This is a genomic window from Rhodococcus opacus (assembly GCF_012396235.1).
GTDB lineage: Bacteria > Actinomycetota > Actinomycetes > Mycobacteriales > Mycobacteriaceae > Rhodococcus_F > Rhodococcus_F opacus.
This window is the reverse complement of record NZ_JAAXPA010000027.1, coordinates 1-57,671: the sequence shown is the minus strand read 5'-3', so window position 1 is coordinate 57,671 and position 57,671 is coordinate 1. Positions and strand designations below refer to the sequence as shown.

At 67.6% G+C, this 57,671-nt stretch carries 53 protein-coding genes and 1 rRNA gene (1 of these 54 running past the window's edge); 34 read left to right on the top strand and 20 right to left on the bottom strand.

The window, feature by feature from the left end:
• A protein-coding gene (locus tag HGB39_RS28770) for an ABC transporter substrate-binding protein (protein WP_043789103.1) crosses the window boundary here: on the top strand, nt 1-900 show its 3' portion. 423 nt of this gene lie to the left of the window's left edge; the window shows 900 of its 1,323 coding nt (coding positions 424-1,323); the start codon falls outside the window, past its left edge; the stop codon is at nt 898-900.
• 69 nt (nt 901-969) lie between these two features.
• On the opposite strand, the gene HGB39_RS28765 is transcribed toward HGB39_RS28770, so the two are convergent.
• The 4 genes from HGB39_RS28765 to HGB39_RS28750 are packed head-to-tail and all read right to left on the bottom strand — an operon-like array spanning nt 970 to nt 5,137.
• Nucleotides 970-1,764 carry an ABC transporter ATP-binding protein gene (locus HGB39_RS28765; protein WP_005247455.1) on the bottom strand — a complete coding sequence of 265 codons (795 nt, stop codon included), beginning with the start codon at nt 1,762-1,764 and terminating at the stop codon, nt 970-972.
• Nucleotides 1,761-2,780, bottom strand: a complete 1,020-nt coding sequence (locus tag HGB39_RS28760; RefSeq protein ID WP_005565487.1) for an ABC transporter ATP-binding protein — start codon at nt 2,778-2,780, stop codon at nt 1,761-1,763. Before HGB39_RS28760 ends, HGB39_RS28765 begins: the two co-directional genes overlap by 4 nt.
• Nucleotides 2,773-3,762 carry a branched-chain amino acid ABC transporter permease gene (locus tag HGB39_RS28755; protein ID WP_005247450.1) on the bottom strand — a complete coding sequence of 330 codons (990 nt, stop codon included), beginning with the start codon at nt 3,760-3,762 and terminating at the stop codon, nt 2,773-2,775. Before HGB39_RS28755 ends, HGB39_RS28760 begins: the two co-directional genes overlap by 8 nt.
• Nucleotides 3,763-3,766: 4 nt before the next feature.
• Entirely contained in the window at nt 3,767-5,137 is a 1,371-nt protein-coding gene (locus HGB39_RS28750) for a branched-chain amino acid ABC transporter permease (RefSeq protein WP_005565485.1), read from the bottom strand.
• Between the two features lie 226 nt (nt 5,138-5,363).
• On the opposite strand from HGB39_RS28750, the gene polA reads away from it, so the two are divergent.
• Nucleotides 5,364-8,108, top strand: coding sequence for a DNA polymerase I (gene polA / locus HGB39_RS28745; RefSeq protein ID WP_043789100.1), 2,745 nt, complete (start codon nt 5,364-5,366; stop codon nt 8,106-8,108).
• A gap of 19 nt (nt 8,109-8,127) precedes the next feature.
• Here polA and trxA read toward each other — a convergent pair whose 3' ends face one another.
• The gene (trxA, locus tag HGB39_RS28740; RefSeq protein WP_005260388.1) at nt 8,128-8,496 is read right to left on the bottom strand and encodes a thioredoxin; all 369 of its coding nucleotides are present in this window, start codon (nt 8,494-8,496) and stop codon (nt 8,128-8,130) included.
• A gap of 73 nt (nt 8,497-8,569) precedes the next feature.
• Complete coding sequence (locus HGB39_RS28735; RefSeq protein WP_037204891.1) at nt 8,570-9,568, bottom strand: helix-turn-helix domain-containing protein; 999 nt, start codon at nt 9,566-9,568, stop codon at nt 8,570-8,572.
• A 194-nt stretch (nt 9,569-9,762) separates the two neighbouring features.
• On the opposite strand from HGB39_RS28735, the gene HGB39_RS28730 reads away from it, so the two are divergent.
• A complete protein-coding gene (locus HGB39_RS28730) occupies nt 9,763-10,668 on the top strand; it encodes a DMT family transporter (RefSeq protein ID WP_005571117.1) in 906 nt (301 codons plus the stop codon).
• On the opposite strand, the gene HGB39_RS28725 is transcribed toward HGB39_RS28730, so the two are convergent.
• Nucleotides 10,669-11,190 (bottom strand): 2'-5' RNA ligase family protein, encoded by a 522-nt coding sequence (locus HGB39_RS28725; RefSeq protein ID WP_005571116.1) that lies wholly within the window; start codon nt 11,188-11,190, stop codon nt 10,669-10,671.
• A 19-nt stretch (nt 11,191-11,209) separates the two neighbouring features.
• Here HGB39_RS28725 and HGB39_RS28720 point away from each other — a divergent pair, with 19 nt between their 5' ends.
• The 4 genes from HGB39_RS28720 to HGB39_RS28705 all read left to right on the top strand — a co-directional run bounded on the left by HGB39_RS28720 (nt 11,210) and on the right by HGB39_RS28705 (nt 15,147).
• Nucleotides 11,210-12,307 (top strand): isocitrate/isopropylmalate dehydrogenase family protein, encoded by a 1,098-nt coding sequence (locus HGB39_RS28720; RefSeq protein ID WP_043792300.1) that lies wholly within the window; start codon nt 11,210-11,212, stop codon nt 12,305-12,307.
• Between the two features lie 148 nt (nt 12,308-12,455).
• Nucleotides 12,456-13,385, top strand: a complete 930-nt coding sequence (locus tag HGB39_RS28715; RefSeq protein ID WP_050787246.1) for an ABC transporter substrate-binding protein — start codon at nt 12,456-12,458, stop codon at nt 13,383-13,385.
• 20 nt (nt 13,386-13,405) lie between these two features.
• The gene (locus tag HGB39_RS28710) at nt 13,406-14,389 is read left to right on the top strand and encodes an amino acid ABC transporter permease (RefSeq protein ID WP_005571114.1); all 984 of its coding nucleotides are present in this window, start codon (nt 13,406-13,408) and stop codon (nt 14,387-14,389) included.
• The gene (locus tag HGB39_RS28705) at nt 14,386-15,147 is read left to right on the top strand and encodes an amino acid ABC transporter ATP-binding protein (RefSeq protein ID WP_005247428.1); all 762 of its coding nucleotides are present in this window, start codon (nt 14,386-14,388) and stop codon (nt 15,145-15,147) included. The genes HGB39_RS28710 and HGB39_RS28705 overlap by 4 nt, the downstream gene beginning before the upstream one ends.
• Before the next feature lie 39 nt (nt 15,148-15,186).
• Here HGB39_RS28705 and HGB39_RS28700 read toward each other — a convergent pair whose 3' ends face one another.
• On the bottom strand, nt 15,187-16,080 hold the full coding sequence (locus HGB39_RS28700) for a class I SAM-dependent methyltransferase (RefSeq protein WP_005571113.1): 894 nt from the start codon (nt 16,078-16,080) through the stop codon (nt 15,187-15,189).
• A 249-nt stretch (nt 16,081-16,329) separates the two neighbouring features.
• Between HGB39_RS28700 and rpsA the strand changes: the two genes are divergently transcribed.
• Complete coding sequence (gene rpsA, locus HGB39_RS28695; RefSeq protein WP_005260398.1) at nt 16,330-17,814, top strand: 30S ribosomal protein S1; 1,485 nt, start codon at nt 16,330-16,332, stop codon at nt 17,812-17,814.
• A gap of 148 nt (nt 17,815-17,962) precedes the next feature.
• Here the strand turns inward: rpsA and HGB39_RS28690 are convergent, their stop codons facing one another.
• Nucleotides 17,963-18,181, bottom strand: coding sequence for a hypothetical protein (locus HGB39_RS28690; protein ID WP_005260399.1), 219 nt, complete (start codon nt 18,179-18,181; stop codon nt 17,963-17,965).
• Between the two features lie 170 nt (nt 18,182-18,351).
• On the opposite strand from HGB39_RS28690, the gene coaE reads away from it, so the two are divergent.
• A complete protein-coding gene (gene coaE / locus HGB39_RS28685; RefSeq protein ID WP_043792284.1) occupies nt 18,352-19,566 on the top strand; it encodes a dephospho-CoA kinase in 1,215 nt (404 codons plus the stop codon).
• Between the two features lies 1 nt (nt 19,567).
• On the opposite strand, the gene HGB39_RS28680 is transcribed toward coaE, so the two are convergent.
• Nucleotides 19,568-20,086, bottom strand: coding sequence for a ribonuclease FAU-1 family protein (locus HGB39_RS28680; protein ID WP_005571099.1), 519 nt, complete (start codon nt 20,084-20,086; stop codon nt 19,568-19,570).
• 77 nt (nt 20,087-20,163) lie between these two features.
• Here HGB39_RS28680 and uvrB point away from each other — a divergent pair, with 77 nt between their 5' ends.
• From uvrB to HGB39_RS28665, 3 genes are all read left to right on the top strand, one after another.
• Nucleotides 20,164-22,326, top strand: coding sequence for an excinuclease ABC subunit UvrB (uvrB, locus tag HGB39_RS28675; RefSeq protein WP_005260403.1), 2,163 nt, complete (start codon nt 20,164-20,166; stop codon nt 22,324-22,326).
• 30 nt (nt 22,327-22,356) lie between these two features.
• Nucleotides 22,357-23,229: an SCO6745 family protein gene (locus tag HGB39_RS28670; protein WP_043792281.1), complete on the top strand. Its 873-nt coding sequence runs from the start codon at nt 22,357-22,359 to the stop codon at nt 23,227-23,229.
• A gap of 188 nt (nt 23,230-23,417) precedes the next feature.
• Nucleotides 23,418-23,870, top strand: a complete 453-nt coding sequence (locus HGB39_RS28665) for a universal stress protein (protein WP_005260405.1) — start codon at nt 23,418-23,420, stop codon at nt 23,868-23,870.
• Between the two features lie 13 nt (nt 23,871-23,883).
• Here HGB39_RS28665 and HGB39_RS28660 read toward each other — a convergent pair whose 3' ends face one another.
• The 4 genes from HGB39_RS28660 to HGB39_RS28645 all read right to left on the bottom strand — a co-directional run bounded on the left by HGB39_RS28660 (nt 23,884) and on the right by HGB39_RS28645 (nt 28,531).
• A complete protein-coding gene (locus HGB39_RS28660) occupies nt 23,884-24,270 on the bottom strand; it encodes a DUF732 domain-containing protein (RefSeq protein ID WP_005571097.1) in 387 nt (128 codons plus the stop codon).
• Nucleotides 24,267-26,549: a HelD family protein gene (locus tag HGB39_RS28655; protein ID WP_005571096.1), complete on the bottom strand. Its 2,283-nt coding sequence runs from the start codon at nt 26,547-26,549 to the stop codon at nt 24,267-24,269. The genes HGB39_RS28660 and HGB39_RS28655 overlap by 4 nt, the downstream gene beginning before the upstream one ends.
• Nucleotides 26,550-26,710: 161 nt before the next feature.
• Nucleotides 26,711-27,673, bottom strand: a complete 963-nt coding sequence (locus HGB39_RS28650; RefSeq protein WP_005571095.1) for a DoxX family protein — start codon at nt 27,671-27,673, stop codon at nt 26,711-26,713.
• A gap of 168 nt (nt 27,674-27,841) precedes the next feature.
• The gene (locus HGB39_RS28645; RefSeq protein WP_005260409.1) at nt 27,842-28,531 is read right to left on the bottom strand and encodes an MBL fold metallo-hydrolase; all 690 of its coding nucleotides are present in this window, start codon (nt 28,529-28,531) and stop codon (nt 27,842-27,844) included.
• Between the two features lie 151 nt (nt 28,532-28,682).
• Between HGB39_RS28645 and uvrA the strand changes: the two genes are divergently transcribed.
• Nucleotides 28,683-31,676 (top strand): excinuclease ABC subunit UvrA, encoded by a 2,994-nt coding sequence (gene uvrA / locus HGB39_RS28640; RefSeq protein ID WP_005260410.1) that lies wholly within the window; start codon nt 28,683-28,685, stop codon nt 31,674-31,676.
• 6 nt (nt 31,677-31,682) lie between these two features.
• Here uvrA and HGB39_RS28635 read toward each other — a convergent pair whose 3' ends face one another.
• A complete protein-coding gene (locus tag HGB39_RS28635; protein ID WP_005571093.1) occupies nt 31,683-32,429 on the bottom strand; it encodes an alpha/beta fold hydrolase in 747 nt (248 codons plus the stop codon).
• 119 nt (nt 32,430-32,548) lie between these two features.
• Between HGB39_RS28635 and HGB39_RS28630 the strand changes: the two genes are divergently transcribed.
• On the top strand, nt 32,549-33,250 hold the full coding sequence (locus HGB39_RS28630; protein WP_005571092.1) for a helix-turn-helix transcriptional regulator: 702 nt from the start codon (nt 32,549-32,551) through the stop codon (nt 33,248-33,250).
• Nucleotides 33,251-33,257: 7 nt separating this feature from the next.
• Here HGB39_RS28630 and HGB39_RS28625 read toward each other — a convergent pair whose 3' ends face one another.
• Entirely contained in the window at nt 33,258-33,671 is a 414-nt protein-coding gene (locus tag HGB39_RS28625; RefSeq protein WP_005571086.1) for a DUF1801 domain-containing protein, read from the bottom strand.
• 1 nt (nt 33,672) lies between these two features.
• Complete coding sequence (locus tag HGB39_RS28620) at nt 33,673-34,056, bottom strand: DUF1844 domain-containing protein (protein WP_005247396.1); 384 nt, start codon at nt 34,054-34,056, stop codon at nt 33,673-33,675.
• A gap of 377 nt (nt 34,057-34,433) precedes the next feature.
• On the opposite strand from HGB39_RS28620, the gene infC reads away from it, so the two are divergent.
• The 17 genes from infC (at nt 34,434) to HGB39_RS28535 (ending at nt 52,824) form a co-directional block, all read left to right on the top strand.
• Complete coding sequence (gene infC, locus HGB39_RS28615) at nt 34,434-35,090, top strand: translation initiation factor IF-3 (protein WP_080606194.1); 657 nt, start codon at nt 34,434-34,436, stop codon at nt 35,088-35,090.
• Between the two features lie 57 nt (nt 35,091-35,147).
• Nucleotides 35,148-35,342, top strand: coding sequence for a 50S ribosomal protein L35 (gene rpmI, locus HGB39_RS28610; protein ID WP_005571085.1), 195 nt, complete (start codon nt 35,148-35,150; stop codon nt 35,340-35,342).
• A gap of 63 nt (nt 35,343-35,405) precedes the next feature.
• Nucleotides 35,406-35,795 (top strand): 50S ribosomal protein L20, encoded by a 390-nt coding sequence (gene rplT, locus HGB39_RS28605; protein ID WP_005247385.1) that lies wholly within the window; start codon nt 35,406-35,408, stop codon nt 35,793-35,795.
• A 41-nt stretch (nt 35,796-35,836) separates the two neighbouring features.
• Entirely contained in the window at nt 35,837-36,646 is an 810-nt protein-coding gene (locus tag HGB39_RS28600; RefSeq protein WP_005247382.1) for a TrmH family RNA methyltransferase, read from the top strand.
• A 94-nt stretch (nt 36,647-36,740) separates the two neighbouring features.
• The gene (gene pheS, locus HGB39_RS28595) at nt 36,741-37,826 is read left to right on the top strand and encodes a phenylalanine--tRNA ligase subunit alpha (RefSeq protein ID WP_037204920.1); all 1,086 of its coding nucleotides are present in this window, start codon (nt 36,741-36,743) and stop codon (nt 37,824-37,826) included.
• A gap of 67 nt (nt 37,827-37,893) precedes the next feature.
• A complete protein-coding gene (pheT, locus tag HGB39_RS28590; RefSeq protein WP_005571084.1) occupies nt 37,894-40,380 on the top strand; it encodes a phenylalanine--tRNA ligase subunit beta in 2,487 nt (828 codons plus the stop codon).
• 44 nt (nt 40,381-40,424) lie between these two features.
• Nucleotides 40,425-40,823, top strand: coding sequence for a hypothetical protein (locus tag HGB39_RS28585; RefSeq protein WP_005260418.1), 399 nt, complete (start codon nt 40,425-40,427; stop codon nt 40,821-40,823).
• A gap of 68 nt (nt 40,824-40,891) precedes the next feature.
• Nucleotides 40,892-41,947 (top strand): N-acetyl-gamma-glutamyl-phosphate reductase, encoded by a 1,056-nt coding sequence (gene argC, locus HGB39_RS28580; RefSeq protein WP_005247372.1) that lies wholly within the window; start codon nt 40,892-40,894, stop codon nt 41,945-41,947.
• Nucleotides 41,944-43,188: a bifunctional glutamate N-acetyltransferase/amino-acid acetyltransferase ArgJ gene (argJ, locus tag HGB39_RS28575; protein WP_005571082.1), complete on the top strand. Its 1,245-nt coding sequence runs from the start codon at nt 41,944-41,946 to the stop codon at nt 43,186-43,188. The genes argC and argJ overlap by 4 nt, the downstream gene beginning before the upstream one ends.
• Entirely contained in the window at nt 43,185-44,111 is a 927-nt protein-coding gene (gene argB / locus HGB39_RS28570; RefSeq protein WP_005571081.1) for an acetylglutamate kinase, read from the top strand. Before argJ ends, argB begins: the two co-directional genes overlap by 4 nt.
• Nucleotides 44,108-45,307 (top strand): acetylornithine transaminase, encoded by a 1,200-nt coding sequence (locus tag HGB39_RS28565; protein ID WP_005571080.1) that lies wholly within the window; start codon nt 44,108-44,110, stop codon nt 45,305-45,307. The genes argB and HGB39_RS28565 overlap by 4 nt, the downstream gene beginning before the upstream one ends.
• Nucleotides 45,304-46,251, top strand: a complete 948-nt coding sequence (argF, locus tag HGB39_RS28560; RefSeq protein ID WP_005260421.1) for an ornithine carbamoyltransferase — start codon at nt 45,304-45,306, stop codon at nt 46,249-46,251. The genes HGB39_RS28565 and argF overlap by 4 nt, the downstream gene beginning before the upstream one ends.
• Entirely contained in the window at nt 46,248-46,808 is a 561-nt protein-coding gene (locus tag HGB39_RS28555) for an arginine repressor (RefSeq protein WP_005260422.1), read from the top strand. Before argF ends, HGB39_RS28555 begins: the two co-directional genes overlap by 4 nt.
• A 47-nt stretch (nt 46,809-46,855) precedes the next feature.
• Nucleotides 46,856-48,055 (top strand): argininosuccinate synthase, encoded by a 1,200-nt coding sequence (locus tag HGB39_RS28550; protein WP_005247359.1) that lies wholly within the window; start codon nt 46,856-46,858, stop codon nt 48,053-48,055.
• Nucleotides 48,056-48,057: 2 nt separating this feature from the next.
• Nucleotides 48,058-49,476 carry an argininosuccinate lyase gene (gene argH, locus HGB39_RS28545; RefSeq protein ID WP_005260423.1) on the top strand — a complete coding sequence of 473 codons (1,419 nt, stop codon included), beginning with the start codon at nt 48,058-48,060 and terminating at the stop codon, nt 49,474-49,476.
• A 106-nt stretch (nt 49,477-49,582) separates the two neighbouring features.
• The gene (locus HGB39_RS28540; protein WP_005571079.1) at nt 49,583-52,573 is read left to right on the top strand and encodes an acyl-CoA synthetase; all 2,991 of its coding nucleotides are present in this window, start codon (nt 49,583-49,585) and stop codon (nt 52,571-52,573) included.
• A gap of 38 nt (nt 52,574-52,611) precedes the next feature.
• A complete protein-coding gene (locus tag HGB39_RS28535; RefSeq protein ID WP_005247353.1) occupies nt 52,612-52,824 on the top strand; it encodes a Trm112 family protein in 213 nt (70 codons plus the stop codon).
• 25 nt (nt 52,825-52,849) lie between these two features.
• Here the strand turns inward: HGB39_RS28535 and HGB39_RS28530 are convergent, their stop codons facing one another.
• Genes HGB39_RS28530 through HGB39_RS28520 form a run of 3 tightly spaced genes read right to left on the bottom strand, consistent with a single transcriptional unit; the run spans nt 52,850 to nt 54,959 of the window.
• Complete coding sequence (locus tag HGB39_RS28530; RefSeq protein ID WP_005260425.1) at nt 52,850-53,476, bottom strand: TetR/AcrR family transcriptional regulator; 627 nt, start codon at nt 53,474-53,476, stop codon at nt 52,850-52,852.
• Entirely contained in the window at nt 53,473-54,228 is a 756-nt protein-coding gene (locus HGB39_RS28525) for an ABC transporter permease (protein WP_037204898.1), read from the bottom strand. Before HGB39_RS28525 ends, HGB39_RS28530 begins: the two co-directional genes overlap by 4 nt.
• On the bottom strand, nt 54,228-54,959 hold the full coding sequence (locus HGB39_RS28520; protein ID WP_005260427.1) for an ABC transporter ATP-binding protein: 732 nt from the start codon (nt 54,957-54,959) through the stop codon (nt 54,228-54,230). The genes HGB39_RS28525 and HGB39_RS28520 overlap by 1 nt, the downstream gene beginning before the upstream one ends.
• 39 nt (nt 54,960-54,998) lie before the next feature.
• Here HGB39_RS28520 and HGB39_RS28515 point away from each other — a divergent pair, with 39 nt between their 5' ends.
• The 3 genes from HGB39_RS28515 to HGB39_RS28505 all read left to right on the top strand — a co-directional run.
• Nucleotides 54,999-55,670, top strand: a complete 672-nt coding sequence (locus HGB39_RS28515; RefSeq protein WP_064080684.1) for a DNA-3-methyladenine glycosylase — start codon at nt 54,999-55,001, stop codon at nt 55,668-55,670.
• 8 nt (nt 55,671-55,678) lie between these two features.
• A complete protein-coding gene (gene tyrS, locus HGB39_RS28510; RefSeq protein WP_005561988.1) occupies nt 55,679-56,956 on the top strand; it encodes a tyrosine--tRNA ligase in 1,278 nt (425 codons plus the stop codon).
• A 602-nt stretch (nt 56,957-57,558) separates the two neighbouring features.
• Nucleotides 57,559-57,671: ribosomal RNA gene (locus tag HGB39_RS28505) — 16S ribosomal RNA — on the top strand; the annotation flags it as partial.

Sequence of the window (57,671 nt, the reverse complement as noted above, 5' to 3'; positions counted from 1 at the left end):
TCGGTGTCGCTGAAGGTCATCGACAAGGTGTCCAGCGCCGGCGTCGTGATGTTCTCCCCGGCCAACACGTCCGACCAGTTCGTCTGCTACCCGGACAAGGGCCAGTACTTCCGCACCGCCCCCACCGACGTGTTGCAGGCTCAGGCTGTGTCGCAACTCATCTCGGACGACGGCGGCCAGCGCGTGTCCATCCTGGCCCTCAACGACCCGTACGGAACCGGGCTCGCCGACAACATCCAGAAGAACCTCGTCGACGCGGGCATCCCCGAGGACCAGATCCAGAAGATCATCTACGACCCCAACGCGCAGTCCTTCAACTCCGAGATCGACCAGGTGAAGGACTTCGCCCCCGACGCCGTCGCGGTGGTCGGATTCGAGGAGTCCGCGAAGATCATCACCCGCATGCATGAGGTCGGCATCGGCCCGTCCGACGGGATGAAGGTCTACGGCGTCGACGGCAACATGGGTAACGCTCTCGGCGAGTCGGTGGCCGCACCGTTGCTCGACGGCATGCAGGGCACCACGCCGCTCACGGACGTCGGCCCGGCCTTCCAGGATCGTCTCAAGGGCATCAACCCGGGACTGATCGACTTCAACTACGCCGGTGAATCCTACGACGCCGTAGTCGTTTCCGCGCTCGCCGCGGAAGCCGCGAAGTCGACGGCCGGTCGCGACATCGCCGCGAACATCAACGCCGTCACCGAAGGCGGAACCCCGTGTACGTCGTACCAGGAGTGCCTGCCGCTCGTGCAGGCCGGCACGGACGTCGACTACAACGGCATCACCGGCAAGCTCGACTTCACCGCCGCGGGCGAGCCGTCCATCGGTTCGTACGGCAAGCTGAAGTTCGGTGCCGACAACAAGCTGACGACGGACGGATACATCGTCGTCGGCGGGTGATCGCACTCCCCTGAAACGGACTGTGGGCCAGGGAAACCTGGCCCACAGTCGTATCCGGAACCACCGGACCTACTTCTTCTCCTGACTTCCCGCGAGGGTCCCCAGGTACAGCTCGATCACCTTCGGGTCGTGCATCAGGTTGGGTCCCGAGTCGGTGTAGGCGTTGCGGCCCTGGTCCAGGACGTAGCCGCGGTCGCAGATCTGCAGGCACCGGCGGGCGTTCTGCTCGACCATGATCACCGAGACTCCCGCCGCGTTGATCCGCTTGCAGCGAATGAACACCTCGTCCTGGAACATCGGGGACAGTCCGGCGGACGGCTCGTCGAGCAGCAGCACGGACGGTTCCATCATCAGCGCACGTCCCATCGCGACCATCTGCCGTTCACCGCCGGACAGGGCGCCCGCCTTCACCTTCTTCCGCTCGACGAGCAGCGGGAAGAGGTCGCCGACGAACGCGAATCGCTCCGCGAAGAGCTTGGGCCGCAGATACATCCCCATCTCGAGGTTCTCCTCGATGGTGAGCGACGGAAAGACGTTCTGCGTCTGCGGGACGTAGCCGACGCCCTTCTGCACGAGAACGTGGGCGGGTTTGGACGTGATGTCCTCGCCCCTCAGGGTCACCGATCCCTCACGCACCGGTATCAGCCCGAACAGCGACTTCAGGAGCGTGGACTTCCCGGCGCCGTTGGGACCGATGATGCCGACGATCTCACCCTCGCGCAGGAAGAAGTTGCATTCGCGGAGGATGTTGACGCCGGGGATGTAGCCGGCCACCACACCGTCCGCGCGGACGAGGGCACCCTCGGCGAGCCGGGCATGCTCCTCGGGTGTGGCCGCGAATTCCGCAGGGGTCAGTTCGGTCATGGGTTCTCACGCCTCAGCTCGGTGATGTCGGGTTCGGAGAGGTCGCCGCCGGTCTCGAGGGTTTCGGCCTCGGCGTTCTCGAGTGCCTCGGCCAGAACGGCCGTCGCGCCCACCGGGTTTCCCTCGTCGTCGAACTCGAGTGCCTGATCGTGGTGGCTGCCCAGGTAGGCGTCGACCACCGCGTTGTTGGACGAGAGGTGTCCCGGTGTGGACTCGGCGATCACGCTGCCCTGCGCCATCACCACCACCCAGTCGCTGATGTCGCGGATGACGTCCATGTCGTGTTCGACGAACACGACGGTCATGCCCTCGTCCCGAAGCGATTTGATGTGACCGAGCAGGCTCTGGGTGAGCGCCGGGTTCACGCCGGCCATCGGCTCGTCGAGCATCACCACGGTCGGCTCCGTCATCAGCGCCCGCGCCATCTCGAGCAGCTTGCGCTGACCGCCGGACAGCGAGCCGGCGAGGTCGTCGGACTTGGTGTCGAGCTTGAACCGCGCGAGCAGTTCGTTGGCCCGTTCGGTGACGGCCCGTTCCTGCGCCTTCCACGTCCACGGCAGAAGCGTGTTGAAGATCCGCTCGCCGCGTTGCCCGGTGGCGCCCAGCCGCACGTTGTCGAGCACCGTCAGCTTCGACAACGCCTTGGTGAGCTGGAACGTGCGGACGACGCCGCGGCGGGCCACCTGGTGCGGATACATCCGGCCCAGCGAATGGCCATCCATCGACCACGTGCCGCTGTCCGGCCGGTCGAAACCGGTGAGCAGGTTGAACAGGGTGGTCTTACCTGCGCCGTTCGGACCGATCAGTCCGGTGATGCAGCCGCGCTGAATCTCCAGATGCGCCACGTCGACGGCCTTGAGCCCGCCGAACGTACGGGACACGTTGTCGACCACGAGGATCGGGTCGGGTTTCGGTGCGCCGGGGGAGTGCGGGACGTCGGCGAAGATCGAGGCCCGTTCCTCGGCGGTGAGCACGGTGGCGGTCTGCAGATGATCCGGCAGTCTGTGGTCAGGCATTGAGCTGCACCTCCCGCTTGTTGCCCAGTATGCCCTGCGGCCGGAAGACCATCAGCACCGCGATCATGATGCCGAGCAGGACGAACCGCATGGCCCCGACCTGCTGTTCCGTCAGCGGCAGCAGCGGATCCGGCCCGGAGATGGCCTGCCGCAACAGGGCGTCCGGGATGGCCAGCAGGAACCAGAACAGCATCGCGCCGACCACCGGTCCGAAGACCGTCGCCGCGCCACCGAGGATGAGGGCGCCGAACGCGAAGAACGTCTGCGCGGTGGAGTAGAAGTCGGGGTTGATCGACTTGGTCTGCAGCGCGTTGAACACGCCGCCGAGCCCGCCGATCATGCCGCCGAGGACCAGCGCCTGCATCTTGTAGACGAAGACGTTCTTGCCGAGTGCGCGAGCGGCGTCCTCGTCCTCGCGGACGGCCTTGAGGACACGGCCCCACGGACTGTGCGTCAGGAGGAACACGAACCCGCACAGCACCAGGACGAGAGTCCATCCGACGACCATCGACCAGAGGTCGTCGCCGTAGAACTTCACGCCGAGGAAGTTGTACTGCTTACCCGAGTCGAACGGGCTGAGCGTGGTGAACGGGTCGGCGAAACCGAACAGGCCGTTGGTGGATCCGGTGATCGAATCCGAAGCGGTGGACCGGAAGATCAGCCGCAGGATCTCGGACGCGGCGATCGTGACGATGGCGAGGTAGTCGGCCCGCAACCGCAGCGTCGGGATACCGAGGACGACGGCCAGCAACCCGGCCGCGGCGAGACCGACGAGGATGCCGACCCACAGCGGCTGCTGGTAGGTGACGGTCATGATCCCGACGCCGTAGCCGCCGAGGAGGGCGAACCCGATCTGACCGAAGTTCAGCAGTCCGGCGTAGCCGAAGTGCAGGTTGAGGCCGATCGCCAGCAGCGCGTAGAAGATCGCCGACGGGCCGATCAGCTGGGCGAGCGAGACCTGGAGTGCTCCTGCGATGTCCATGCCCTCACCCGATCCTTTGCCGGCTGCCGAGAATGCCCTGGGGCCGGACGACCAGGATGACGATCAAGATGAGCAGTCCTCCGATGTACTTGAGGTCGGGGTTGATCACCAGCGTCGACAGCTGAACGAGCAGACCGACGATCACACAGCCGAGCAGCGCGCCGTAGGCGGTGCCGAGTCCGCCGAGCGTGATACCGGCGAACATCAGCAGCAGGAGCTTGAAGCCCATCTCCCACTGCACGCGGCCGCCGAGTTCGGAGATGCCGAACAGGACGCCGCCGAGCGCGGCGAGACCGCCGCCGAGACCCCACACGAAGCGGATCACCCGTTCGACGTCGATGCCGGACGACGCGGCCAGGTCACGGTTGTCGGACACGGCGCGCATGGCCTTGCCGATGCGCGTCTTCTGCAGCAGCAGGGCCACTCCGACGAGAACGACGAGACTGATGCCGATGCTCACGAGGTTGGCGTCGGTGATCGCGATCGGACCCCAGTGCCTCTCCACCTGTGCCTGGTAGTCGACGAACGGCTCCGCGCGATCGGAGAAGAAGATCAGGATCAGGTAGCGCAGGGAAATCGCGAGTCCGATCGACACCACCAGCTGCGCTATCAGGCCGGTCTTGCGTCGTCGCAGCGGTTTCCAGATCCCGGCATTGTTCAGCAGTCCGATCAGGATTCCCACGAAGACCGCGAGGATCGTGGCCGGGATCAGCTGCACACCGAACGTCACGTTGATCACCCACGCCGCGACCGCACCGAGGGTGACGAGTTCGCCGTGCGCGAAGTTCGTCAGGCCGGTGGTGCCGTAGATCAGGCTCAGCCCGACACCGGCGATGGCGATCACGAGACCGAACCGGAGCCCGTCGATGGTCTGGCGAATCAGCTTCTCGTAGAACGGGACCGCGGAACCGGTGCGGGCCTCGCCGAACGAGAAGATCACCGTGTTGGTGCGACCGGCCACCACCTCCCGCTGCACCGTGGCCTGCACGCTGACGTCGTCGGGAAGCGAGTCCGCCACGATCTCGAACGTGTACGTGCCGGGCGCGACCTGGAGTTCCCAGCGGCCGTTCGACTCCGACGTCGCCTTCGCCACCTCGTTGCCCGACGAATCGAGAGCGCGCACCTCGACGTCCGCGAGCCGTTCGCCCGCGTTGTTCAGATTGCCGCTGACCCGCACCGCGTTCTCCGGGGGCGCCGGTTGCCCGCTCGTCGCGGGCGGTGGGGGCGGTGGGGTAGGTTCCTGCGCCGCCGCGGGACCGCCGAATGCGATCGCCGCGACGAGGCCGAGCAGGACGAGGACGAACGCACGGCCGAGCTGCCGGGTGACCGACCCTCGCCTCGTGCGTTTCCTCGCGGATTTCGGTCGCGTCCTCACTGCTGGGAGTCGCTTCCTCACGGTTGGGGCCACGCAGGTCCTCCGGGGACGTGTAGATCGGTCAGGAACGTGCTGCGACGGACTCGACTACCGCCCGTGCCGCAATTTCCGGACTCTAACGGCTCCGGTCGCGCGAAATGGGGTTCTCGGATTTCCGGCACGTTTCGGTTGGGTATCGAACCATCCGGCTGATCGGTGTCGGATCGGCTCCCTAGACTGGGCAACCGTGAGCCCTGCAACCACCCCCCGGTCCACCACGTCCCCCGCGTCCGGCGCAGCCGCGTCGTCCGACGATCGCCCCACACTGATGCTGCTCGACGGCCACTCCCTGGCCTTCCGTGCGTTCTACGCCCTGCCCGCCGAGAACTTCAAGACGCACAGCGGTCAGGTCACCAACGCCGTCTACGGGTTCACATCGATGTTGATCAACCTGCTGCGCGACGAACAGCCGAGCCACGTGGCGGCGGCGTTCGACGTGTCCAGGCAGACGTTCCGGGCGGAGAAGTTCCCCGAGTACAAGGCGAATCGCAGCACGGCTCCGGACGAGTTCAAGGGGCAGGTCGAGATCACCAAGGACGTCCTCGGGGCTCTCGGCATCCCGGTGATGGCCGAGGCAGGCTTCGAGGCCGACGACATCATCGCCACGCTCACCACCCAGGCCGAGGCGCTCGGGTACCGCGTCCTCGTGGTGACCGGCGACCGGGACTCGCTCCAGCTGGTCACCGACGGGGTGACGGTGCTGTACCCGAAGAAGGGCGTCTCGGACCTCACCCGGTTCACGCCCGCGGCCGTCGAGGAGAAGTACGGGCTCACACCTGCGCAGTACCCCGACTTCGCGGCACTGCGCGGCGACCCGAGCGACAACCTGCCGGGCATCCCGGGTGTGGGGGAGAAGACCGCCACCAGGTGGATCAAGGAGTACGGCGATCTCGTCGGCCTGGTCGACAACGTCGACAAGGTCCGCGGCAAGGTGGGTGACGCGCTGCGGGAGAACCTGCCGAACGTCCTGCTCAACCGGGAACTCACCGAGATGGTGCGCGACGTCCCGCTGCCGTACACCCCGGACCAGCTGATGCTCGCGCAGTGGGATCGGGAGAAGATTCACGCGCTGTTCGACGACCTCGAGTTCAAGGTGCTGCGCGACCGGCTGTTCGCCACGTTGGCGCCGGTCGAAGCGGAGGCCGAGGAGGGTTTCGAGGTGCGCGGGAGCGCGCTCGATCCCGGGGCCGTCGCGGACTGGTTGTCGGCGCACGCGTCGACGGGCGAGCGATCCGGCGTGTCGGTGGTCGGCACCCGCACCCCGTACGGCGGTGACGTGACGGCGATCGCCATCGCCGCCGCAGACGGTGAGGGCGCCTACATCGCCACCGCGTCCGCCACCCCGGAGGACGAGAAGGCGCTCGGCACCTGGCTCGCGGACGCGGATCAGCCGAAGGCCCTGCACGAGGCCAAGTGGGCGATGCACGCCCTGCGCGGACGCGGCTGGGTGCTCGGTGGTCTCACCAGCGACACCGCGCTGGCGGCCTACCTGGTGCGCCCCGGGCAGCGCACGTTCAACCTCGACGACCTGTCGCTGCGGTACCTGCGCAGGGAGCTGCGGGTGGAGGAGACCGGCCAGGAGCAGCTGTCGCTGCTCGACGACGCCGACCAGGTCGACGCGGAAGCCGCCGAGACCGAAATTCTCAGCGCCCGCGCCGTCCTCGACCTCGCGGCCGCGCTCGACACCGAACTCGCGAACATCGAATCCACGGCGCTGCTGTCCGAGATGGAGTTGCCGCTGCTGGAGGTGCTGGCCGTCATCGAGGCGTCCGGCATCGCCGTCGACGGTGACCACCTGCACGACCTGCAGAGCCGGTTCGCGGCCGAGGTCTCCGCGGCGGCGGAGGCGGCCTACGGGGTCATCGGCAAGCAGATCAACCTCGGGTCGCCCAAACAGCTGCAGGTCGTGCTGTTCGACGAGCTGGAGATGCCCAAGACGAAGAAGACGAAGACCGGATACACCACGGACGCCGAGGCGTTGCAGAACCTGTTCGAGAAGACGTCGCACCCGTTCCTCGAGCACCTGCTCGCGCACCGCGACGCGACGCGGCTGAAGGTGACCGTCGACGGGCTGCTGAAGACGGTCGCCGAGGACGGGCGCATCCACACGACGTTCAACCAGACCGTCGCGGCCACCGGCCGGCTGTCGTCGACCGAGCCCAACCTCCAGAACATCCCGGTGCGCACCGACGCCGGCCGGCAGATCAGGGACGGTTTCGTCGTCGGCGAGGGCTACGACTCGCTGCTCACGGCCGACTACAGCCAGATCGAGATGCGGATCATGGCACACGTGTCCGGTGACGAGGGGCTGATCGAGGCGTTCAACACCGGGGAAGACCTGCACAGCTTCGTCGGCGCGCGTGCGTTCGGCGTGCCGATCGAGGAGGTCACGCCGGAGCTGCGCCGCCGTGTGAAGGCGATGTCCTACGGGCTGGCGTACGGGCTGAGCGCGTTCGGTCTGGCCGCCCAGCTCAAGATCTCGACCGAAGAGGCCAAATCGCAGATGGAGGCGTACTTCGCGCGGTTCGGCGGGGTGCGCGACTACCTGCACGAGGTCGTGGAACAGGCCCGCAAGGACGGCTACACGTCGACGCTGTACGGGCGTCGCCGCTACCTGCCCGACCTCACCAGCGACAACCGCCAGCGTCGGGAGGTCGCCGAGCGCGCCGCGCTCAACGCCCCCATCCAGGGCACGGCCGCCGACATCATCAAGGTCGCGATGATCAACGTGCAGCGCTCACTGCGCGAGGCGGGCCTGAAATCGCGGATGCTGCTGCAGGTCCACGACGAACTCGTGCTCGAGGTCGTCGATTCGGAACGGGAACAGGTCGAACAGCTGGTCCGCGACAAGATGTCCTCGGCCATCGAGCTGTCGGTGCCGCTCGACGTGTCCGTCGGCACCGGGCGCAGTTGGGACGCCGCCGCACACTAGGCGGCGGCGGTCCTCCGCCCTATTCGGCCGGCGCCTGCTCGGCGATCTGCTTGCGCACCTCGTCCATGTCGAGGGCCTTGACCTGCGTGAGAAGATCCTCGAGCGCCGCGGGCGGCAGCGCGCCGGGCTGGCTGAACACCAGCACACCCTCACGGAACGCCATGATGGTCGGGATCGACCGGATGTTCGCGGCGGCGGCGATGCCCTGTTCCGCTTCGGTGTCGACCTTGGCGTGTACGACGTCGGGGTGCTGCTCCGACGAGGCCTCGAAGGTGGGGGCGAAGGAGCGGCACGGTCCGCACCACGATGCCCAGAAGTCGACCAGAACGACATCGTTGCCGGTCACGGTCTCGTCGAAGTTCTGCTGAGTCAGAGTCTTGGTGGCCACGAGGGTCCTTTCTTTCGGTGACTGCTTTGCGTGTGCAACGCCGCGTCGCCGTCGATTCTTCCCTGCGGCGTCGTCAGCCGGTGCGCTCCGTGTCCCGGAACGTGCGGCGGTAGGCCTGCGGGGTGGTGTGGCGCAGCCGCAGGAAATGCTGCCGCAGGACGGCTCCGCCGCCGAAACCGACCCGTTCGGCGATCACGTCGACCGAGAGATCCGAGTTCTCCAACAGATGCTGCGCGGCCAGCACCCGCTGATCGCTGAGCCAGCGGGCCGGGGTGGTCCCGGTCTCGGCCTGGAACCTTCGCGCGAACGTGCGGGGAGACATGTTGGCCTTGGCCGCCACCGCGGTCACCGACAGGTCGAGGGCGAGGTGCTCGGTCATCCAGTCGAGCAACGGCCCGAGGGTGTCGATCGTCGTCGACGGCAGCGGCATCGCCACGTACTGCGCCTGACCGCCGTCCCGGTGCGGCGGGACCACCATGCGCCGCGCGATCCCGTTGGCCACCCGGCTGCCCTGTTCCTTGCGCACGATGTGCAGGCACAGGTCGATGCCCGCGGCGGTGCCCGCGCTGGTCAGGACGGGATCGTCGTCGACGTACAGGACGTTCGGGTCGACCGTGGCGGCCGGGTGGAGGTCGGCGAGCCGCTGGGCGTGCCGCCAGTGGGTGGTGCAGGTGCGTCCGTCCAGCAGCCCGGCCGCGCCGAGCACGAAGGCGCCGCTGCAGAGGCTGGCGACCTTGGCGCCCCGGTCCACCGCGGCCCGCAGTTTGTCGAGGAGGGGGTCCATGCACGGGTCGGGGTCCTTCGCGCAGACGAAGGTGCCGTCCGCCTCGGCGTAGGTTCCGCCCGCGGGAACGACGATGAGGTCGGCGTCGTCGAGCCGGTCGAGGTCGTACGGGACGTCGATGCCGTATCCGAAGCGGGTGCGGATGGGTTCCGGTGAGCCGGCGACGAGCGAGAAGTCGTACGTGGGGAGTCCGTCGTCGGATCGGTCGAAACCGAACACCTCGCAGGCGACACCGAGCTCGAACGCTTCGGTGAGCGGCATGAGCGGTACGACGACTTTTTTCAGCACCGTCCCAGTGTGGCAGAAATCCGGTCAACAATGTCGTTTCTGCCACTTTTTCTCGGAGGTCGATGCTACGAGGCTGAAGACATGACAATCCTGGTCGTGGTACTCCTCGTGTTCCTGGCGCTCGACGCGCTGGCGCTCGCCGGCCGCACGCCCGACACGCACAACGAAGTCATCCAGCACGGGGACTTCCGGTTTTGAAAGGGAATCTGGCGGTCCAGTATGCGGGCGCGGCGCTCGCCTGGGGCGCGAGTTTCCTCTTCATCAAGGTCGGCCTCGAGGGCCTGTCCTTCACGCAGGTCGTGCTGTGGCGACTCGTGTTCGGGGCGGTGACCCTCGGTGCCGTCCTCGGACTCACCCGGACACGGTTGCCGCGCGAAGCGGCGACGTGGGCGCACCTGTCGGTCCTGGCGGTCGCCCAGTGTGTGGTGCCGTGGTTGCTGTTCAGCTGGGCAGAGCAGAGCATCAGTTCGGGCCTGGCCAGCATCTACAACGCGACCACGCCCCTCATGACGATGTCGGTGGCCCTGGCATTCCTGCCTGGGGAGAAGCTCACGGACGCAAAGCTGTTCGGCCTCCTGCTCGGATTCACGGGGGTGGTCGTGGTGCTGGCGCCGTGGCAGGCGGGGATCATCGGCAGTGTCCCCGCCCAGCTCGCGTGCCTCGGCGCCACCGCGTCGTACGGCGTGGCACTGGTCTACCTGAGGCGGTTCATCCTTCCGCGGGGCGTCGGCACGCCCACCATCGCGTTCATGCAGGTGTCGATCGCCGCAGCCGCCATGGTCCTCGCCGCCCCATGGGTCGCGAGCACGCCGATGCACCTGACTCCCGCGATCGTCGCGTCGATGATCGGGCTCGGGGCGTTCGGCACCGGGCTGGCGTTCGTGTGGAACACGAACGTGGTGCGCGGCTGGGGGCCCACCGCGGCCTCCACCGTCACCTACCTGACACCGGTGGTCGGCGTCGTGCTCGGTGCGGTCGCACTCGACGAGCACATCTCGTGGAACCAGCCCGTCGGGGCACTCGCGGTGATCGCGGGAATCGTCGTCACCCAACGGTCTTCGCGCACGGCAGCCGAGACGGTCGCCGCGGACGCGCCGTGATCATGGTGGTGCCGTGACGACCCACTCGCGTTTGGCGTCCCCGTCCCACCGGCGCACCACCGACGCCCGGCCGATGATGTCGCCGCCGTCGAGGAGCCGCGCGGCCTCTGCGATCTGATCGGCAGGCAGTCGCCGTGCGAGAGTCACGTGCGGCGTCCACTCGCCCGGGCGGATGTGCGGCGTGATCTCCGTGGCGTGCGCCGCGAGATCGAACACGCTGCGGTGCAGGGACAGCAGCGCCTTCGACGGCACCACCAACCGGGACAGCGTGACGTGCCTGCCGCCGAACATCACGAGCCCGCCCAGCCGGATGTGGAACGAGGGCGTCGCGATCCGGCGGCCCAGCAGTTCGTCGATCTCGGGTGGGATGTGGCGTGCCACGAACAGGGTGATGTGGGGCCGATTCGATTCGGCGCGAACGCGAGTGCGGCTGGGCATCCCGGCATCCCACAGGCGTTGCCACTCCGCGCGCACGGCAACGTCGGTCGCTTCGTCGAACAGCAGTTCCACCGACTGGACCATGGTAGGCAATGATGGCCTCATGAGCGGTGCTACGGCAAACATTTCCGATACCCGGATCGGGGTGCTCCTCGGCGACGGCATCGGTCACGAGATCGTCCCGGCAACCCAGCGGGTGGTCTCGGCCGCGGTGACCGCGGCAGGAGGCGGCGACGTCGACTGGGTGGAACTGCCCCTCGGCCTGGGCGCCATCGAGTCGCACGGAACGCCGATCCCCGAGTCCACGCTCTCCGCGCTGGACGAACTCGACGCCTGGATCCTGGGCCCGCACGACAGCGCCGCCTACCCGGAACCGTTCCGCGGCCGGCTGACCCCCGGCGGGGTGGTGCGCAAGAGATTCGACCTCTTCGCGAACATCCGCCCCGCGCGCTCGCTCGAGGGCGTCGCGTCGACGGTCCCGGACATGGACCTGGTGATCGTCCGGGAGAACACCGAAGGCTTGTACGCGGATCGGAACATGTTCGCCGGCAGCGGCGAGTTCATGCCCACTCCGGACGTGGCGCTGGCGGTCGGCGTCGTGACGAGGAAAGCGTGTGAGCGCATCGCGCACACCGCATTCGCGCTGGCGCGCACCCGCGGCCGGCACGTCACGATCGTGCACAAGGCCAACGTGCTGTCGATGACGACCGGGCTGTTCCGCGACGTCTGCCGGGAGGTGGGGGAGCGCGACTACCCGGACGTGCGGATCGACGACGAGCATGTCGACGCCATGACCGCGCACCTCGTCCGCAGGGGACGCGACTTCGACGTCGTGGTGACGGAGAACATGTTCGGCGACATCCTGTCGGACCTGACCGGTGAGCTGTCCGGCTCGCTCGGCACGGCCCCGTCGATCAACAGTTCCGAGACCAAGGTGATGGCGCAGGCGGCGCACGGAGCCGCCCCCGACATCGCGGGCCACAACCGGGCCAACCCCACGGCGCTGATGCTGTCGGCCGCGATGATGCTGGAGTGGCTCGGGGACCGTCGCAAGGACCGGCATCTGGGCGGCGCGGCCCACCGGATCCGCGACGCGGTCCGTGTGACGATCGCATCGGGAGTCGCCACGGCTGACCTGGGTGGACTCGCGTCGACCGGTGAATTCACCGAGACGGTCCTCGCCCGCACACTCCGTCGCTGAAACCGCCGCCACGGGCCGGGACAGGCCGTTAATGTTCGGTAACGACGTCCGCAGATGCGGGTGCCGTAACCTACCGTTCGACTATTCGGAGTTCGCGAGTTCTCCGTCGCCGTAGCTCGCTCGGTGTACCACGATTTCCTTGGAGGACATGCCAGTGTCTGGTCGATCCGTCTTCGCGCGAGGCCGAGTGGCCCGCACCATCTGTGCACTGGCGGGCGGCAGTGCTCTGCTGCTCGCCGGATGCGCCAGCAACACCGAGGGCGGTGGTACGCCTTCCGGAGAAGAGACCGTCGCCGTGGAAGTCGACAAGGTGGATGCCATCGCGGCGACACTGCCCGAGAAGATCGCCTCGTCCGGCAAGATCATCGTCGGTGTCAATATTCCCTACTCGCCCAACGAGTTCAAGGATCCGAGCGGCAAGATCGTCGGCTTCGACGTCGACCTCGTGGACGCCGTGAGCAAGGTGCTCGGCGTGACACCGGAGTACACCGAGGCGGACTTCGACAAGATCATCCCGTCGATCCAGGCCGGCAGCTACGACATGGGTATGTCGTCGTTCACCGACACCAAGGAACGCGAGCAGTCGGTCGACTTCACCACCTACTTCAGCGCCGGAGTGCAGTGGGCGCAGCCCGCCGGCAAGTCCGTCGACCCCACCAACGCGTGCGGCCTGCGGGTCGGCGTGCAGACCACCACCATCGAGGATCTCGAGGAGGTGCCCGCCAAGAGCGCGGCGTGCGTCGCAGCCGGGAAGCCGCCCATCGAGATCGTGAAGTTCGACAGCCAGGACGACGCGGCCAACGCCGTCGCCCTCGGCAAGGTCGACGCGATGTCCGCCGACTCGCCCGTCACCGCGTACGCGATCAAGCAGAGCGACGGCAAGATCGAGGCCGCGGGCGAGGTCTTCGACGCCGCGCCGTACGGCTGGCCCGTCGCGAAGGGGTCGCCGCTCGCACAGACCCTCCAGCAGGCCCTGCAGCATCTCATCGACGACGGCACCTACCGGACGATCGCGGAGAACTGGGGTGTCGAGGCGGGCGTCATCACCACGTCCCAGATCAACGGCGCCACGAGCTGAGCGGTTGACGAGTGTCTGACGTGGAGAAGGCCCCGGACCGGTCCGGCACCGAGACGGGGCAGGAACCGGAACCGATCAAGGCGATCCCGCTGCGGCGGCCCGGCCGCTGGATCGCCGCGATCGTCGTCGGCCTGCTGCTGGCGTTGTTCGTCAACGGTGCGCGCACCAACGAGGCGTACCGCTGGGACGTCTACGCCCGCTATCTGTTCGATGCACGGATCTCGGCCGCGGCGTGGAACACCATCCAGCTGACGATCCTGTCGATGGCGATCGCCATCATCCTGGGTGTCGTCCTCGCCGTCATGCGGCTGTCGCCGAACCCGGTGCTGAAGGCGGCGTCGTGGGGGTATCTGTGGATCTTCCGCGGGACCCCGGTCTATGTGCAGTTGGTGTTCTGGGGACTGTTCCCGTCCATCTACAAGCAGCTGGATCTGGGCATCCCGTTCGTCCACCAGTTCGTGCACATCGACCTGCAGGGAATCAACGCGGCGTTCCTGTTCGCGGTGATCGGGCTGGGACTCAACGAGGCCGCGTACATGGCCGAGATCGTCCGGGCCGGCGTGAACTCGGTGGCCGAGGGGCAGACCGAGGCGTCGGTGGCGCTCGGCATGACCTGGTCGCAAACCATGCGCCGCACGGTCCTGCCCCAGGCCATGCGGGTGATCATCCCGCCCACGGGCAACGAGCTGATCAGCATGCTGAAGACGACATCGCTGGTCACCGCGGTGCCGTACAGCCTGGAGTTGTACGGACGTGCCAGAGACATCTCGGGCGCGAACTTCCAGCCCATCCCGCTGCTGATGGTGGCCGCCACCTGGTACCTCGCCATCACCAGCCTGCTCATGATCGGCCAGTTCTACCTGGAGCGGTACTACTCGAAGGGTGCGTCCCGCAAGCTCACCCCGCGGCAACTGCAGGCGCTCGCCGACGCGCAGGGCAAGCCGCTCGTGATCGAACCCGGGCCGGAGACCTTGCCCGACACACCCGGAGGGGAACGACGATGACGCCGATGGTCAAGGCGGACCGGGTGTGCAAGAACTTCGGGGCGCTGAAGGTACTCAAGGGTGTGTCGCTGGAGATCGACGCCGGCCAGGTCCTGTGCCTGGTCGGGCCCTCGGGCTCGGGGAAGTCGACGTTCCTGCGATGCATCAACCACCTCGAGCAGGTCAACGCCGGGCGGCTGTACGTCGACGGCGAGATCGTCGGGTACTCCGAGCGGGGCGGCAAGCTCTACGAACTCCATCCCAGGGCGGCCGCGAAGCAGCGCCGCGACATCGGGATGGTGTTCCAGCACTTCAACCTGTTCCCGCACCGGACGGCACTCGAGAACATCATCGAGGCGCCCATCCAGGTGAAGAGGCTGAGCAAGAAGAAGGCGCTCGAGCGAGGGCGTGATCTCCTCGAGCAGGTGGGACTGAGCGAGAAGGCGGACGCATACCCGGCGCAGCTGTCGGGTGGTCAGCAGCAGCGCGTCGCTATTGCCCGCGCGCTGGCGATGGACCCCAAGCTGATGCTGTTCGACGAGCCGACGTCCGCCCTCGACCCGGAGCTGGTCGGGGAGGTGCTGACCGTGATGAAGGATCTCGCGGCCGGCGGCATGACGATGGTCGTCGTCACGCACGAGATGGGTTTCGCGCGCGAGGTGGCCGACCAGCTCGTGTTCATGGACGCCGGCGTCGTCGTGGAATCGGGCAATCCCCGCGAGCTGCTCGCCAATCCGCAGCACGACCGCACCAAGTTGTTCTTGTCGAAGCTGCTGTAGTGGCCTCCGGCCCCGTGAGTACTTCTCAACCGCGGGCGGTTAAGAAGTACTCACGGGTTTGCGGCAGCTGAAGATGGCGGTGCCGGGGAAGATTTGTCCCCGCAGCGGGCTCCACTGCCCCCATTCCCGGTCGAGCCACTCGGGCCACTCCGGCTCGATGATGTCGCGCACCTCCAGTCCGGCCGCCACGATCTCGCGCACCCGGTCGCCGATGGTCCGGTGGTGCTCGACGTAGGTGGGGACGCCGTCGCCGTCGACCTCCACGTAGGGCGTGCGGTCGAAGTAGGGAAGCGACGCAGTGAGTCCACGGGGGCCCGGATCGTCCGGGAAGATCCAGCGGATCGGATGGTTGACGGCGAAGACCCACAGCCCACCCGGGCGAAGAACCCGGGCCACCTCGCTCATCACCTGCTGTGAGTCCGCCACGAACGGAACTGCTCCAAAAGCCGAACACACGATGTCGAAGCTCGCGTCGGCGAAGGGGAGGTGCTCGGCTCCCGCATGAACGAGCGGCACGGTCGTGCCGCCGGCCCGCATGGCCTCGACCCCGCGGGTCAGCATCGACATGGACAGGTCGAGCCCGACTGCCCGGGCGCCCCGGCCGGCGAGCCACCGCGCGCAGGGAGCGGAACCGCAGCCCACCTCGAGGACGTCCTTGCCCGCCACGTCACCGAGAAGGTGGTAGTCGCCCTCGTGGAGTCCCTCCGGACACCAGACGAACTCACCCTCGGACGAGTCCACGCCGAGGAACTCGCCGTGGGTGCGGTGGTAGTCGTCCGCATCGGCGTCCCACCAGGCACGGCTCGCGCGTTCGCTGGACTCGGAATCGACGCGGACGCGGCTCACCCCGGACGTTCCGAGGACGCTGTTGGCGGTGCCGTGACGGTCGTCTTCGGGCGAGAGGGGAGAATCGGACGGGCGAGGATCGGGCATGGGCAACAGAGTAGAGCGTGGGAACGTGCCCGGGTTTGCCCAGCTTGCCCACGGGCGCGTAGCCTATTGCACGCGAGTGTCTCTGTGTGCGGCATCGGATTCGGTTCAGTTCGAGTTTGTTCGGTTCCAGTCGGGTGTCGTTCACTGCGCTTGCGGTGATCTGATTCGGCGGAATGTTTCGTCGGTTCAGGTTGCTTGTCCGACAGAACACCATCAACCGACCACAACCCGTCCGGAGCAACTCAACACATGCCCTCCACCACCGTGACCTCGCCGCAGGTAGCCGTCAACGACATCGGCTCCGCCGAGGACTTCCTCGCCGCCATCGACGCAACGATCAAGTACTTCAACGATGGCGACATCGTCGAAGGCACCATCGTCAAGGTCGATCGTGACGAGGTCCTGCTCGACATCGGTTACAAGACCGAAGGCGTCATCCCTTCCCGTGAGCTCTCCATCAAGCACGACGTCGACCCCAACGAGGTCGTCTCCGTGGGCGATGAGGTCGAAGCTCTCGTCCTCACCAAGGAGGACAAGGAAGGCCGACTGATCCTGTCGAAGAAGCGCGCTCAGTACGAGCGTGCCTGGGGCACCATCGAGGAGCTCAAGGAGAAGGACGAGGCCGTCAAGGGCACCGTCATCGAGGTCGTCAAGGGCGGCCTGATCCTCGACATCGGTCTGCGTGGCTTCCTCCCCGCTTCGCTCGTCGAGATGCGCCGTGTCCGCGATCTGCAGCCGTACGTCGGCAAGGAGATCGAGGCCAAGATCATCGAGCTCGACAAGAACCGCAACAACGTCGTCCTCTCGCGCCGTGCGTGGCTCGAGCAGACGCAGTCCGAGGTTCGCAGCGAGTTCCTGCACCAGCTGCAGAAGGGCCAGGTCCGCAAGGGCGTCGTGTCCTCCATCGTCAACTTCGGTGCCTTCGTGGACCTGGGCGGCGTCGACGGCCTGGTGCACGTTTCCGAGCTGTCCTGGAAGCACATCGACCACCCGTCCGAGGTTGTCGAGGTCGGCACCGAGGTCACCGTCGAGGTTCTCGACGTCGACCTGGACCGCGAGCGCGTCTCCCTGTCGCTCAAGGCGACGCAGGAAGACCCGTGGCGTCAGTTCGCCCGCACGCACGCCATCGGCCAGATCGTGCCCGGCAAGGTCACGAAGCTGGTTCCGTTCGGTGCCTTCGTGCGCGTCGAAGAGGGAATCGAAGGCCTCGTCCACATCTCCGAGCTGGCCGAGCGCCACGTGGAGGTCCCGGACCAGGTTGTCGGCGTCAACGACGATGCACTCGTCAAGGTCATCGACATCGACCTCGAGCGTCGTCGCATCTCGCTGTCGCTGAAGCAGGCCAACGAGGACTACAACGCCGAGTTCGATCCGTCCAAGTACGGCATGGCGGACAGCTACGACGAGCAGGGCAACTACATCTTCCCCGAGGGCTTCGATCCCGAGACCAACGAATGGCTCGAGGGCTTCGACAAGCAGCGTGAAGAGTGGGAGAACCGCTACGCCGAGGCTGAGCGTCGCCACAAGATGCACACCGCTCAGATGGAGAAGACCGCTGCAGACGAGGCCGCCGAGGCTGCCACCGCTGCTGCCGGCTACTCCTCCGAGTCGGGTGCCGGCGACGCCGACGCCGCTTCGGCCGCCAGCACCTCGTCGTCCGAGTCTGCCGGCGGATCGCTGGCCAGCGACGCACAGCTCGCCGCTCTGCGCGAGAAGCTGTCGGGCAACGCCTAGCAAGTCCGCCTGACGCGTCAGGCAAAGCCGAAGACCCCGCTCCTGCACCGCAGGGGCGGGGTCTCGTCGTTGCCGGACATCCGAACATGACTGTGGCCCAACCTCTCCGGAGGTTGGGCCACAGTGGTGTGTCGGGTGAGGAGGGTGCTCAGTTCGCGGTGGCGGGAATCCAGTAGCCGGACGACGACTGCACCTCGGCACGCTTGCGCATCGTTGCGAAACTGTGCCTGCCCTGGCCGATGAGTGCGGTGAGCCAGGTCCGGCGATGCTCGGCGAGTGCGGACGCCACCTCGGGGATCTCGATGCAATGCACCCCGCCCGCGATGCCGAGGCGGTGCCGACCGAACTGGTTGCGGTGATCGCGCATGGCGTTCCTCTTCTTCGAGAAGGTGCAGGTCGGGTGCGTTCGGTCGAACATAACCGACCATGTCGGAGATCTGTGGTATTTGGGGCAGGTGAGTCTGCAGAGAGGGAAGAGGGTGGAGATCGGCGAGGGACGTGCGTACTCGGTCCGCGGCGGGTGCAACACTGGGAGGCGTGTTGAGAATCGGCCTCACTGGAGGCATAGGAGCCGGTAAGTCCACCGTGTCGAAGGTCCTCGCCGAACTCGGGGCCGTCATCGTCGACGCCGATCTGATTGCGAGGGAAGTTGTCGAACCCGGAACACCCGGCCTCGCTGCCCTCGTCGACCGGTTCGGTGAGGAGATCCTGACGGAGGACGGCGCACTCGACCGGCCCGCCCTGGCAGCGCGTGCCTTTGCCGACGACGAATCACGGCTGGCGCTGAATTCGATCGTCCACCCGCTCGTCGGGGCGCGCACCACCGAGACGATCGAATCGGCGCCAAAAGACGCGATCCTCGTTCAGGACATTCCACTGCTGGTCGAGGGCGGAATGGGCGCCGCGTTCCACCTGGTCGTCGTCGTATTCGTCGATGCCGAGGAGCGGGTGCGGCGGCTCGTCGGATCGCGGGGGATGCCCGAGAACGATGCGCGGGCGCGGATCGCAGCTCAGGCGGACGACGATCAGCGGCGGGCGGCGGCCGACGTCTGGCTCGACAACAGCGGCGCCCCGGGCGCGCTCGAGCCGGAGATCCGGGCACTGTGGTCGGAGCGACTCGTGCCCTTCGAGTCCAACATCCGCACACGGTCCGTCGTCCGTGTCCGGCCCGAACTCGCCCCGCCGAATCCGCAGTGGCCCGCGCAGGCGGATCGGTTGATCGCTCGATTGACACTGGTGTGCGGTGACCGCGCCGTCCGGATCGACCACATCGGGTCGACGGCCGTCGAAGGATTGCCCGCCAAGGACGTCATCGACGTCCAGGTGACCGTCGCGAACCTCGAGACGGCCGACGACCTCGCAGAATCTCTCGCCGACGCCGGTTTCCCTCGCATCGAGCACATCACCGCCGACGACCCGAAGCCCTCGTACCAGGGCGGAGAGACGGACCCGGCGCTGTGGGGCAAGCGGATCCACGGCGGCGCGGATCCGGGACGGCCCGTCAACATCCACATTCGTGTCGACGGATGGCCCGGACAGCAGTTCGCGCTCGTGTTCCGCGACTGGCTCCGCGCCGACGCCGACGCCCGGACCGAGTACCTCGCGGTCAAGGAAGGTGCGGCGGAGAAGGCGGCCGGTCACACGGACTACCGGGACGCGATCACCGCCTATGTGGACGCGAAGTCCCCGTGGTTCGACCGCGCCTATCACCGGGCGTGGGAATGGGCCGAGCGGACCGGCTGGAGCGCGTAGGTCACCGCCAGTCGATCGGCATTCCGATCGAGGCCAGCCAGCGGCCGAGGTCGTGGCCGTGCGCGGCGATGCCGTCGATCGCCGTGGTGGCGGTGAGGATCGCCTGCTCGACCGTCGCGGTGTCGAGCAGGCCGGTGCTGTGCGCCTCGATCAGCTCGTCGACGTCGAGGAGTTCGGTGTCGCGGCCGGTGCGGACGACCAGATCCAGGTAGTGGTCCTCCGACTTCCACACGTCGTCACCGCGGATGAAGGTGCCGATGTCGACATAGTGGTCCTGATCGCGCTGGTGGTAGGGGTGGTAGTGGAAGACCGACGCGCGCAGACCGAGGTCGGGGAGCAGCCACGACTCCAGGTAGTGGAACTGCCGGTGGTCGGAGGTGCGCGCCATGTACAGCCCCCACGGTTCGACCCGGTAGTGATCGACGTGGCGGACGAAACCCTTGGGGTCGGTGTTGGTGTGATCTCTCAGGTCGAAGTATTCGACCTTCGGTGGGTGGATGTCGTGACTCGCGCCTGCCATGGTGGGGAACCTACCGGGTTTTTCAGCTGACCGAGATCGTCGGGGAGTTTGTCGGTACCTGCGCCTACCCTGGTTGCATGGCGTTTGCATCCGAGCACCCCGTCGTGGCACATTCCGAGTTCCGTCCCATCGGGGACATCGAGCGGTCGGAAGCGCGGTTCGAGGTCGTCAGCGACCACAAGCCGGCCGGCGACCAGCCCACCGCGATCGCCGATCTGGAACGCCGCATCAACGCCGGCGAGAAGGACGTGGTCCTGCTCGGCGCCACCGGTACGGGTAAGTCCGCGACCACGGCGTGGCTGATCGAGAAGGTGCAGCGGCCCACCCTGGTGATGGCGCCCAACAAGACGCTCGCCGCACAGTTGGCCAACGAGCTGCGCGACATGCTGCCCAACAACTCGGTGGAGTACTTCGTCTCGTACTACGACTACTACCAGCCCGAGGCGTACATCGCGCAGACCGACACCTACATCGAGAAGGACTCGTCGATCAACGACGACGTCGAGCGACTGCGCCACTCCGCGACGTCGAGCCTGCTCTCGCGACGGGACGTGGTCGTGGTGGCGTCCGTGTCGTGCATCTACGGCCTCGGCACCCCGCAGTCGTACCTCGACCGGTCGGTGCAGCTCGAGGTCGGTGTGGAGGTTCCGCGCGACGCTCTGCTGCGGCTGCTGGTCGACGTGCAGTACACCCGCAACGATCTGGCGTTCACCCGTGGCTCCTTCCGGGTGCGCGGCGACACCGTCGAGATCATTCCCTCGTACGAGGAGCTGGCGGTCCGGATCGAGTTCTTCGGTGACGAGATCGAAGCGCTGTACTACCTGCACCCCCTCACCGGGGACGTGGTGCGGAAGGTCGACTCGGTGCGCATCTTCCCGGCCACGCACTACGTCGCGGGTCCCGAGCGGATGGAACGCGCCGTCAAGGACATCGAAGCCGAACTCGAGGAACGGCTCGCCGACCTCGAGAACAAGGGCAAGCTGCTCGAGGCGCAGCGTCTCCGGATGCGCACCCAGTACGACCTCGAGATGATCAAGCAGGTCGGGTTCTGTTCCGGCATCGAGAACTACTCGCGTCACATCGACGGTCGCGGGCCGGGCACGGCGCCCGCGACGCTCATCGACTACTTCCCGGAGGACTTCCTGCTCGTCATCGACGAGTCCCACGTGACGGTCCCGCAGATCGGCGCGATGTACGAGGGCGACATGTCGCGCAAGCGGAACCTCGTCGAGTTCGGGTTCCGGTTGCCGTCCGCCACCGACAACCGCCCGCTGACGTGGGAGGAGTTCACCCAGCGCATCGGGCAGACGGTGTATCTGTCGGCCACGCCCGGCAAGTACGAGCTGGGGCAGGCCGGCGGGGAGTTCGTCGAGCAGGTCATCCGCCCCACCGGTCTCGTCGACCCCCAGGTCGTCGTCAAACCGACCAAGGGGCAGATCGACGACCTCGTGCACGAGATCCGCGAACGCGCGGACCGGGACGAGCGCGTCCTCGTCACCACGTTGACGAAGAAGATGGCGGAAGACCTCACCGACTATCTCCTCGAGCTCGGTATCCGGGTGCGGTACCTGCACTCGGACATCGACACCCTGCGCCGGGTCGAGCTGCTCCGGCAGCTCCGGCTGGGGGAGTACGACGTTCTGGTGGGTATCAACCTGCTGCGTGAGGGCCTCGACCTTCCCGAGGTGTCGTTGGTTGCCATCCTTGACGCCGACAAGGAGGGGTTCCTGCGGAGTTCGACCAGCCTCATCCAGACGATCGGCCGTGCGGCTCGTAACGTCTCCGGCCAGGTCCACATGTACGCCGACAAGATCACCGACTCGATGCAGCACGCGATCGAGGAGACCGAGCGTCGGCGGGAGAAGCAGATCGCCTACAACGAGAAGATGGGCGTCGATCCGCAGCCGCTGCGGAAGAAGATCGCAGACATCCTCGACCAAGTCTACGAGGAAGCCGAGGACACGGCCAGCGGAGTCGACGTCGGCGGGTCCGGACGCAACGCCACCCGCGGGCGCCGCGCGCAGGGCGAGGCCGGGCGCTCGGTCAGCGCCGGGGTGTACGAGGGACGCGACACGAAGTCGATGCCCAGGGCGGAGTTGGCGGACCTGGTCAAGGAATTGACCGATCAGATGATGAACGCCGCCCGTGATCTGCAGTTCGAACTCGCCGGACGACTGCGCGACGAGATCGCCGACCTGAAGAAGGAACTGCGCGGCATGGACGCTGCGGGCCTGAAATAGCGACGGCGCCGAGGCAGTACGGTCTGAAGCATGGATGCACACAGCGCAGGTCGTACCGCCCGGTCATTGGAGCTGCTTCATTCCCTCAGCTACTTCGTTCCCGAGGTCGAGGATCGTCTGGTCGAGGCAGGTCTCGAGCCGGGTCGGATGGGCTACTTCGCGGGCCGCTCCGCGCCGATGGGCGCGGTCGGTGCGGGCGTTGTCACTGCGACCTTCTTCAACTTCAGTCCCGTCGTGATCGAGTCGGTCATTCCGCGTGCCTGGGGTCTGACCACGCCCGGGGCAGTCGTCGAGGCGCGGTACCGGGCGGTCGGGGAGGCGTACGTGCGACTTCTCGGCGAATCGGTGACGAGTTCACCGGAGATGGCCGAGGCCGCCGAACTCGCGTCGATCGCGGCGCGGGGGATCCCGGGTGTCGAGGGCAGGCCGCTGTATGCGGGGTACGCGGAGGTGGCGTGGCCGGACGCACCGCACCTCGCTTTCTGGCATGCCCTCACACTGCTGCGGGAGTACCGCGGCGACGGTCACGTCGCCGCCCTGCAGACCGCGGGACTGAGCGGACTCGAATCGCTGATCACGCACACCGCGACCGGGTTCGGCTTCCAGAAGAAGTTCGCGATCACGCGCCGCGCCTGGACCCAGGACCAGTGGGACTCGGCATGCGACAGTCTCCGTGACCGGGAGATCCTGGACGCCCGGGGCGAACTCACCGCCAACGGTAAGGAACTGCGGGAACTGGTCGAGGATCTCACCGACGATCTCGCGCTGGCCCCGTGGGCCGCGCTGGGGGAGGACGGGGCGGCCCGGCTCGTCGAACTCGCGACCCCGTGGCGTGACGCGATCGTCGCGGCGGGGGTGTTCCCCGCCGGCGTGTTCGGTCCCAAGGTCGGCACGTCGCACTGACGCTGATCACAGCCTGCGCGCATCCGGAATGGGATCCGTCATGCACTGGGGATCTCCCTTGTGGCATGTGTTGCAAATGCACCTATGCGGGCACCGATACGGCTAGGGTCAGCGCAGTGGCTGCTGGGTCCAGGCATGACGTATGTCCGGACCCCGGCCAGTTGACCACCGCAGACATGGAGGAATGAATGAGCGCCTACCGGACCGTTGTCGTCGGAACCGATGGCTCCGAGTCGTCGTTTCTGGCCGTCGAGAAGGCTGCTGCCATCGCGGGGGACGCCGGTGCCAAACTGATCATCGCCTGCGCGTACTACCCGGCCGATCCGAAGGACGTCGGGCAGGCCGCCGACGCGCTCGGTGACGAGGCCTACCAGATCACCGGTTCCGCCCCGACGTACGACATCCTCCGCACCGCGAAGGAGCGCGCCCACGCGGCCGGCGCCAAGGAGGTCGTGGAGCGGGCTGTCGTCGGTGCCCCGGTCGAGTCGCTGCTGAACCTGGTCGACGAGGTCGAGGCCGGTCTTCTGGTGATCGGCAACCGCGGACTCAACACCCTCACCGGGCGTCTCCTCGGGTCCGTTCCTTCGGATGCCGCACGCAAGTCGACGTCCGACGTCCTGATCGTCCACACGGTGCGCTGAGACCGGAGACGGCTCAACAGTAGTTCGCCTCGGCGGCATCGAGATAGACCTGCGCCACCTGTTCGGTGGTGAGGCCGATATCCGATGTCGCCGAGGCGAACTGCGCCATGGGGGTCAGATGCGCGAGGATCGTGGCCTCGTCGGTGCCCTCGGACCGTTGACCGCAGATGCCGTTGGCCAGCGCCATCACCGTGTCGTCGGGCAGCGCCGGTATGCCGGACTCGATCAGCGCCTCCTTGTAGCGCAGGCCACGCGAGTCCAGGTGTGATGCGGACGTAGTGGACGCAGGCGGGGCCGTCGGCGGCGGGCCGGAGGCGGTGGCCTCCGAGCACGCGGTCAGCACGATCGTGGTGAGGGCGAGCCCACACCCGATCAGCCGACCGCGACCGCCCGGTGTCACGACAGGATCCCGACCTCGGCCGGACCGAGTTCGGACAGCACCGCGGGCAACGCCTTCGTGTGCACCACACCGAGTCGTTGCGTCGCGCGGGTCAGGGCGACGTAGAGGTCGTTCATTCCCCGCGGCGACTCGTCGAGAATGTCCTGTGGCTCGGCGATGAGCACCGAGTCGAACTCCAACCCCTTGACGTCCCGCACCGTCAGGACGCTGACGGTGTCCGACTTCAGATCGGCCAGTGCGGCGACCAGGTCGTGGCCCCCGATCACGACAGTCGTGCCCGGTCCCGATTCCCGGGACACGCAGGTGCGCACCGTGTCCGCGAGTTCGGATTCGGACACCTGCAGTGCCCATGGTGCGAAACCGGATTCGCGCACCGACCGCGGCACGGTCTGCTCGGCGTCGATCTCGACGAGAACTCGCCGTGCCGACGTCATGATCTCCGCCGGAGTGCGGTAGTTGACGGTCAGTTCCGTGAGCTTCCACCGCGCGGCCACGTACGGCTCGAGGATCCGTTGCCACGACGACGTTCCCGCCGGGTCGCCGGTCTGCGCCGTGTCGCCGACGAGCGTCATCCAACGATTCGGTATGCGCCGCATCAGCATTCGCCAGGCCATCTCCGAGAGTTCCTGCGCCTCGTCGACGATGACGTGGCCGTAGGTCCAGGTTCGGTCGCCCGCTGCGCGCTCCGCGGTGGTCTGGTGCTGTCCCACGTCGTGGCGTTCGGCCAGCTGGCTGGCGTCGATCAGGTCGTACGCCATCAGAATTTCCGGGTCCAGCTCGTCCTCGAGATCCTGCGGCGCCGAACCTGTCAGGATGTCCAGGGCGCCCTGGGCATCCGCGATCTGCGCTCGCCACTGGCGGCGGGCGCGTTCCCGTTCGGCGGCGTCGTCGACGCCGAGCAGTTCAGCCAATTCGTCGAGGAGTGGCGCGTCGGCGGCGCTGAAGCCGCGCATGACGGGGCGTCGCAACGACTCACGTTGCGTTTCGGTCAGATTCGGGGCGGCGTCGGCCAGTCGCTTCGGCGACGCATACAGCTCGGCGAGGACCTGCTGCGGCGACAGTTCCGGCCACAGCGCGCTGATCGCCGTCATGATCTCCGGGTCTTCACGCATCTCGTCCCGCATGTCGGCGATGTCGTCCCGGCTCAGCAGGTTCCCGCCGTCGACGACGTTGGCGCCCAGTGTGTCCGCGAGTTGCTGGGCGAGCGCCTCGATGACCGACGAGACGAAGATGGGCCGGGCCAGGTTGTGCGGGCGCCGCGACGACCTCGCCCGGCCACGAGCGCGGGTGACGACTTTGCGGTCGAGGGTGATCCGGTAGGTGTCGAAGGTCAGCTCGACGGGACGCGACGGCACTTCCTGCCGATCCCGGACCGCCTTCTTGAGCACGTCCAGCATGTCGAGCGAGCCCTTGATCTCGCCGGCGTCGAGGCTGTCCTCGACGGTGGCGCGGACACCGGGGTAGAGGTCGCCGATGGTCGAGAGCAGCACACCGGTCTCGCCGAGCGACGGCAGCACCTGGCCGATGTAGTCGAGGAACGTGGCGTTGGGGCCGATGATGAGGACACCGGCTTTCGCGAGCTGCTGCCGGTAGGTGTAGAGCAGGTAGGCGGCGCGGTGCAGCGCGACCGCGGTCTTGCCGGTTCCCGGTCCTCCCTGGACCACCAGCACACTCTTGTGCTCCGACCGGATGATGGCGTCCTGCTCACCCTGGATGGTCTCGACGATGTCGTTCATCTGACCGGTGCGGGCCGCGTTGAGCGCGGCGAGCAGTGCACTTTCACCCGCGACGCCGTCCGAGCCGGTGATCGTGCCCGCGGCCTCCGCCGCCGCCAGATCCAGATACTCGTCGTTGACGGCCGTCACTCGGCGGCTTCGCGTCCGGATGTGCCGTCGACGGGAGACGCCGTCGGGGGCTGCGGGGGTGGCGAGGTAGAACGGGCGGGCCAGGGGCGCACGCCAATCGAGGAGCATCGTCTCGTAGTCGTTCTCCTCGTCGAGGATTCCGAGTCGGCCGATGTAGCGGTGCTCGCCGTCGAGATCGATGCGCCCGAAGCACAGCCCGTTCTCGGCGGCGTCGTACTTGGCGAGGTCTTCGGTGTAGAGCTGGTTGAACGACTCCCGCTCGCTGCGGGCCTGCGGGGTCCCGCCGGTTTCGAGCAGTACACGGCTCAGCCGGTTCGCCGCGTATTGGCGAAGGCCGTCCAGTCGGGTGTAGAGCATCGTCACGTACTGCTGCTCGAGCTCGCGCTCGTCGCGTGACGTGTCCTCGTCGGGCAAGAGGTCTCCTTGACTGGTTCGGCTGCAACCGGATCGGCTGCAAAAGTGCCTGGACAGTCTAGTCGGCCCCGGAGGCCGCCCGCTGACATTGCAGGTCAGGGGCGGTCTCCGGGGCCGATCAGATCGATTATCCGGCGCAGGTCGGCGCCGCGACTCGGGGGTCAGTGGGACAGTTCGTCCCGCTTCGCTCGGGCCTTCTCGAGCGCGGCTTCGGCTTGCTTGCGGGCCCGCTTGCTCAGCACCTCGCCGCGTTCTGCGGCGGTGCCGGCCCATTCGCCGCCCTTTTCGCGGGCGACCTCGGCCCACTCCGGGCCGCGTTCCTTCGCGACGTCGACGAGTTCCGCTCCGCGTTCCTTCGCCAGTTCGACGAGTTCCGCGCCGCGCTCCTTGGCGACCTCGGCCCATTCGGAGCCGTGTTCCTTCGCGACCTCGGCCCATTCGGAGCCGTGTTCCTTCGCGACGTCCGCCCACTCGGGGCCGCGATCCGCCGCTACCTTCGCGAATTCGGCGCCACGGTCTTTCGCGACCTCGAGGATTTCGGACCCGCGCTCGGCGGCCTCACCGGACAGGATGCGTGCGCGCTCCGACGCCGCAGCCAACGCTTCCCCGATCTCGGGACCGTGATGGTCGTGACCCGATCCGAGCGGCAGAGCCGCGGCCACGGCCTCCTGTGCGTGCCGGGCGGCGCGACGGCCACGCCAGCCGAGGGACGGCTTGCCCTCGGTGTCGACGGCGGCGATCAGCAGTCCGCCGAGCAGGCTGACGTTCTTGAGGAACTGAGTGCGCTGCGCCGCCTTCTTCGCCGGGTCGGTCTCGTTCCAGAAGTCGTGCCCCACAACGGTAGTGGGGACCAGGCTGCCGGCCAGTGCGAGCGATGCGAGTCGCGGCGCCTTCCCGGTGGCGAGAAGCACTCCGCCGCCGATCTGCACGGCGGCGTTGATCTTGACCAACGTCTCCGGGTCGGACGGGATCTTCTGCGTGACGGACTCGGGAAGCGTTTCGGTGGACTTGTCGATCAGTGGTGCGGCGGCCTGTGCTCTCTGCGCCGGATTTCGAAGTGCATCGATCCCTCCGCTGATGAAGACTGCGGACAGCAGTGGGCGAGCGATACGACGGACAAGCATTCCTGGCCTCCCAATCTCGAGTTCTCCCGTCTCACACTAACGAGAGTTCAGGGCAGTCGTCGGCGTACGACGATGTTGCCGAACCGACGGGCTGCCCATTCACCAGTACCCAGGGAGGCCGATCGCCAATCGTGGACCGTCCGGTGCGCAATCGGCGATCGGATGCGGTCACCAGCCGCGCGCGCGCCACTCCCCGAGGTGGGGGCGTTCGGTGCCGAGGGTGGTGTCGTCCCCGTGGCCGGGGTAGACGACCGTGTCGTCGCCGTAGCGGTCGAAGAGCTTGGTTTCGACGTCGGAGAGCAGTGATGCGAACTTGCCGGCGTCGGCGGTCTTGCCCACGCCGCCGGGGAAGAGGGAGTCACCGGTGAAGAGGTGGGTGCGTCCGCCGCCGGCCTCGGTGAGCGCGAGCGCGACGGAACCGGGGGTGTGGCCGGCGAGATGGATCACGTCGAGGGTGACGTCGCCGACGGTGACCGTGTCACCGTCTTCCAGGAGACGGTCGGGCCGGACGGGCAGTGCGTCGGCGTCGAGTGGATGCGCGGCGGTGTCCACGCGGGTGGCGGCCGCGACGTCCTCGAGCGCCAGCCAGTGGTCGCCGTGCTGGTGCGTGGTGACGATCAGCTCGAGGGACGGAGCGTGTTCGCCGATTAACTGGTTGACACGGTCCGCCTCGTTGGCGGCGTCGATGAGGACGGATTTTCCGGTTGTGGAACAGACGACCAGGTACACGTTGTTGTTCATGGGGCCGACGGACATCTTCGTGATCGTGGCTCCCGGAACCGTGCGGCGCTGTGGCGCCGAACCGGGGGAGACGTGGCCGGTGTACGAGTCTTCTATCACCATGGGCTGCTCGGTCATGATGGGGAGGCTACCGTCGAATACAGGCAGGTGAGTGGCAGGGCGGCCATCCGTCCCACAGAACGTGTCGGTGCCCCGGCTTACCATGGCACGGCCAGAGGGCCCAGCGTTCATGCGCGTCCTCGGCTGTCGAACAATGAAGGGACTTGGAGTGGCGGATCGCCTTATCGTGCGGGGTGCCCGTGAGCACAATCTGCGAGGGGTCGATCTCGATCTGCCCCGCGACAGCCTGATCGTGTTCACCGGGCTGTCGGGCTCGGGCAAGTCGAGTCTGGCGTTCGACACGATCTTCGCCGAGGGCCAGCGACGCTATGTCGAGTCGCTGTCGGCGTACGCGCGCCAGTTCCTCGGTCAGATGGACAAGCCCGACGTCGACTTCATCGAAGGTCTGTCGCCTGCGGTGTCCATCGACCAGAAGTCGACCAACCGCAACCCGCGGTCGACGGTCGGCACCATCACGGAGGTCTACGACTATCTCCGTCTGCTGTACGCCCGGGCGGGCACCGCCCATTGCCCGGTGTGTGGCGAGCAGATCGCGCGGCAGACGCCGCAGCAGATCGTCGACCAGGTCCTCGACATGGAGGAAGGCACCCGGTTCCAGGTGCTCGCTCCCGTCGTGCGTACCCGCAAGGGTGAATTCGTCGACCTGTTCGACCAGCTCAACATGCAGGGCTACTCGCGTGTGCGGGTCGACGGCGTGGTGCATCCGCTCTCCGATCCGCCGAAGCTCAAGAAGCAGGAGAAGCACGACATCGAGGTCGTCGTCGACCGCCTCACTGTCAAGGCCGGCTCCAAGCAGCGGCTCACCGACTCCGTCGAGACCGCGCTGCGGTTGGCGGAGGGCATCGTCGTCCTCGACTTCGTCGACCGCGAAGAGGACGCCGCGGACCGGGAACGCCGATTCTCGGAGAAGCTGGCGTGCCCGAACGGCCACGCTCTCTCCATCGACGACCTCGAACCCCGGTCGTTCTCGTTCAACTCCCCGTACGGCGCCTGCCCCGAGTGCACGGGTCTCGGAATTCGCAAGGAGGTCGACCCCGACCTCGTGGTCCCCGACCCCGAGCTGTCCCTCGAGGACGGAGCCATCGCGCCGTGGTCGATGGGGCAGAGTTCCGAATACTTCGGCCGCCTGCTGTCCGGGCTCGGCGACATTCTCGGCTTCGATATGAAGACGCCGTGGAACAAGCTGCCCGCGAAGGCACGCCGGGCGATCCTCGAGGGCAGTGAGGAGCAGGTCCACGTCCGGTACAAGAACCGGTACGGGCGTACCCGTTCCTACTACGCCGAGTTCGAGGGCGTCATGCCCTTCCTGCACCGCCGCCTCGAGCAGACCGAGTCGGACCAGATGAAGGAACGCTACGACGGCTACATGCGAGACACCCCCTGTCCCGCATGTGGCGGCGCGCGTCTGCGCCCCGAGATCCTGTCGGTCACGATCGCGAACGAGAAGTTCGGCATGAAGTCGATCGCCGAGGTCTGTGAATTGTCGATCTCCGATTGCGCCGACTTCCTGAACAGCCTCACGCTGGGCAGTCGCGAGGAGGCCATCGCCGGTCAGGTGCTCAAGGAAGTTCAGGCACGTCTCGGCTTCCTGCTCGACGTCGGCCTCGAATACCTGTCGCTCGCCCGCGCCGCCGGGACCCTGTCCGGTGGTGAGGCGCAGCGTATCCGCCTCGCCACTCAGATCGGCTCGGGCCTGGTGGGCGTCCTGTACGTGCTCGACGAACCGTCGATCGGTCTGCATCAGCGCGACAACCGGCGTCTCATCGAGACCCTGACGCGCCTGCGCGACCTCGGGAACACGCTCATCGTGGTCGAGCACGACGAAGACACCATCCGCACGTCCGACTGGGTGGTCGACATCGGACCGCTCGCCGGCGAACACGGAGGCAAGGTCGTCCACAGCGGGCCGTACGAGGAACTGCTCGACTGCGAGGAATCCCTCACCGGGGCCTACCTGTCGGGCCGCAGTCACATCGAGATTCCGGCCATCCGCCGGCCGGTCGATCGCAAGCGGCAGGTCACGGTCATCGGTGCGCGCGAACACAACCTCGGGGGCATCGACGTCAGCTTCCCGCTGGGCGTGCTCACGTCGGTCACCGGTGTGTCCGGGTCCGGTAAGTCGACGCTCGTCAACGACATCCTCGCGACGGTGATGGCGAACAAGCTCAACGGCGCCCGCCAGGTGCCGGGCAGGCACACCCGCATCAACGGGCTCGACCAGCTGGACAAGCTCGTGCAGGTCGACCAGTCGCCGATCGGCCGCACCCCGCGGTCCAACGCGGCCACCTACACCGGGGTGTTCGACAAGATCCGCACCCTGTTCGCCGCCACCACCGAGTCGAAGGTGCGCGGCTACCAGCCGGGCCGGTTCTCGTTCAACGTCAAGGGCGGCCGGTGCGAGGCCTGCTCCGGCGACGGCACGTTGAAGATCGAGATGAACTTCCTTCCCGACGTGTACGTGCCGTGCGAGGTCTGTCACGGCGCCCGGTACAACCGCGAGACCCTCGAGGTCCACTACAAGGGCAAGACCATCGCCGAGGTGCTGGACATGCCGATCGAGGAGGCCGCGGAGTTCTTCGAGCCCATCACCTCGATCCACCGCTACCTCAAGACCCTGGTCGAGGTCGGTCTCGGGTACGTGCGGCTCGGTCAGCCCGCACCCACGCTGTCCGGTGGTGAGGCGCAGCGCGTGAAGCTCGCCGCCGAGCTGCAGAAACGGTCGACGGGCCGCACGGTGTACATCCTCGACGAGCCCACGACCGGTCTGCACTTCGAGGACATCCGCAAGTTGCTCGGGGTCGTCAACGGGTTGGTCGACAAGGGCAACACGGTGATCGTGATCGAGCACAACCTCGACGTGATCAAGACCTCCGACTGGGTGGTCGACATGGGGCCCGAGGGCGGGTCCGGCGGCGGCACCGTCGTCGCGCAGGGCACCCCGGAGGAGGTGGCGCAGGTTCCGGAGAGTTACACGGGTCGGTTCCTGGAAAACGTCCTCGAGGTGCCGGCGCCTCCCGCTGCGGCGAAGTCGAAGGCGGCCAAGTCGTCGTCGCGGAAGCCCGCTTCGACGAAGAAGACTGCCGCGGCCGCCACGGCGACACCGCGCAAGCGGGCGCCGAAGAAGGCCGCAGCAGTCAGCTGAGTTCGGTCAGTCCCTCGCGGCCGCGTCGATCGCGGTCGCGAGGTCCGCGGGCCGCGACCACATCGGCCAGTGGCCGGTCGGCAGATCGACGTAGTCGACCTTCGTGATCTGCGCGAGTTCGGCGGCCATCGGATGACCCGCGCCGGCCATCTGCTGGATGACCTCCGACGGGAAGCTCGTGCAGATCACCGTGGTCGGCACGTCCAGACGGCTGCTGTCGACGAGTTCGAGCTTGTCCCTCGCCGGGCCTGCCGGTTCGGGCACTGCGCGGCTGCGAAATATCTCGAGCGTGGCGTCGTCCAGCCCGTCGAGGCTGCTGCCTTCGGCCTCGAGTTCGGACCACGACGGAAGCGGGATCTCGGTGACCGAAGCGTCGAGATCCTCCCGGAGCGCGGTGCCGGTCTGCAGCGGTCCCGAGTCGACGTAGACGATGCGGGCCAGTCGGTCGGGCACCCGATCGCTCGCCGCGTAGGCCACCGGACCCGCGCCGCTGTGCGCCACGAGCACCACCCGCTCCGAGGACGGTGTGGCCGCGACGGCGTCCGCGATCGCGGAGATGTGATCGTCCAGTCGGATGCCGGCACGGTCGCTGTCCGCGGAGTCGAGTCCGGGCAAGGTCACCGCGGTGACGTGGTGTCCTCGCCGGACCAGGTCGGAAGCCACTGCCTCCCAAGCCCATGCGCCGAGCCAGAATCCGGGAGCCAGGATGATGTGAGTGCCTGTGCTGTCGTGTGCTTCGCTTGTCTGGGTCATGAGACAAGAGTGAACCCGTAACGGTGACAACTGCGTGTCACCGTATGTGTCACAGTCGCGTAACGGAATCGGTCGGCGAGAATCGGGACTTTGCCGCGGTCGTTCGGCAGACTGCCCTCATGGACCGTCCAGCCCGCCTCCACGCCCTGACGGAAGAACTGCGCCGCGCGGGGAACCGGGGCCGGACCGCGGAGCAGTTGGCGGCGCAGTTCGAGGTGACCACCCGGACGATCAAGCGGGACATCGCCGTGCTGCAATCCTCGGGCGCCCCGATCCGGGCCACTGCCGGGCCGGGCGGGGGATACGGGATCATCGGGAACGGCACGTTGCCACCGGTGAATTTCACTCCCGCTCAAGCGGTCTCGGTGGCGTTGGCCCTCACGGCGTTTCGCGATGCGCCGTTCGCGACCGACGGCCGGGCCGCGCTGGCCAAACTGCTCGACGTGATGGACGCCGAGTCGAGGGAGCGAGTGGAGCGACTCGGCGCGAAGGTGTGGATCCGGCGAGACGCCGACACGGCGAGCGCGGAACCACGCATCCGCCGCGTCGTCGAGGACGGCGTGCAGCGCGAGCTGATGGTGTCGCTCCGGTATGTGGACCGGGACGGTGAGCGCACCGAACGCGTCGTCGAACCGCACCTTCTCGCTCACACGAGGGGATCGTGGTTCCTCGTCGCGTGGTGTCTGAGCCGCGCGGGTGTGCGGTGGTTCCGGCTGGATCGGGTGTCCGACGCCACCCTCACCGGCCGGTCGTTCGTCCCACGCGATCCGAGCCTCTTCGGCGAACCGCCGGCCGACGCGCGCAGCGTGTTCGAACGGTGAGATCCGATCAGAGCGCGCGGGCGGCGGCCACGGATCGGTTCAGCAACGAGACGAGAACCGACTCGTCGACGTCGGCGAGCTTCTTGACGTAGAGGCAGCCCTTGCCGAGTGTGTGCTTGCCGAGGGTGGCGAGTTCGGCCTCGTGCTCGGTGAAGTCGAGCGAGAGGTACAGGGTGAGTGCCGCGGCCCGGGGCGAGAAGCCGATCAGTGCGGTATCGCCCTCGTGTCCGCTGGCGTACCTGTAGTGGCGGGAGCCGAACCCGACGATGCTCGTGCCCCACATCGCGGCGGGCTCTCCGCTCGCGGCGGTGAGCAGTTCCACCAGTCGTGCGCTGTCGGCGCACTTGACCGGGTCGGCGATCGTGGCGAGGAACTCGTCGACGCCGGCGGGCGTCCGCGCGGTCTTGTTGCGGCTCGCCATGTCAGTACACGGGGCCGGTGTACTTCTCGCCTGGACCCTTGCCCGGCTCGTCCGGGTGCGACGACGCTTCGCGAAACGCGCGCTGCAGCGCCTGGAGGCCTTCCCGGATCGGTCCCGCGTGCGGTCCGAGGTACTCGATGGACGCGGTCACCAGGCCGGCGAGGGCGGTGATGACCCGCCGGGCCTCGTCGAGGTCGCGGTGGGGGCTGGAGTCGGGGTCGGCGTCGGAGAGGCCCAGTTTCTCGGCTGCCGAACTCATGAGCATGACCGCGGCGCGGCTGATGACCTCGACCGAGGGAACGTCGGCCAGTTCCCGGACGTCGGTATTCTGGTCACCGCCGGTCAGGGTGCCGTCGTTCGGGGTGTCATCGATGTTGTCCGTCATGCCTTAGAGGATTCCACCAGCGTCCGCCGGCGCAACGTCCCGGTATCGATTAGCTCACGACGTGCGCAAATGTTACTCTTGACGCAACGACCGCCTTCGGATTTGTCGGGGGCAGCAAGTGGAGTCCGACTCCCACCTCTGCGCGGCAGGTAAAACTGCAGTTCAGTGGTCCGGTCGCTCGGTCCGAGGCTACTCGGTTCGAGTTCCTCGAGTGTGAGGAGACGAGGGATCGGCGTGAGCCGTGAGTTCGTCTGACCGGTCGACATCGGGCCCCGCATGGTGAGAGTCATTCACCGCAGCGGGGCTTTTTTGTTGGGAATCCGGGCGTACGGGCTGCTGGCGGTCTCGAGACAAGACCGTTCAACCTAGGAGGCCCCATCAGCACTGAGACCCGCATCAACGATCGCATCCGAGTTCCCGAGGTCCGCCTCGTCGGACCCGGAGGTGAACAGGTTGGCATCGTGCGTGTTGAAGATGCACTCCGCTTGGCCCTCGAGGCCGATCTCGACCTGGTCGAGGTGGCCCCCGACGCTCGCCCGCCGGTCTGCAAGATCATGGACTACGGCAAGTTCAAGTACGAGGCCGCGCAGAAGGCGCGTGAGTCGCGCAAGAACCAGCAGCTCACGGTCATCAAGGAGCAGAAGCTCCGCCCCAAGATCGACGATCACGACTACGAGACGAAGAAGCGCAACGTCGTGCGCTTCCTCGAAGCCGGATCCAAGGTCAAGGTCACGATCATGTTCCGCGGACGTGAGCAGTCGCGTCCGGAGCTCGGATTCCGGCTGCTGCAGCGTCTCGGTGCAGACGTGGCGGATCTCGGGTTCGTGGAGACGTCCGCCAAGCAGGACGGTCGAAACATGACGATGGTGCTCGCTCCGCACAAGGGCGCGAAGACCCGTGTGAAGGCGCAGGAAAGCGCCGCTGCGCCGCCGGCGCAGCGGGCAACTCCCGCGCCGGCCGCGCCGGCACAGGCTCCTGCGGCACCTGCGGAGCAGGCGGGCGACAGTGCGCCCGGCGAAGCGCCGACCAGCTAGTCCGACTACACCAGCACGACCCGGATCACGGTCCGGATACAGAGAACTGAGGACTCCATGCCCAAGTCGAAGACCCACAGCGGCACCGCGAAGCGATTCAAGGTGTCCGGCAGCGGAAAGATCCTGCGCCAGAAGGCCGGTCGCCGCCACCTGCTCGAGCACAAGGCCTCGAAGGTGACCCGTCGCCTCGATGGCGTGGCTGTCGTCAGCAAGGCTGACACTCCTCGCATCAAGCGCCTGCTCGACATCTGAGTCGACACCCTTTTACTGACCACCCGGGGCAGCTCACCGCCCCAAGATTGACAGGATTTTTCAGTGGCACGCGTAAAGAGGGCGGTAAACGCCCAGAAGAAGCGTCGTTCGATTCTCGAAGCCTCCAGCGGCTACCGCGGACAGCGCTCGCGCCTGTACCGCAAGGCGAAGGAACAGCAGCTCCACTCGCTGACCTACGCCTACCGTGACCGCCGCGCGCGCAAGGGCGACTTCCGCAAGCTGTGGATCACGCGTATCAACGCTGCTGCACGGGCGAACGACATCACGTACAACCGCCTGATCCAGGGTCTGCGTCTGGCCGAGATCGAGGTCGACCGCAAGAACCTCGCCGAGCTGGCCGTTTCCGACGCGGCGGCATTCGCCGGCCTCGTGGCCCTCGCCAAGGCGGCGCTCCCGGCGGACGTGAACGCTCCGGCCGGAGAAGCAGCCTGAGTCTCGCAGCACCCCGGCCTTCAGAGCCTCGGAAACGACCCGTGGACCCGCTCACCGAGCGCACCCCACGGGTCGTTTCTGCTGTCAAGCTGCTGCGCACCGCGGAACGCCGCAAGGTCGGGCGCTTCCTGGTGGAGGGCGAGAACTCCGTCGGCGAGGCACTCGACACCCGCCCCGTACACGACCTCTTCTACACCGAGGACGCGGAGCAGCGGTACTCGCGGCTGATCGACCGGGCACACACGGCGGGCGTCCGTACGTCGCTGGTGACGGACCGGGCGGTCCGAGCTCTCAGCGACACGGTGACCCCGCCGGGTCTCGTCGCGGTGTGCGATCTCCTCGACGTTCCGCTGGCGGAGGCGATAGGCCCCGGAACTCGTCTGCTCGCGGTTCCGGTCGCGGTCGCGGAGCCCGGTAACGCGGGCACCGTCATCCGGGTCGCGGACGCGGTGGGCGCGGACGCGGCGATTCTCGCGGGCGACAGCGTCGACCCGCACAACGGCAAATGTGTCCGGGCGTCCGCCGGAAGCCTCTTCCACCTTCCCGTCGTGCGTGAACGGGACACCGCTGCGGTCCTCGACAGCATCAGCGCGGCGGGAATTCAACTGCTCGCCACGGCGGCCGACGGCGAAGTCGATCTGGACGATGCCGACGAACTGCTGGCCCGCCCCACGGCGTGGCTGTTCGGCAACGAGGCCCACGGCCTCGACGCAGCCACCTCGGCGCGAGCCGATCATCGTGTCCGGATTCCGATCCACGGTCGAGCCGAGAGCCTCAACCTGGCGACGGCGGCGTCGATCTGCCTGTATTCGAGCGCGCGGGTCCAGAACCGCAAGCGAACCGACAGCTGAAACGGCGAGAATCGGATCGCATAGGATTTGACGGCGAGCTGTTTCGGTTTCGTCGAGAGTGTTGACTGAAAGAACTTAAGGAGTGGCACCGGTCGTGGCTAAAAAAGAGGGCGCTGCCTCCACGGGGGTCGAAGGCGGCGCGGTCGATGCGAGTGCGCTCACCGAAGACGCTCTGACTGCGGCGGCGGAGAGCGCCGAGAAGGCGTTCGCGTCGGCGGCGGATCTCGACGACCTGGCGAAGGCCAAGGTCGAGCACATGGGTGACAAGTCGCCGATCGCCCTCGCCCGCCGCGGACTCGGAGCCCTCCCGGGCAAGGAGAAGGCCGACGCAGGCAAGCGCGTGAACGTCGCCCGCACCCGGATCAGTGCGGCGTTCGACGAGCGCCGCGCCGTCCTGCTCGCCGAGCGCGACGCGGCCGTCCTCGTGGCCGAGGCCATCGACGTGACCCTGCCGTCGCAGCGTCAGCCGGTAGGCGCCCGCCACCCGATCAGCATCATCTCCGAGCAGGTCGAGGACGTGTTCGTGGCGATGGGCTGGGAGGTCGCCGAGGGCCCGGAGGTGGAGACCGAGCACTTCAACTTCGATGCCCTCAACTTCCTGCCCGATCACCCCGCGCGGACGATGCAGGACACGTTCCACATCGCACCGGAGGGCTCGCGCCAGGTGCTCCGCACGCACACGTCGCCGGTACAGGTGCGCACGATGCTCTCGCGCGAGGTGCCGATCTACGTGGTGTGCCCGGGGCGGACGTTCCGCACCGACGAACTCGACGCGACCCACACCCCGGTCTTCTCTCAGGTGGAGGGACTCGCCGTCGACAAGGGCCTCACCATGGCCCACCTGCGCGGGACACTCGACGCGTTCGCCCGCGCACTGTTCGGTCCCGAGACCCGCACCCGGATGCGCCCGAACTACTTCCCGTTCACGGAACCGTCCGCCGAGGTGGACGTCTGGTTCCCGAACAAGAAGGGCGGCGCAGGCTGGGTCGAGTGGGGCGGCTGCGGAATGGTCAACCCGAATGTGCTGCGCGCTTCCGGAATCGACCCCGACGTGTACACCGGGTTCGCGTTCGGCATGGGGCTCGAGCGCACACTCCAGTTCCGGAACGGGATCCCGGACATGCGCGACATCGTCGAGGGCGACGTGCGATTCACACTGCCCTTCGGTGTCCAGGGCTGACCCCGCGTTACCCGGATCCCGTCCACCACAGTCACGACATTTTCACGAACGAGAGAGCTGAGCAGACGTGCGAGTAGCGCAATCCTGGCTGACCGAGATCCTGCAGCGTGCCACCCCGGACTGGGACGTCACCGCCGAGGAACTCGACGCAGGTTTCGTCCGGGTCGGGCTCGAGGTCGAGGAAGTCGACCGGCTCGAGCCCGTCGACGGCCCCCTCGTGGTCGGCAAGGTTCTCGAGATCACCGAGCTCACCGAGTTCAAGAAGCCGATCCGCTTCTGCAAGGTCGATGTGGGGGCGGCCGAGCCGCAGGGCATCGTGTGCGGCGCCCGGAACTTCGACGTAGGCGACCTCGTGGTGGTCGCACTCCCCGGCGCAGTCCTTCCCGGTGGTTTCGCCATCGCGTCCCGCAAGACGTATGGGCAGGTCTCCGACGGGATGATCTGCTCGGTGGCCGAACTCGGCATCGGCAAGGACCACTCGGGCATCCTCGTCCTCGAGCCGGGCACCGCGCTCCCCGGCGCGGACGCCAACGAGTTGATGGGCCTGCACGACACGGTCATCGAACTCAACATCACCCCGGACCGCGGCTACTGCTTCTCCGTCCGCGGGCTCACCCGTGAACTGGCGTGCGGGTTCGACCTCGACTTCGCCGACCCGGCGTCGGTGGCGCCGTACCCGGCGGAGGGGGAGGCGTGGCCGATCCGCGTCGAGCCGGAGTCGAAGGCGACGCGTTTCGCGGCCCGCCGGGTGACGGGTATCGATCCGAAGGCGGTCAGCCCGTGGTGGCTGCAGCGCCGGTTGCTGCTGTCGGGGGTCCGCCCGATCTCGCCGGCCGTCGATGTCACCAACTACGTTCTGCTCGAACTGGGCCAGCCGTTGCACGCGTTCGATGCTGCGAAGATCAGCGGCGAACTCGTCGTGCGCCGCGCGGTGGCGGGGGAGAAACTGACCACTCTCGACGAGACCGAGCGCGTCCTCGACCCCGAGGACGTCGTGATCGCCGACGATTCGGGCGTCCTGTCGCTGGCCGGGATCATGGGTGGCGCGTCCACCGAGGTCGGCTCGGAAACCACCGACATCCTGCTCGAGGCGGCCACCTGGGATCCGCTCGCGGTGTTCAAGACCGCGCGCAGGCACAAGCTGTCGAGTGAGGCCGGCAAGCGTTTCGAGCGTGTGGTCGACCCCGAGATCCCCGTGGCGGCACTGGACCGGGCGGCCGCGCTGCTCGTCGACATCGCCGGCGGGCGGGTCGATCCGGCGCTCACCGACATCGGTGAGGTCACCCCGCACGAGCCCATCCACATGGACATCGACCTCCCCGACCGCGTGGCGGGTGTCGACTACCCCAACGGCACCGCTGCACGCCGGCTCACGCAGATCGGCTGCAACGTGGAGGTCGGGGTCAGCGACAGCGGACACGGTCAGCTCGTCGCCGGCCCGCCGTCGTGGCGGCCCGATCTGGTGCAGCCCGCCGACCTGGTGGAGGAGGTGCTGCGCCTCGAGGGACTCGAGAAGATTCCGTCGGTGCTGCCCGCAGCCCCCGCGGGTCGTGGGTTGACTCCGGCGCAGCGCCGCAAGCGCGCCGTCGGCCGGGCCCTGGCGTTCTCGGGATACGTCGAGATCCTGCCTCCGGTCTTCCTGCCCACGGCGATCTTCGACACGTGGGGGCTGGATCCCGAGGATCCGCGCAGGAACACCAGCAGGGTGCTCAACCCGCTCGAATCCGATCGGCCGGAACTGCCCACCACGTTGCTGCCCGGACTTCTCGAGGTCCTCGCCCGCAACGTCTCCCGCGGTCAACGCGACCTGTCGCTGTTCGGCATCGCGCAGGTCGTGCTGCCCGGTGCGGACACCAAGCCGGTCGAGGCGCTGCCGGTGGACCGGCGCCCGACCGACGAGCAGATCACGGCACTGCTGCAGTCGTTGCCGGATCAGCCGGTGCACGTGGCGGCGGTGCTCACGGGGCAGCGTGAGCCGAGCGGTCCGTGGGGCGCGGGCCGAGCGGCCGACGCCACCGACGCGTTCGCCGCCGCCCGGACGGTAGCTGCCGCTGCCGGTGTCGAACTGGAGTTCCGCGCGACGCAGTACCTGCCGTGGCACCCGGGTCGCGGCGCGGAGCTGCTCGTGAACGGTGTCGTCGTCGGACACGCGGGCGAGTTGCATCCCGCCGTGCTCGAGCGCGCCGGACTTCCCCCGCGGACGAGTGCCGTGGAGATCGATCTGGACGCCCTGCCGCTGGTGGAGAACCTGCCCGCGCCGAAGGTCTCGCCCTTCCCCGCGGTCCTTCAGGACGTGGCGGTCGTGGTCGACGCCGCGGTACCCGCCGCCGAGGTCCAGGCGGCCCTGCGGTCGGGCGGAGGGGAGCTGCTCGAGGACATCCGGCTGTTCGACGTGTTCGAAGGTGAGCAGGTCGGGGAGGGCCGGAAGTCGCTGGCGTTCGCGCTGCGATTCCGCGGCGTCGACCGCACCCTGACCGAGGACGAGGCGAGCGCCGCCCGCGACGCCGCGGTGGCTGCGGCGTCCGCTGCCGTGGGTGCCGAACTCCGCAGCTGACCCGTAGCCTGGGTGGAGGGCCAGGGACGGTGAGGAGCGGTGCGATGACCGAAGTGCGCGACGTCGTGGCGGCGGCGAGTCAGTTGACCGACGCCGAGTTCCTCCAGGTGGTGCGTGCGGTGGCCGCGGGTCGTCCGGGCCTCGGTGCGCTCCTCGCGGCGGTGGACGTGGGTGCGGCGATTCCGGCCGAGGATCCGGTGACCGCGGAGGTCGTGCCCCACATCGCACCGGATGTGCCCGAGCCGGACTACACGCCGGGTGGGGTCCCGACGTTCGACCGGGTGCGTGAGCGGATCGAGGGACGGTTCGGGACGGCGATGGGCTCCTCCGAACTCGCGCACGACAGCCCGTCGGGGCAGTCGCTGGACGAGGCGTGGGAGAAGCGGGAGAAGGCGGGTAAGGCCAAGCTCGACGAGATTCGGCGGTCGCTCGGCAAGCAGTGACCACGGATTGCGGCCCGTCCAGAGACCGCGGTGTGTATTAGCTTGCATGATGATGCATAATCAATCGTATGACTGAGCACGCGGGAAAACCGATCAGGATTGCTGTCGCCGGCGCGAGCGGATACGCCGGTGGCGAAGTGCTGCGTCTGCTGCTGGGGCACCCGTCGTATGCGGACGGTTCGCTCGTCATCGGCGCGCTCACAGCCGGCGGCAACGCCGGATCGACTCTGGGCTCGCACCATCCGCACCTGCTTCCCCTCGCCGACCGAGTGCTCGAGGACACCACCGTCGAGACGCTCGCCGGACACGACGTGGTGTTTCTCGGTCTGCCGCACGGTAATTCGGCGCAGTACGCGAAGGCGCTGCCCGAGTCCACCGTCATCATCGACTGCGGTGCCGACTTCCGGCTGACGAACGCCGAGGACTGGGAGCGGTACTACAAGAGCCCGCACGCGGGCAGCTGGCCGTACGGACTTCCGGAACTCCCGGGTGCCCGCGAGAAACTCGTCGGCGCCACCCGCATCGCCGTCCCCGGGTGCTTCCCGACGGTGTCGAGCCTGGCGATGGCTCCGGCGGTCGCGGCGGGTGTCGTCGAACCGCGGGTCACGATCGTCGCCGTCACCGGCGCCTCCGGCGCGGGACGCGCACCCAAGGCCGATCTGCTCGGCTCCGAGGTGATGGGTTCGGTCCGTGCCTACGGTGTCGGCGGCGTGCACCGCCACACCCCGGAGATCATCCAGAACCTCTCCGAACTCGCCGGTGAGCGCGTCACCGTGTCGTTCACCCCCGTGCTGGCGCCGATGCCGCGCGGCATCCTCGCCACGTGCACCGCGGCCACCACCGCGTCCGAGGACGAGGTGCGCGCGATCTACGAAAAGGCTTACGCGGACGAGCCGTTCGTGCACGTGCTGCCCCGGGGCGTGCTGCCACAGACCGGTGCCGTCGTCGGATCGAACGCGGTCCAGATCGCGGTGACGGTCGACGCCGACGCCGGTCAGATCGTCGTGGTCGCGGTGATCGACAACCTTGCGAAGGGCACCGCCGGGGGAGCGGTGCAATCGATGAATCTTGCGCTTGGACTACCCGAGACCGCCGGTCTCTCGACAGTGGGAGTTGCCCCGTGAGCAGTGACAGCACGATCGATCCGCATCCGACCCGGGAGGTCGCCGGCGGCACCCTGGTCCGAACCCAGGGAGTGTCGGGGCCCGCGGGCTTCCGCGCGGCCGGGATCAAGGCGGGTATCAAGGCGAGCGGCAACGCCGACCTGGCTCTCGTCGTCAACGAGGGACCCGAGCTTGCAGCGGCGGGCGTCTTCACCGCGAACAAGGTGAAGGCCGCCCCCGTGCTGTGGTCGCAACAGGTGCTCACCACGGGCAGGCTGCGCGCCGTCGTGCTCAATTCCGGTGGAGCCAACGCGTGCACGGGTGCAGGCGGGTTCCAGGACGCGCACAAGACGGCCGAGGAAGTGGCGTCCGCGCTGAGCAACTGGGGAACCGAGACCGGCGCCGTCGAGGTCGCGGTGTGTTCCACCGGCCTGATCGGCGACCGCCTGCCCATGGACAAGGTCCTGGCCGGTGTCACGGAGGCCGTGCACGAGCTCGCCGGGGGAATCTCGGGTGGCACCGACGCCGCGTACGCGATCATGACCACCGACACGGTGCCGAAGCAGGCCGCCCTGCACCATGCGGACAAGTGGAACGTGGGCGGAATGGCGAAGGGCGCGGGCATGCTGGCCCCCGCGCTGGCGACGATGCTGTGCGTGGTGACGACCGACGCCGTCGCGACCGCCGCACAACTCGACGCCGCGCTGCGGGCGGCCACCCGGGTGACGTTCGACCGGCTGGACGTCGACGGCGCCACGTCGACCAACGACACGGTGCTGCTGCTCGCGTCCGGTGCGAGCAACGTGACACCGACCCAGGAAGAACTGAACGCGGCTGTGACGGCCGTCTGCGACGATCTGGCCGATCAGATGATGGCCGACGCGGAGGGCGTCACCAAGCGGGTGCGGGTCACGGTCAGCGGCGCCCTCAGCGAGGACGACGCCTTGATCGGCGCACGGACGGTGGCGCGGGACAGCCTCGTCAAGACGGCGCTGTTCGGATCCGACCCCAACTGGGGCCGGGTGCTCGCCGCAATCGGCATCGCGCCGATCGAACTGGACCCCGACACGATCTCGGTGTCGTTCAACGGCGCCCCCGTCTGCATCGACGGCGTCGGCGCACCGGGTGCGCGGGACGTGGACCTGAGCGACATCGACATCTCCCTCGACATCGACCTCGGTCTCGGCGAACACGCGGTGACCATCCGGACCACCGACCTCTCGCACGCGTATGTCGAAGAGAACTCGGCGTATTCGTCATGACAGCGACCAGCGAGGCACTCAGCGGCATCACCGATCACCAGAAGGCGCACGTCCTGGCGGAGGCGCTGCCGTGGCTGCAGCAGTTCCGCGACAAGGTCGTCGTCGTGAAGTACGGCGGCAACGCCATGGTCGACGACGCGTTGAAGACGGCGTTCGCGGCCGACATGGCGTTCCTGCGGACGGTCGGAATTCAGCCGGTCGTCGTGCACGGCGGCGGCCCCCAGATCAATGCCATGCTCGGAAAGCTCGGCATGACAGGTGAATTCAAGGGCGGCTTCCGCGTCACCACCCCCGAGGTCATGGACGTCGTCCGGATGGTGCTGTTCGGTCAGGTCGGCCGCGAACTGGTCGGACTGATCAATGCGCACGGACCGTACGCCGTCGGCATCTCCGGCGAGGACGCGCACCTGTTCACCGCCACCAAGCGCACCGTGATGGTCGAGGGCACGCCGACCGACATCGGTCTCGTCGGCGACGTCACGACGGTGAACCCGGAGGCGGTCCTCGATCTGATCCGTGCGGGCCGAATTCCCGTGGTGTCCACCATCGCCCCCGACTCGGACGGTGTGGTGCACAACATCAACGCGGACACCGCCGCCGCAGCGCTCGCCGAGGCCATCGGCGCCGAGAAGCTCGTGGTCCTCACGGATGTCGAAGGGCTGTACACGAACTGGCCGGACCGCGATTCGCTGGCCACCGAGATCGACGTGGACGCGCTCGCGCAACTGCTGCCCAGCCTCGACGCCGGCATGGTGCCGAAGATGGAGGCCTGCCTGCGCGCGGTCCGCGGCGGCGTGCCCACCGCGCACGTCATCGACGGCCGTGTCGCCCATTCCGTTCTGCTCGAACTGTTCACCGGCGAGGGCATCGGCACGATGGTCACGCCCGGCCCGACTTCACCTACCGAGGGAGTTGCCTCATGACCGGAACCCCGGAACTCCAGCAGCGCTGGTCCGGCGCTCTGATGAACACGTACGGCGTCCCCCGGGTGGCACTCACGCGCGGACAGGGAGCGGTGCTGACCGACGCCGACGGCAAGGAGTACGTCGACTTCCTCGCCGGCATCGCCGTCAACATCCTCGGACACGCCCACCCGGCGATCATCGAGGCCGTCACCACGCAGTTGTCGATCCTCGGGCACGTGTCGAACCTGTACGCCAGCGAGCCGGCGATCGAACTGGCCGAGAAGCTGCTCTCCCATCTGGGCGCCCCCGGACGTGTCTTCCTGTGTAATTCCGGCACGGAGGCCAACGAGGCGGCGTTCAAGCTCGCGCGGGCCACGGGACGATCGAAGATCATCGCCGCGGAGAACTCCTTCCACGGCCGCACGATGGGTGCTCTCGCGCTCACCGGCCAGGCCGCCAAGCGCGCGCCGTTCGAGCCGATGCCCCCGGGCGTCGAGCACGTGCCGTACGGCGATCTCGACGCACTCGACCGCGCCGTCGACGCCGACACCGCGGCCGTGTTCCTGGAGCCGATGATGGGTGAAGGCGGTGTCGTCGTTCCGCCGGAGGGGTACCTCGCGGGCGCACGGCAGATCACCGCCGATCGCGGCGCCCTGCTCGTGCTCGACGAAGTGCAGACCGGGATCGGCCGCACGGGCTGGTTCTACGCACACCAGGCGGTCGGGATCGTGCCCGACGTCATGACCCTCGCGAAGGGTCTCGGTGGCGGGATGCCGATCGGCGCGTGCATCGCGACCGGCGCGGCCGCGGACCTGTTCGGGCCGGGCAAGCACGGCACGACGTTCGGCGGGAACCCCGTCTGCGCGTCGGCGGCGCTCGCCGTGCTGCGGACGATCGCCGAAGACGACCTCATCTCCCGCGCCGACACGCTCGGCAAGTCGCTGTCGGCCGGTATCGAAGGTCTCGGACATCCGTTGATCGACCACGTCCGCGGGGCCGGGCTGCTGCTCGGCATCGTCCTGACCCAGGACGTGGCCCCCGCGGTGGAGAACTCCGCGCGTGAGGCCGGATACCTGATCAACGCCGCACAACCGGGCGTCGTCCGGCTGGCTCCGCCCCTGGTCCTCACGGACGATCAGGCCGAAGGATTCGTCGCGGCGCTGCCCGCGATTCTCGACAACGCGCAATCGGCCGCTCAGCCGGGAAAGCAGTGACGACCGTGGTGAAACACTTTCTCCGGGACGACGACCTCACCCCTGCACAGCAGGCCGAGGTCCTCGAGCTCGCCGCCAGGCTGAAGAAGGCCCCATTCGCGGAGCGCCCGCTCGAAGGCCCCCGCGGGGTCGGCGTGATCTTCGAGAAGAATTCGACGCGTACCCGGTTCTCGTTCGAGATGGGCATCGCCCAGCTCGGCGGTCACGCGATCGTCGTCGACGGGCGCAGCACCCAGCTCGGCCGTGAGGAGACGCTGCAGGACACGGGCCGCGTCCTGTCGCGGTACGTCGACGCCGTGGTGTGGCGCACGTTCGGGCAGAAGCGGCTCGAGGCGATGGCGTCGGGCGCCGACGTCCCGATCGTCAACGCGCTGTCCGACGAGTTCCACCCGTGCCAGGTCCTGGCCGACCTGCAGACGCTCGTGGAGCGGAAGGGTTCGCTGAAGGGACTGAAGCTCACCTACCTCGGCGACGGCGCCAACAACATGGCGCACTCGCTGATGCTGGGCGGTGTGACCGCAGGCGTCGACGTGACCATCGCCAGCCCCGAGGGGTTCGCACCGCTGCCGTGGGTGGTCGAGGCCGCCCGCGCGCGGGCGGGCGAGACCGGCGCGACCATCACCCTCAGCGGTGACCCGCAGACGGCGGTCGTCGGCGCGGACGCACTCGTCACCGACACCTGGACCTCGATGGGCCAGGAGAATGACGGGCTCGACCGGGTCGGTCCGTTCCGCCCGTTCCAGATCAACGAGGCGCTCCTCGCGAAGGCCGACGCCGACGCGGTGGTCCTGCACTGCCTGCCCGCCCACCGCGGGGAGGAGATCACCGACGAGGTTCTCGACGGACCGCAGAGCGTCGTCTGGGACGAGGCGGAGAACCGGCTGCACGCGCAGAAGGCCCTGCTCGTGTGGCTGCTGGCGCAGCGAACCGGGGACCGTCCGTGAGTGCGGCACCCCCGCAGCGTGCAGGTGCGGCTCAGCCGCAGCGTGCAGGTGCGGCTCAGCCGCAGCGCGCCGCCAACGCGGCGACGGCACCCACTCGGGCGGGACGGCAGGCGCGCATCGTCGCGATCCTGTCGAACAACCCTGTCCGCAGCCAGACCGAACTCGCGGCGCTGCTCGCGGCCGAGGGCATCGACGCCACCCAGGCCACGCTGTCGCGAGACCTCGAAGAACTGGGTGCCGTGAAACTTCGCGCCGCAGACGGCGGCGCCGGGGTCTATGTGGTGCCCGAGGACGGAAATCCCGTCCGCGGCGTCTCCGGCGGAACCGACCGGCTGTCGCGGTTGCTGGGGGAGTTACTGGTGTCGACCGATGCCAGTGGCAACATGGCGGTGCTGCGAACTCCCCCGGGGGCAGCGCACTATCTGGCGAGTGCACTCGATCGGGCATCATTACCTGACGTCGTGGGAACCATCGCGGGGGATGACACCATTCTCGTGGTGGCACGCGAGCCGCTGAGCGGGGCGGAACTCGCGGCCAAGATCGAATCCCTCGCCTGACAACTGAATCATCTCTACAGATCTTCAACCTAAGGAGCACAAGGACCATGGCCGATCGCGTCGTACTCGCCTACTCGGGCGGGCTGGACACCTCAGTCGCCATCAGCTGGATCGGCAAGGAGACGGGCAAGGAAGTTGTTGCTGTCGCCATCGATCTCGGCCAGGGCGGCGAGGACATGGAGGTCGTGCGTCAGCGTGCACTCGACTGCGGTGCGGTCGAGTCGGTCGTGGTGGATGCGCGCGACGAGTTCGCCGACGAATACTGCCTGCCGACCATCCAGGCCAACGCCCTCTACATGGACCGCTACCCGCTCGTGTCGGCCATCAGCCGCCCGCTGATCGTCAAGCACCTCGTCGAGGCGGCGCGCGCCCACGGCGGCACCACGGTCGCGCACGGCTGCACCGGCAAGGGCAACGACCAGGTCCGGTTCGAGGTCGGCTTCGGATCGCTCGCTCCCGACCTCGACGTGATCGCACCGGTCCGCGACTACGCGTGGACCCGTGAGAAGGCGATCGCGTTCGCCGAGGAGAACGAGATCCCGATCAACGTCTCCAAGAAGTCGCCGTTCTCGATCGACCAGAACGTGTGGGGCCGCGCCGTCGAGACCGGGTTCCTCGAGGACCTGTGGAACGCGCCGACCAAGGACGTCTACGACTACACGCAGGATCCGACCGTCAACTGGCAGGCCCCGGACGAGCTGATCATCAGCTTCGAGGCCGGCCGCCCCGTCGCGATCGACGGCAAGCCGGTCAGCGTCCTCGAAGCGATCCAGGAGCTCAACCGCCGCGCCGGCGCTCAGGGCGTCGGGCGCCTCGACGTCGTCGAGGACCGTCTCGTCGGCATCAAGAGCCGTGAGATCTACGAGGCTCCGGGAGCCATGGTCCTCATCAACGCCCACCAGGAACTCGAGCACGTCACGCAGGAACGCGAGCTCGGCCGCTACAAGCGTCAGACCGAACAGCGCTGGAGCGAGCTGGTGTACGACGGCCTCTGGTTCTCCCCGCTGAAGGTCGCGCTGGACACGTTCATCGAGAAGACGCAGGAACGCGTCTCCGGCGACATCCGGCTGGTGCTGCACGGCGGTGCGATCATCGTCAACGGCCGCCGCAGCAACCAGTCCCTGTACGACTTCAACCTGGCCACCTACGACGAGGGCGACACGTTCGACCAGTCCTACGCCAAGGGATTCGTGCAGATCCACGGACTGTCCTCGAAGGTCGCGGCGAAGCGCGATCTGGGCCTCTAGGTATGAGTGCTCACGGCACCAACGAAGGAGCCCTCTGGGGCGGCCGGTTCGAGTCCGGACCGGCCGCCGCCATGGCGGCGCTGAGCAAGTCCACCCACTTCGACTGGGTGCTGGCTCCGTACGACGTGCGCGCGTCCCAGGCCCATGCCCGGGTGCTGCACAAGGCCGGCCTGCTGGCTGACGACGACCTGGCGGCGATGCTCGACGGTCTCGGCAGGCTCGCGGCCGACGTCGCGAGCGGCGAGTTCGTCCCGAGCGAATCCGACGAGGACGTGCACGGGGCGCTCGAGCGAGGCCTGATCGATCGGGTCGGTCCCGAGGTCGGGGGACGCCTGCGCGCCGGGCGTTCGCGCAACGATCAGGTGGCGACGCTGTTTCGGATGTGGCTGCGGGACGCCGTCCGCCGCGTGGCCGCGGGTGTCCTCGACGTCGTCGACGCACTCGCGACGCAGGCCGCGGCGCACCCCTCCGCGGTGATGCCGGGCAAGACGCACCTGCAGGCCGCGCAGCCGGTGCTGCTCGCGCACCACCTGCTGGCACACACGCACCCGTTGCTCCGCGACGTTCAGCGGCTGCGGGACTTCGACGTGCGGGCGGCCGTGTCGCCGTACGGGTCCGGAGCGCTGGCCGGATCGTCACTCGGACTCGATCCCGAGGCGATCGCCGCGGAGCTCGCCTTCGATTCGTCGGCCGAGAACTCGATCGACGCCACGTCGTCGCGGGACTTCGCGGCCGAGGCGGCGTTCGTGCTCGCGATGATCGGCGTCGACCTGTCGCGGATGGCCGAGGAGGTCATCCTCTGGAGCACTCCGGAATTCGGCTACATCACGCTCGCCGACGCCTGGTCGACCGGCTCGTCGATCATGCCGCAGAAGAAGAACCCGGACGTGTCCGAGCTCACCCGCGGCAAGTCCGGGCGGCTGATCGGCAACCTGACCGGTCTGCTGGCCACCCTGAAGGCGCAGCCGCTCGCGTACAACCGGGATCTGCAGGAGGACAAGGAGCCGGTCTTCGATTCGGTGGCACAGCTCGAGTTGCTGCTCCCGGCGATCACCGGACTGGTGTCCACTCTCGAATTCCACACGGACCGAATGGCGGAACTGGCACCGGCGGGCTTCACGCTGGCCACCGACATCGCCGAGTGGCTCGTTCGTCAGGGCGTCCCGTTCCGGGTCGCGCACGAGGCGGCGGGGGCGTGCGTCCGCGTTGCCGAGGCGCGGGCCGTCGGACTCGAGGATCTCACCGACGACGAACTCGCCGGGGTCGATCCGGCGCTCACTCCGGACGTGCGGGAGGTGCTCACCGTCGAGGGCTCGATCGCCTCGCGTAACGCCCGAGGCGGTACAGCCGGTATCCGTGTGGCCGAACAGTTGGGCGGGGTCCGTCAGCTGTCCGAGTCGCTGCGTGAGTGGTGTCGATGACGCCCGTGTCGGACGCCCCGGATTAGGGGCTGTGTGACGCGTCGAGCGCAGTAGGGTGAGGGCGGGCGGCAGTGAGACGTGCGTCACAGTTCGAGAGTCTGGGAGAGTGTTCGTGGGACTGAATACCGAAACGGTGATGGGCCCGATCCGTCGCGTGGTGGCGACGGCGCAGAACGGGTTGGAGGTAGTTCGCCTCGGTGGACTCGAGACGGACCTCACCACGTCGCCGTTCGAGGTGGTCGAACGCGCACCGATGTATCGGCTCCGCAGGTATTTCCCCGACACCGACCCTGCCGACGCCGGGCCCCCGATCGTTCTGGTCCCGCCGATGATGATGTCGGCCGACGTCTACGATGTGACCCGCGATCAGGGCGCAGTCGGCATCCTGCACTCGATGGGGATCGACCCGTGGGTGGTCGACTTCGGATCGCCGGATTCCGAAGAGGGCGGGTGGGATCGGAATCTCGCCGACCACATCGTCGCGATCAGCGAGATCATCGACCAGGTGCGGGCGCACACCGGTCGTGACGTCTACCTGTCCGGATACTCGCAGGGCGGCATGTTCGCCTACCAGGCCGCCGCCTACCGCCGCAGTCGCAACATCGCCGGCCTCGTGACGTTCGGCAGTCCGGTCGACACGCTCGCCGGGCTGCCGTTCGGTATCCCGGCGGGGTTCGCCACCGACGCTGCCGGCTTCCTCGCGGACCACGTCTTCAATCGGCTCGCGGTGTCGGGGTGGATGGCGCGCACCGGTTTTCAGCTCCTCGATCCCGTCAAGACACTGAAGTCGAGGCTCGACTTCCTGCGTCAGTTGCACGACCGGGAAGCGTTGTTGCCGCGGGAGCAGCAGCGGCGGTTCCTCGCGACCGAGGGCTGGGTGGCGTGGTCCGGTCCGGCTGTTGCGGAGTTGCTCAAGCAGTTCATCGTGCACAACCGCATGATGACCGGCGGGTTCGTGATCAAGGATCAGGTGGTGTCGCTCGCGGAGTTGACCTGCCCCATCCTCGCGTTCGTCGGGGAAGTCGACGACATCGGTCAGCCGTTGGCTGTCCGCGGTATCCGCCGGGCCGCCCCACGGGCGAATGTGTACGAATCAACTTTGCGGGCAGGACATTTCGGCCTCGTCGTCGGTTCGGCTGCGGCGACCCACACGTGGCCCACGACCGGGAAATGGGTGCTGTGGAACGAGGGTCTCGGCCCACGGCCCACCACTATCGAGCTCATGCGCTACGACGAACATTTCGGCAGCGAATCCGGAGTCTCCATCAGCGACCGCATCATTCACACCGTGGCGTCGGTCGCCGAGGTCGGCGTCGGTGTCGGCAAGGGGATCAGTGATTTCGCTTCGGGCGCGCTGCGGGGAACGGTGGAGCTGTCCGGCGAGGCCACGCGGGCGCTACCGCGGCTGGCCCGGCTCGGTCAGATGCAGCCCCACACCCAGATCTCGCTCAGCCGGTTGCTGGCCGAACAGGGGCGGAAGGCGCCGGGCGGCGAGTGCTTCCTCTTCGACAATCGCGTCCATACCTACGCGGCGGTCAATCAGCGGATCGACAACGTGGTGCGCGGTCTGATCCAGGCCGGTGTCCGTCCCGCCGCTCACGTCGGCGTCGTGATGCAGACGCGCCCGAGTGCGCTCGCCGCCATCGCGGCGCTGTCCCGTCTCGGTGCCGTGGCTGTCTTGCTGCCCCCGGGCCGGGAGGTCCACACCGCGATCCGCATCGACGGTGTCGAACGCATCGTCACCGACCCGGAGAATCTCGACGCGGCGATCGCGACCGGGATGCAGGTCCTGGTTCTGGGCGGTGGCGACCAGCGCGACCTCGACGTGGATCCCTCGGCGAACGTCGTGGACCTCGAGAAGATCGACCCCGCCGCCGTGACACTGCCGGGCTGGTACCGGCCCGATCCCGGTCGCGCTCGTGAACTGGCATTCATCATCTGCAGTGAGTCCAACGGCCACTGGGAGACGAAACAGATCACCAACTACCGGTGGGCGCTGTCGGCGTTCGGAACGGCCTCGGCCGCCGATCTGGACCGTGGCGACACCGTGTATTGCCTTGCACCCCTGCATCATTCGTCGAGCCTACTGGCCGCGATCGGTGGTGCCGTGGCAGGTGGCTCCCGGATCGCGCTCTCACGCGGAGTCGATCCCGAGCGGTTCGCCGAGGAAGTCCACCGCTACGGGGTGACCGTGGTGAGCTACACGTGGACGATGATGCGAGAAATCCTCGACGCCGAGAACCTCGCGCTCGACGGCAGTCACCCCGTCCGGCTCTTCATCGGATCCGGAATGCCGCAGGGGTTGTGGCGTCGCACGACGGAGCGGTTCGCACCGGCGAAGGTCCTCGAGTTCTACGCGTCCACCGAGGGCGACGTGGTTCTCGCGAACGTCGCAGGCGCGAAGGTCGGGGCAAAGGGGCGCCCCCTCCCGGGGAGCGCGGAGGTCCGGCTCGCGGCCTACGACCCGATCGCCGGGCGACTGCTGGAGGATGAGCAGGGGTTCATCCGGGAATGCCAGGACGACGAGGTCGGTCTGCTTCTCGGCAGGGCGGGCGTGCACGCCGAGATGTCCGGCGGCGCGATGCGGGGGATCTTTGCCGCGGGCGACGCCTGGATTCCGACGGAGAACCTCTTCCGTCGCGACGCCGACGGGGACTACTGGCTGGTCGACCACAGGAAGACCGTCATCGCGACTTCGAGGGGAGCCGTGTTCACCCAGCCGATCGTCGATGCGCTCGTGTCCGTCGATCGCGTCGACCTCGCGGTTGCCTACGGGGTGGAGGTCGGCGGCCGGACACTGGCCGTGGCCGCGTTCACCCTCCGCGAAGGGCGGGCGCCGAGGCTGGCGGAGATCTCCGACGCCTTCGAGGTGCTTCCTCCCGCGCTGCGACCCGACATCTTCCAGGTGGTGGAGGACATCCCGCTGGGGTCCTCGTACCGTCCGAACGCCGAGGCGCTGAGCGCGGCCGGACTGCCCAAGCCGGGAACCCGTGTGTGGTACGTCGATCCGGAATCGCAGCAGTACAAGCGACTGACCAAGGCGGTGGCCGCGGAGTTTCGGAACGGCTCGGCCGGGGTGCCTGCCGGTGCGCGGTAACCTGACACTGCTCACCCGAACGGTTGGAGAGGACTTCCGTGGTTATTGATCCGACGTTGCTCGGCATTCTCGCGTGCCCACAGGACAAGGGTCCTCTGCTGTTGGTCGGCGACGAGCTGCTCTACAACCCTCGACTGCGACGGGCGTATCCCATCGAGAACGGGATTCCCGTCCTCCTCATCGACGAGGCCCGGGACGTCGGCGCGGACGAGCACGAGACGCTGCTCGCCCGGGCTGCCGGCGAGGCCTGATCACACCGGACTCGGGCGAGCCCGATCACACCGGCAGAGCTCCGGTGAGGTAGCGCTGCAACGTCGGTCCGACGATCGCGACGAGGTCGTCGACGGGCAGCGACGCGAGTGGCTCGAATTCGAGGATGTACCGCGTCACCAGAACCCCGGCCATCTGGGATGCCACCAGCTGCATGCGCAGCATCCCGGTTCCCGGTGGCTCGTCGACGCGCGGTCCGAGGTCTCGGAGCACGACCTCCAGGAGGAACGTGCGAATGAGATTGGGTTCGTTTCCCGCCATCGCGGACCGGAACGCCGCGACCACGGCGGGCTTGTGCGGCGACTCCCAGATGGAGAAGACGGCCCGGGCGAGGTGACTACCGACCTCGCCCGTCGGAATGTCGAGCACCGGAGCGATCACCTGCGTCGGATCCACGGGAATGTCGACCGAGGCGAGGAACAGATCTCGTTTGGTTCCGAAGTAGTGGTGGATCAGGGCGGAGTCGACGCCGGCACCGGTGGCCACGGAGCGCACGCTGGTTTTGTCGAAGCCGTTCTGTGCAAACAGTTTCCGTGCACTCGCCAGGATTCGTGACCGTGTGTCCGGGTTGCCCGGGCGTCGTCCCGTGCGCAGACCCGGGGTGGCGTCCGCGCGTGTCGCGGGGCCGGTCATGGTGTGCGACGCCTCAGAGTCGCGGCGCCCAGCGACAGTGCGAGGAGCGCGAAGGCGGCGACCACCGCCAGGTCGCGCCACATGAGCCCCGTCGCCCCGGGATGGGTGGCGACCTGCTGCAGCGCCTCGACCGCGTAGCTCAGCGGGAGGGCGTTGCTGATCCACTCGAGCCAGGTGGGGAGCTGATCTCGCGGAACGAGCAGACCGCACAGGAAGAGCTGGGGCACCACGACCACCGGCATGAACTGCACCGCCTGGAACTCGGTGCGCGCGAAGGCGCTGCACAATAGGCCGAGGGCGACGCCGAGTATCGCGTTCAGCACGGCGATCAGCAGCACCCACGTCACGCTGCCCTCGGTGGTGAGGCCGAGGAATCCGAACGAGACGACGCAGGCGAGCGCCGCCTGCGCAGCAGCGGCCGTGGAGAACGCGGCAGCGTAGCCGCCGAGCAGGTCGAGTTTGCCCATGGGGGTCGTGAGCAGGCGTTCGAGTGTTCCCGACGTCCGTTCGCGCTGCATCGCGATCGACGTGACCAGGAACATCACGACGAACGGCAGGATGCCGAGCATCGTGATCGCGACGCGCTCGAACAGCGACAGCTGACCGGGTGGCGCCGGAACGTTCTGATACAGGAAGTACAGCAACACCATCAGCAGACTGGGTACCACCAGAATCATGGCGACGGTGCGGTGATCCGTCCGTAGTTGCGCGAGGATCCGGCCCGCAGTGGCTGCGAAGATCGTGACGTTCATCAGTTCTCGCTCCCGACATGTGATGCGCGAATGAGGTTAAGGAAGGCGTCTTCGAGGCTCGCCTCACCGGTCTGCTCCCGGAGTTCGCCGGGGGAGACCTGCGCGAGAACGTAGCCGTCGCGCATGAGGAGGAGCGAAGCGCAATGTTCGGCCTCGTCCATGACGTGGCTCGACACGAGCAGGGTGGTACCGGTGTCGGCGAGAGCGTCGAACCGTTCCCACAGTTCGACGCGCAGGAGTGGGTCCAGGCCGACGGTCGGCTCGTCGAGGACGAGGACCTCGGGGCGTGCCACCAGCGCGCAGGCGAGGCTGACCCGTCCCAGCTGTCCTCCCGACAGATCCGCCGCCTTCTGGGTTGCGAAGCGTGTCAGACCCACCGCCTCGACGGCTTCGGTGACCGCGTCCGACGGTTGGCCGTAGAGCGCGGCGAAGTAGGCCACGTTCTTCTTAACCGTGAGGTCGGCGTACACGCTGGGTGACTGGGTGACGTATCCGATGCGGCTTCGCAACGAGACCGAGCCTGCAGGGGCGCCCAGCACCGTGACCGTCCCCGATTCCACGATCTGCGTGCCGACCACGCACCGCATCAGCGTGGTCTTTCCGCAGCCGGAGGGTCCCAGGAGGCCGGTGATGGATCCGCTCGGCACCTGAACGTCGATGCCGTGCAGCACTTCGTTCCTGCCTCTTCGCACGTGCAGATCTCGGATGTCGATCACCGGGCTGCCGGTCATGGCGGGCCTCAATTCATCACTGGGTGAATTCATTGCTTGATGAATTATGCGACCGACGGGGTGGCGAAGTCAACGGTTGTGGAGAATCGGGACGTGACCATCGATCGACTTGACCGGGCGGACCCCGTCGACGCCGCGCGATTCGTTCTCGGATCCACGCTGATCGTTGGAGACGTCCGCATCCGCATCGTCGAAGTGGAGGCGTACGGCGGGGAGAAGGACGGCCCGTGGCCCGATCCGGCATCGCACTCGTACCGAGGGAGGACGCCGCGCAATGAGGTGATGTTCGGCCCGGCCGGGCACCTGTACGTCTACCGCAGCTACGGGATGCACTTCTGCATGAACGTGTCGTACGGGCCGGTCGGAAGCGCGGGCGGGGTGCTTCTCCGGGCGGGCGAAGTGCTCGACGGCTGCGCCACGGTTCAGGCGCGCCGGCCCCGCGTCACGCGACCTGCGGATTGGGCGCGCGGTCCCGGCAACCTGGGGTCCGCGACCGGCGTGACCCTCGCGGAGAACGGTGCGGCGTTGTTCGAGCACGATTCGCCGGTTCGGCTGGAGGTCGCGGAGTCGGACGGATGGGCGAGTGGCCCCCGGGTCGGCGTCAGCGCGGCCGCGGACCGGCCGTGGCGCTTCTGGATTCCGGAGTCGCCGGCCGTCTCCGTGTACCGGAGGAGCCCGCGTGCGATGCCCGCCGACGAGCAGATGGGATGATCGGACCCGTGACTGAGAACATCATCGATGAACTGACCTGGCGCGGGCTCATCGCCCAATCAACCGATCTGGACGCGCTGCGTCGTGATCTCGACGCCGGACCGGTCACGCTCTATGCCGGTTTCGATCCGACCGGGCCGAGTTTGCACGCCGGCCATCTCGTGCCCCTGCTCGCACTGAAGCGATTCCAGCGTGCGGGCAACCGCCCCGTCGTGCTGGCCGGTGGAGCGACGGGTCTGATCGGCGATCCCCGCGACGTCGGTGAGCGGACGATGAACTCCGCCGACACCGTGGCCGAATGGGCCGATCGGATCCGGGGTCAGCTCGAACGTTTCGTCGACTTCGGCGACTCGCCGAGCGGCGCGATCATCGAGAACAACATGAACTGGACCGGCAAGCTGTCGGCCATCGACTTCCTGCGCGACGTGGGCAAGCACTTCTCCGTCAACGTGATGCTCGCGAGAGACACCGTCAAGCGGCGCCTCGAATCCGACGGCATGTCCTACACCGAGTTCAGCTACATGCTGCTCCAGGCCAACGACTACCTGCACCTGCGGCGCAGTCACGGCTGCTCGCTGCAGGTCGGCGGATCCGACCAGTGGGGCAACATCATCGCCGGCGTCGAATTGAACCGTCGCATCGACGCCGAGTCGGTGCACGGTCTGACCGTCCCGCTCGTCACGTCGGCGGACGGCAAGAAGTTCGGGAAGTCGACCGGAGGCGGAAGCCTGTGGCTCGACCCGGAGATGACGAGCCCCTACGCGTGGTACCAGTACTTCGTGAACACCGGCGACGCCGACGTCATCAAGTACCTGCGGTGGTTCACCTTCCTCACGGCCGAGGAGTTGGCGGAACTGGAGACGGCGACGGCCGAGCGGCCGCATGCACGGGAGGCGCAGCGCCGGCTCGCCGCCGAAATGACGACTCTCGTGCACGGCGAAGCCAACACTCGTGCCGTGGAGCTCGCGAGCCAGGCGCTGTTCGGCCGCGCGGAACTGCAGGACCTGGATGAGCCGACGCTCGGTGCCGCCCTTCGGGAGGCGTCCGTCGCGGAACTTGCGCCGGGGGAGCCCGCCGGCATCGTCGACCTCCTGGTTCTCAGCGGATTGTGCGAGAGCAAGGGTGCGGCCCGCCGCACCGTGAAGGAAGGCGGCGCTTCGGTGAACAACCAGAAGGTCTCGAGTGAGGACTGGACCCCCGCACCGACCGATCTGCTGCATGGAACGTGGCTCGTGATTCGCCGTGGAAAGCGGAACTTCGCCGGCATCAAGGTGCTGTCGAACTAGCGTGCGGCGGGTCACACCGGCGTAATTCGGCGAATTCCGGTCCGGTGGCCCGCGCGCAGCACGGGCCACCAGCGGATTTTACATACCGGATGCCTGTGACCTGGGGATTTGACGCTCCGTTTCCCGTCGCGTAACTTATTCCAGGTCAGAGCGACACGGACACCAACCCCGACCGAGAGGCCGGGGACACGAGGTTGGACGCAGGCGCCTGAACTTCCCGAGAATACCGAACCTGGTTCGATGCTTTCGAGATGTCCTGACGCCCCGGTTTGCGCCGGGATGCGGCAGGGGATAAGCTGGAAAAGTTGCCCCGGAGCGGCTGGCGAGTGAGCCAGAAGTGATGGTGTGTGCGTGTTCTTTGAGAACTCAACAGTGTGTCGATGAATGTCAGTGCCAAATGTTTTTGGTACTCCGCATCACGAATTGCTTTCGGGGCCTTCGGGTTTCGGGGGTTGTGTGGTGTGGGTATTTGCTGGCTCTTCTCCTTCCGTCGGAGGGGGGTCAGTGTTTGAAAATGCTAGTTTGAGTTTTTGATTGCTAGTGATTTGACTCGATGTCTATGACTGATTAGGGACCCTGTGGGGTTTCGAAATCTAGAGTCTTCAACGGAGAGTTTGATCCTGGCTCAGGACGAACGCTGGCGGCGTGCTTAACACATGCAAGTCGAGCGGTAAGGCCCTTCGGGGTACACGAGCGGCGAACGGGTGAGTAACAC

What these genes read in the sequence shown, in the direction of transcription:
- HGB39_RS28625 (WP_005571086.1), bottom strand. Translation starts at nt 33,671, where the DNA reads ATGGCGAGCCGCAACAAGACCGCGCGGACGCCCGCCGGCGTCGACGAG.
- argB (WP_005571081.1), top strand. Translation starts at nt 43,185, where the DNA reads ATGACAGCGACCAGCGAGGCACTCAGCGGCATCACCGATCACCAGAAG.
- HGB39_RS28665 (WP_005260405.1), top strand. Translation starts at nt 23,418, where the DNA reads ATGAGCGCCTACCGGACCGTTGTCGTCGGAACCGATGGCTCCGAGTCG.
- rpsA (WP_005260398.1), top strand. Translation starts at nt 16,330, where the DNA reads ATGCCCTCCACCACCGTGACCTCGCCGCAGGTAGCCGTCAACGACATC.
- HGB39_RS28765 (WP_005247455.1), bottom strand. Translation starts at nt 1,764, where the DNA reads ATGACCGAACTGACCCCTGCGGAATTCGCGGCCACACCCGAGGAGCAT.
- HGB39_RS28630 (WP_005571092.1), top strand. Translation starts at nt 32,549, where the DNA reads ATGGACCGTCCAGCCCGCCTCCACGCCCTGACGGAAGAACTGCGCCGC.
- HGB39_RS28670 (WP_043792281.1), top strand. Translation starts at nt 22,357, where the DNA reads ATGGATGCACACAGCGCAGGTCGTACCGCCCGGTCATTGGAGCTGCTT.
- HGB39_RS28715 (WP_050787246.1), top strand. Translation starts at nt 12,456, where the DNA reads ATGCCAGTGTCTGGTCGATCCGTCTTCGCGCGAGGCCGAGTGGCCCGC.
- HGB39_RS28725 (WP_005571116.1), bottom strand. Translation starts at nt 11,190, where the DNA reads ATGGTCCAGTCGGTGGAACTGCTGTTCGACGAAGCGACCGACGTTGCC.
- rpmI (WP_005571085.1), top strand. Translation starts at nt 35,148, where the DNA reads ATGCCCAAGTCGAAGACCCACAGCGGCACCGCGAAGCGATTCAAGGTG.
- HGB39_RS28755 (WP_005247450.1), bottom strand. Translation starts at nt 3,762, where the DNA reads ATGGACATCGCAGGAGCACTCCAGGTCTCGCTCGCCCAGCTGATCGGC.
- HGB39_RS28700 (WP_005571113.1), bottom strand. Translation starts at nt 16,080, where the DNA reads ATGCCCGATCCTCGCCCGTCCGATTCTCCCCTCTCGCCCGAAGACGAC.
- HGB39_RS28720 (WP_043792300.1), top strand. Translation starts at nt 11,210, where the DNA reads ATGAGCGGTGCTACGGCAAACATTTCCGATACCCGGATCGGGGTGCTC.
- uvrB (WP_005260403.1), top strand. Translation starts at nt 20,164, where the DNA reads ATGGCGTTTGCATCCGAGCACCCCGTCGTGGCACATTCCGAGTTCCGT.
- HGB39_RS28635 (WP_005571093.1), bottom strand. Translation starts at nt 32,429, where the DNA reads ATGACCCAGACAAGCGAAGCACACGACAGCACAGGCACTCACATCATC.
- HGB39_RS28705 (WP_005247428.1), top strand. Translation starts at nt 14,386, where the DNA reads ATGACGCCGATGGTCAAGGCGGACCGGGTGTGCAAGAACTTCGGGGCG.
- HGB39_RS28565 (WP_005571080.1), top strand. Translation starts at nt 44,108, where the DNA reads ATGACCGGAACCCCGGAACTCCAGCAGCGCTGGTCCGGCGCTCTGATG.
- HGB39_RS28525 (WP_037204898.1), bottom strand. Translation starts at nt 54,228, where the DNA reads ATGAACGTCACGATCTTCGCAGCCACTGCGGGCCGGATCCTCGCGCAA.
- HGB39_RS28645 (WP_005260409.1), bottom strand. Translation starts at nt 28,531, where the DNA reads ATGACCGAGCAGCCCATGGTGATAGAAGACTCGTACACCGGCCACGTC.
- HGB39_RS28585 (WP_005260418.1), top strand. Translation starts at nt 40,425, where the DNA reads ATGACCGAAGTGCGCGACGTCGTGGCGGCGGCGAGTCAGTTGACCGAC.
- HGB39_RS28690 (WP_005260399.1), bottom strand. Translation starts at nt 18,181, where the DNA reads ATGCGCGATCACCGCAACCAGTTCGGTCGGCACCGCCTCGGCATCGCG.
- HGB39_RS28530 (WP_005260425.1), bottom strand. Translation starts at nt 53,476, where the DNA reads ATGACCGGCCCCGCGACACGCGCGGACGCCACCCCGGGTCTGCGCACG.
- argC (WP_005247372.1), top strand. Translation starts at nt 40,892, where the DNA reads ATGACTGAGCACGCGGGAAAACCGATCAGGATTGCTGTCGCCGGCGCG.
- HGB39_RS28550 (WP_005247359.1), top strand. Translation starts at nt 46,856, where the DNA reads ATGGCCGATCGCGTCGTACTCGCCTACTCGGGCGGGCTGGACACCTCA.
- HGB39_RS28620 (WP_005247396.1), bottom strand. Translation starts at nt 34,056, where the DNA reads ATGACGGACAACATCGATGACACCCCGAACGACGGCACCCTGACCGGC.
- HGB39_RS28520 (WP_005260427.1), bottom strand. Translation starts at nt 54,959, where the DNA reads ATGACCGGCAGCCCGGTGATCGACATCCGAGATCTGCACGTGCGAAGA.
- argH (WP_005260423.1), top strand. Translation starts at nt 48,058, where the DNA reads ATGAGTGCTCACGGCACCAACGAAGGAGCCCTCTGGGGCGGCCGGTTC.
- HGB39_RS28650 (WP_005571095.1), bottom strand. Translation starts at nt 27,673, where the DNA reads ATGCTTGTCCGTCGTATCGCTCGCCCACTGCTGTCCGCAGTCTTCATC.
- HGB39_RS28760 (WP_005565487.1), bottom strand. Translation starts at nt 2,780, where the DNA reads ATGCCTGACCACAGACTGCCGGATCATCTGCAGACCGCCACCGTGCTC.
- HGB39_RS28680 (WP_005571099.1), bottom strand. Translation starts at nt 20,086, where the DNA reads ATGGCAGGCGCGAGTCACGACATCCACCCACCGAAGGTCGAATACTTC.
- HGB39_RS28515 (WP_064080684.1), top strand. Translation starts at nt 54,999, where the DNA reads ATGAATTATGCGACCGACGGGGTGGCGAAGTCAACGGTTGTGGAGAAT.